We start from the raw sequence: 57,671 nt of genomic DNA on the forward strand, positions 1-57,671 counted from the left end.
ATCGGTCACGTTCAAGCCCGGGGGCGACCCGTGGAGCCGACCGGACGTCTACACGGCCGTCCCGGCGGACGAGCCCGCCTCATGGGGACCGCCGTGTGCCGGGTGCGGCTACCCGGAACCCGAGCACGACCCGGTGCGCCTCTGGGGCCGTTCCCGAACCGACGGCACGGGCTGTTCCTGCTGGACCTACAGCGAGCCCGAGGCGTAGAGCCCGCGGAACGCCCCGCGGCCGCCAGCAAGACCCCACAGACGCCGTTCCCGTCTCCTCCTCCCCCAGGGGAGGCGGGAACGGCCAACCCGGCCAGCGCGCCACTGGCCGAAGACCTGCCGCCCCGACGCCCGCACCCTCCCCTTCGGCGAGCGCGGGGCGGCAGGCCCCAGCCCAACGACCCGACCCCTCGAGGAGCCGCAGCCCATGACCAGGCCGAGCCTGACCGTCGACACGCCCGCCGGCACCGTGCGCGCCACCGCCGGCCCCTACGAGGCCGACGCAGTCGTCTTCGAACTGTCCGGGGCGATGCGTGGCAGCGTCCACGTCACCGGTACCCACCACCCCCACCGCTGGGACCAGTTCACCGCCGTGCGCGCCTGTCTCGGTCCCGTCAACGCGTTCCAGGCCACCGCCCCTGCCGAGGACCTGCCGCGGCTCGCCCGCAGCCGCACGGGCTTTCGGGGGAGCTTGACCCTCTACAACGACGACGCGGCCCACCGCCCCGAGGTCACGGTGTACCCGATGGAGTCCGCCACCGGACACGATCCGTCCCAGAAGACCGCCGCGGCACTCACCGCCGTCCTGCACGCCTGCGCCGCCCACGTCGCGCAGCGCGAAGACCTGCCCGCGATCCTTCAACTGTCCCGGCAGCGGGACACTCCTGCCCTGCTGCGCTTCCTCACCTGGTCGGCAGCCAGCCACCAGGCGCAAGCGGCCCGTTTGGAGCGGGAGGCCCGCGCCGCCCACCCCGCACGGCGCGCTGCTGTGGCCGCCTGGTGGGTTGTCGCCCGGTGGTTCACCGCGCGCCCGGACCCGGTCCTGCTGCTGATGCTGGCCGATCTCCCCGGCTCGCTGGTCCGCACCGTCGACGTCAAGCAGTGGTGGACGCCCTACTGCCTCACCGAAGCCGCCCGAGAGCACGAGCACGCACGACGTGCTCAGGGCGAAGCCGAATCCCTGCGTGCCCAACAGCGGTCACGGCGTCCGGCCCGTCGCCCGCAATCCGCCGCGCATGGCGCCCCGCACGCGGCGCGCCTGGAACTGGAGGTGTCGTGACGATGCGCTGGTTGATGACGCTCGGAGAGCGCAACCGCCCCGATGCGCCGACCTACGCCGAGTGCCCGGGCCCGAACGAGGCCCGGGCGGTCGCCCTGGTCGACGACTGCGGCCAGCTGTTCCCCATCCTGCTCGCGTGGCGGCAGGCACTCGGCCACGACGTGACCGGGTGGGCCGGGCAGGTCGAGGCGGACGACGTCGAGAATCTCCCCCCGGAAGTCACCGACGACTGGGGGCCCGGTCTGCGGCTGGACACGATGCCGGGCGGCTACGTGCGGGTTTCGGACTACCGCGACCACGAACCGCCCGCCGCCGTCACCGCCGGCCCCCGCATGCTCATGCGCTGAGTCCAGCGCTCGCAGTCAACGGCCAGCGCTTCTCACCGAGAAAGCCCAGGTCAGGGGCGGGTTCACACCACACCAAATCTCACTATTATTGATGTTGCGGGAGGGGGCACTCCCCCGGCCCCCTCCCGTACCCAGGACCGATCGAAAGAGCCGCGATGCCTGAGGAGTTCACGTTCGCCCACAACATCGGATCGATCGGCTACCGAGTCCTTGACCGTCAGGACAAAAACACCAGCTACGGCATGGTGTGGCACGACCCCTACTGCTGCAAGTGGGTTGCGGAGTATCCCGGCTGCCGCCACTCCGGTCGCGGCCTTTACCGTGCGGACGACCTCACCGCTTAGCAGGCTACGCCTTCTGATCCGTAGCTCTACAAAGATCGGTCATCAGCTGTCATACAGGCTGCCGGGAGGCTTCTGATGACCGGTGTGGGGCGCTGCCGTTGCTGGGGTTGCTTGCTGTAATTCGCTGCTGTACCGCGACCTCTCCACCTCATCATTTCTGGATGTCGGCGAGGAGGGCGAGGACCTTGGGCCAGCCCTGCTCCTTCGCGACAGCGTTGCCGACGCGATTACCGCCCAGGGATGGGTCAACTGCGCCCTCCGCGAGGAAAGGGAAGGTTCCGACACCGTGCCCGGCCCCGGGGTAGATCAGCGCCTGGTACGGATACCGGTCCTGGGCCGCGTGCAGCTCCCCGGTGATCGCCCTGACGTAGGTCGGTGATGGCCAGTAGGGGTCCGCTGAGGTGGTCGAGCGGGATGCTGCCCTGGGGGATGGGATGCCCGTCCTTGGTCCAGGCGTTGCCCCCGCCGAATCCCTGGTTGACGTTGGACGACGGGGAGTACACGACGACGCCGTGGATCAGGCGGGGATAGTCCTCGGCGAGGAGCAGGGCGGGTTCGCTGCCTCGGGAGTAGCCCATGGCGATGATGTGCGAGGGGTCCGCGCCGGGCTGGGCCGCCAGCAGGCGGGCGGCGGTAGCGAAGTACTCCAGCGGGATGTTGCGCAGGGTGGCGGGCAGGCCGGGCTCGCCGAAGTAGCCCAGGGCCAGCGTCGGGTAACCGTGGGAGGCCAGCAGAGCCGCCTCCCACTTCATGCTGACGCCCCCTTCAGATCCGCCGAAGACCAACACGGCCGGGTGCCGGGGCGTGCCGGGGCGCGGCAGGAACATCTCTCCGACGACCTTGTCGTGGGCCAGGGTGAGTGTTCGGGCGCTGACTCCCTTGGCCTTGCCTTCGCGGGTGAGCGTGCGACTCGCCAACTGCCGGCCATGCGCCGTCACGGTGATCTTCACGGCGTACGAGGGGGAGGACTCAGGGGAATGGAGGGAGAAGTAGTCACTGTTCGGATCGCCGGTAGGGGGCTTCATCGACCAGAACAGGCCCATACCGTCGACCGTGTTGTACGTCCCCGACACCGGCCTCGTCGTGGAGAGATCAACGAGACCTTGATCGTCCGCGGTGAATGTTGCCTGACCGTGCCACACCTTGCCGTCGCGTGCGGTCGCCGACGAGCCGACAGTGATCTCGTCGTGCGGCACCAGACCACTGATCCTCAAGTGAACGGCCTGATCCGCCAGAGCTATCGGCGCATCGACCCCGATGACCGCCCTGCTACTGGCTTGCATCCCCGACGAGCATCCCGCCACCCCCCAGCCGATCACGACAGCCCCCATAAGGACCAACCCCTGCAACCGCCGTAACGACACGTTGCCCCCCACCACCACGAATTGATCCACCACACTGATCTTGAAGCGTCCGCCGAGTCAACCCGAAACAGCCGAAGGACAGCCTGATCGATGTGTTCGGCGAGGCAAGGCGGTGCTGCGGGCGACATTTTGGCAGTACCTGCGGGAGCGGGCGGACGCCGGGCAGCTGAAGGCGATCGAGGACGGCCGGTCGGCTGGCATGCCGTGGCTGCACTTCGCGGAAGCACTGTGCGCGACCCCCAACCAGGGTGCGTATCAGAAGGCGCGACGGCTGAAAGCCGAACAGGTCCGCGTGCCCGGCGAACGCCGTGCGCCCGGGAGCACGACAACCGGGCGGCCGCCGAAAAACAGCGGGCCGCCTGCCGCTGGTGCAGGAACGGCGCTTCCCCATTGCCTAACAGATCGGGGCTGCTGCGCGTATCACCGCACGTCCTCCCGTGCCTGGGTCCCGGCGTTCGCAGCGTCAGAGGGCGGTCTCCGAACTGCGGGCCCAGGGCCGGTACGGGCCCGAGCTGCGCGATGTCCTCCCCGGCTTCGTCGGTATCGGCCTGGCTGTGCTTGCGCTCGTGCTGCTGCTCATGTGGCTCTTTCGAGCGTTTGGCGTCGTCGGGTTAGTGGTCGGTTCCGTCCTCCTGGCGGCCGCCGGGACTGCAGGCAGGCACCTGCGCCGGGCGGTCGTCCGCCGGCGCGGCGGTCGGTACACGGCGGCGGAGCTGGCTCGGCTCGATGACCGGAGTCTGGTGGTGGCGGCTACGCGGATGCTGCGGCGTGATGGCTGGGAGGTGGTCGACCTGACCGCGCGGAAGGGGCGGCCGCGCCTGTACGCCCGGGATCGCCGGGGTCGTGAACTCGACGTCGCGTTCCGTCCCGTGTCCACGGCAGGCGAGGACGAGACCGTGAGCGGGCCCGCTCCTCTGCGGGAGGCGGGCCGCCCGGGTATCGACGGCCTGACGCGGGTCGTGGTCCACCGTTGCGGTTTCAGTCGTGAGGACGTGGTCTGGGCCTTCCGCCAGGGTGGCGTCCGCCTCCTCGACGGTCATCAGCTGCAGCGCTGGGCGGACGGCGCCAGCCTGGACGAACTGGGCGTGCCCGGCTGACGTGGTCAGTGCTTGTTTCTCATCTGTGAGCTCATCAGCGGGTGATCGTTAACGTTAGGGTTGCGTCCTGTGACGAGAGCCTGGGGACGGATGGGTCTGGGACGTTTGCTGCGCATGCCAGCATGTGCGGCACTGGCCGGAGTGGTCGTCGCAGCGACGGGATGCACAAACGGTGCGCAGGATTCGGCTGGTGACGACATGGCCCCCGCGGCGCGGACGTACTTGTCGAAGGCGCTGAGCATCATGGAAGAGCACTCTTTGCTCCGTCACCAGATCGACTGGGACAACCTTCGAAGCAAGGCGTTCTCGCAGGCCCGCGGGGCGCAGAAGCCCGCGGACACCTACGGGGCGGTCGAGTCGGCATTGGGGGCTTCGGATCGGCCCTGCCGCCCCGCTGGGTGATGGCGATCCGGTCGTGGCCCTTCAGGCGGGAGGACGTGGCGAGGCCGCGGCGGGGGCGGTGGCCGGTGAAGCGGTCGCGGAGCATCTGCATCGTCAGGGCGGAGTGAGCGTCGTCCGCAGTCGGGTTCTGGCACGAGGTGCCTGCCCCCACTCAGTGCTGAGCCGTCAACTCCGTTAACGCGCAATGCTGTTAACCAAAGAGCTATGGTGACCGTGCGGAACCACCCTTGGGCTCTGGGACAGTTCCGACACGTGGCCTGTACACGTATATGTTCTAGGGGTCCTATATACGGTTGACCTGCGGGAACGTGCTTGGCATGCGCGCGTCACGCCCACGGGTAGCGCCAGTCCCCAGCCTCGCCGGCCGCCGATTGGCCGACGCTTTCGACGGCCCGCGCCGTGCAGCACTGCAGGGTCAGGGGCCCCACGCTGTACCGCTTGTGAGCTGCAGATTTGCCCAGCGGCGGAGGTGGTGCCCTTCTTGAGGAAGCCGGTGTCGTCAAGGATGAGGATTCCGTCGGGCTCGCCGAGTCGTTCGGCTACGTAGTGCTGGAGGTCGTCGCGGAGTTCATCGGCGTTCCAGCGGGCGCCGTTGAGGAGCCGCTGAAGGCGGTCGGGGGTTCGGTGACCAGCATATTCGGCCAGTTGCCAGCCGTTTTTGCGGCCGACCGGGCCGAGCAGTCCACGGATGTAGTCACGCATCCTGCGACGGGGCTCGACGCGCCTGAAGCGGTGGCCGGTACGCAGGAACAGTTCCTCGAGCTCGTCGTTCCAGATCTCAACTGCACGCTCGTCGATCACGCGGGGAGGCTGCCCACACCGTTGCCATAATCAGCGGCGGCTGCACACAATCAAGGGGCGGCCCGGGAAAGAGAACACGGGCCGGGAATCAGGCCACTACACTCACCCCAACCGCCCCTGAACAGGGAAAACGTCAAAGTGCTGCTGGAGTATTAGTGGGGCGATCAGCCAACGTTGGTATATCCACTGGCGGAAAACCCGACTTTGGTTGTGACCTGGTGTTTTGCAGAGTGGGCAGGTCGGTGATGAAGTACGCGGCCGCGCCGAGGGTGCCGTCTGGGCGCGCTCGCGTTCCCGGATCAGGGAGCCGTGCCTCTCCAGCTCTTTCAGCCCGCTCTTGACGGCTGAGTCACCGTCGCGGCCACGGCGGACGATGTCGGAGACGGTCATCCGCCAGCCGTCCCGGTGTGTGGAGAGCAGTCCGAATAGGCCCTTTGCCTTGAAGGACAACTGGGTGTCGCGGAAGAGCCCGTTGGCGATCTGGGTGAACTGATCGGCCGCCATCACGCCCCGGCGGATCCCGGCAGGGAGGCTGTCGGCGTGCTCGGCCCCGGGGCCTTATCAGCTATCTCGCGCAGAAGATCTTTGTATTCTGAGTGGCCACGCACATAGCGGCAATTCCCGTCGGTCGAGTCGACGACAACTCCGGGGCTTCCACCAAATTTCGGTCTTCCATTCGGAGCCGATGGATTCACAGTTATCTGGAACAGATAGAGACCAGAGTTTGAGATTCCTCGAAAGTGAAACCCCCAGCTCGATCCATCAATCTCAGGAAAAGTGCGAGATCCGAATTCATGGGCAGCAAGTATGGCGGCTTCCAATGTGACCATCGTGCACCACCCCCGTGTCTACGAATTCCAGTGATCGATCATGTTCGGAAATCCTCTTCAGCCCACTCAGGTACGGCTCTCTAGAAGAAGCCGCCGGGAATGATTCACAGGACCCCGATTCCCCTAATCTCGACCAGCTGACGATCGACAGCAGCAACCTCTTCTCGAGAGAGCACGGGGGCAACCACTGCCTGGAATCACCGTAAGAAATGAACTCTTCTCGCAACTCTATCCCGCAGTGCTCCACATAGTCAGCCGCGTCGAGCCTCCAGAAGAACCGACCATCACGCACGCCTCACTGCACGTCGTAATCAAGGAACCCCTCGGCCACTCTTACATCGACGTCACAGCCACCGTCTACGCCCACGTCCGGCTCCGCCTCCAGCGAGACGTCATCGACACCCTCAGTACCGCACGCGGCGGCCATGAAGCCACGCAGACGGTTAGCTTCAACGGCGACGAGCCGATGCCGACAAACACCATGAGGCCCTAACGAAAGCTCTGGAGGGTGTCATGGCAGTGATCGTGGGCACCTCCTGCTGGCCCGCGAGTCGACGGGCCAGCAGAGAGAGCGCCTACTAAAACGCCTTAAAGGAGGCCCGCTCCTCCAACTTTCCGAATCGGGCCTGACCTGAGGAGAGGTCCACCAGAATTGGCCAGCAGTCCAGCAATTGGTTCTCGCCAGTGGCCAAGAATTGCGAGGAGTTGTACGGGGCGCCCCAGGCCCTCGGGTCGGGTCCCTTCTTGAACACAACCTTGACCGAGGCCTGGGCCGTTGCCGCCGAACCAACGGCCGCTCATGCAAAACGCTCGACTGGGGCCCCGGCCGAGCGCCTGCATAAATTGCTTGCCGCCTGATCAACACGACCACGTGTAGCAACAACCCGTAGAAACCCTCGACAGGAAACGGGCCCTAATATGCGTTGAATGCTATTTGGCCGGCTTGTCTCGTGGGAAGCTGTCCAGAACTGGCGCTCCCGCTGCGAGCATTCGTCGAACGACCTCGTCGTGCAGGTCGTCGTCGTCGATCAGAAGCATGGATTTGTCCCTCGGATCAAAGATGGCGAAGTCGTTCGAGTCAACTCCACCAATTCGAACCAGGACATTACCGTCAAACCCCGGCTCCCAGAGGTCTTGAAATTCTTCAATGTTCATCGCAACCACCCATTACTCATGTATTTTCCGCCAAACCGAACCGTCGACCCGTCAGGCAGCACGACTTCTGATGAGCGCTGCGGCGATCCGTTTTCCTTGAGGGTTTCCAGGGCTCTCATGTCCGCTCGACTTGCGTATGCCGTACCACCCGGGTGCGTATGGTAGATGAGGCGCACATCTCCTTCACCGGGAAATCTGACCGCCCGCGCCTTGCCGGAGTAGAGCCAATAAGATCCGCCACCTCCATTCCGGCCGTTTCCGGTCCGGTAGATCAGAGCAAATTCGACTCCGTGCTCCTCACTCAAATCGGCCATCATTTTACTGCTGAGACGGCCGGAAATCTTCACGCCAGCCCTGCCGGGGAGCTTTGTGAGGCTCAGCGCTGCGCCAGCTCCCACGGCCGCGCTCCCACCGGAGGCGCCACCTGTCGCCATTTCCGCGATTTCCGCGGCGCATACGGGAGCCGTGGCCAGGCATCCCCCGCCCAAGGCTACAGCGACCGGGGCGACGGCCACAGCCCCTGCTACGCCTGCAACGAGGCCGAGCAATACCTTCTGCCAGGTGGCGAGCTTTCCTGCGTCCGGAATGTCGTCGGCGTTGGGGTCGTAGTGCGGGTTCGTGCCCATGGCCCAGCAGGCGTTGCACTCACCGTCGTTTTTCTTGGGCTTCGGGTCGGGTCCCTTCTTGAAGGTCACCGTCGCCGACGTGACGCTCCCGTCCGTGCGGACGGTGACGGTCATGGTGCCGCTTCCGGTGCCGCCGCCGGACTTTGTGTAGGTGAAGGACTGGGTGTAGGTCTTCGTGGAGTGGTAGACCCAGCCGTTGCGACTTGGCGTCACCGAGACCTGAACGGCGTTGCCCTTGCTGTCGGTGCACCCGCGCTCGCAGCCCGTGTCCGGCCGCAGGCCAGTGGGGTCGGACTGGGTGACGGGGGTGTTGTTGGCGTAGGCGTAGCCGTTGAGGGATTCGTGGTCGTCGGGGGCGAGGACGGGGTCGACGGAGAGGAAGCGTCCGGTGGCCGGGTCGTACTCGCGGGCACCGACGTGGGTGAGCCCGGTGTTGGCGTCGGCGGGTTTGCCGAGGAAGCCCTTGTCGTCGGGCCAGGCCGATGGCGCTGCGCCGCGCGCCTCACCGAAGGGCTTGGTGTAACGGCGTGTGATGGTCTGGGTGGTGGCGTCCACCGTCATCGAGGCGGTGCCGTGGTGGTCGTCGACCATCCAGGACAGGCTGGTCTCGGTGCGGATGGCGGTGGCGTCGCCGGCCGGGTAGTAGCGCTGGGCGCTGAACTTCTTTGCGGTGGTGTCGTAGTGGAGTTCCTGGCCGGCCAGGTAGAGGACGGTCTGGTCGGGGCCGCGGCGGATGAGGAGGTCGCCGTTGGCGTCGTAGAGGTAGTCGGTGTTCTTGGTGCCTTCGGTGAGGTGGGCGAGTTCTCCTTCGATGTCCCAGGTGAGACTTTGCGCGGTGCCGGTGGGGCCGTAGCGCTGGGTGGTGTTGCCCTGCTCGTCGTACGTGTACGACTTGGCGGTGCCGCCGTTGACGGTGACCGAGGTCATGGTGTGGGGCTGGCCGGCGCCGTTGGCGTTAACAGTGGGGTACCCGTAGGCGGTCGTCGTGTTGCCCGTGGTCCTGTGCTCGGTCTGGGTGTCGCGCAGGCCGCCGGGCTTGTAGGTCCAGCTGGTCCAGTACGGGGCTGGGCCGCCGAGCGCGGACGCCGAGCGCGCGGTGGCGCAGTCGTTGGAGGAGGGGGTCCAGGCTTCGGTGAGACGGCGGTAGCCGTCGTAGGTGAAGCACTGGGTGTCCTTGCTACCTGTGTTGTCGGTGATGGACTTGACGTTGCCGGTGGCGTCGTAGGCGTAGTCGATGTCGCTGGTGTAGCCGGCGTTGGTCTGGTCGACGGTGTGGGTGTTGGCCAGGCGGCGGGTGCCGTCCTCGTAGCGGTTGAGGATCTGGAGCTGCTTGGCACCGGTGGAGGTGCCGAGCCTGGTCTCCTCGATATCGCCGTACGGGGAGTAGCCGATGTTCTGGACATAGTCGGTCATACCGTCGGTGCCGGTGAGCATGCCGAGGCCGTTGTACTTGTAGACAACGGCCTCGCCGGGCAGGCCGCCCACCGCGGGCATCGCCGTGGACTGGAGGGTGCCGTCCATGTTGTAGGCGGTGGAGGAGGTGAAGGTCTGCGGTGCGCCGGCGGTGACCAGGGGGTCGCTGGCGGCGATGACGGTCTTGGTGCCCGTGGAACGGCCGAGGCTGTCGTAGCCGGTGACGACCTGGGAGTAGATCTTGCCAGTGGTGCCGCCGACGTAGCGGATGGCCGCGGTCGGTTGCCCCTTGGCGAGGGTGTCGTAGGTGTACTTGGTCAGCTGGTGGGCGTTGTCCTTCACGCCGTCCCAGGTGCCGATCTTTCGGCCGAGCTCGTCGTAGTCGGTGATCAGAGTGCGGGTGGCTTTGTCGAGGGTTGTCGTGCTGGTCAGCGGCTGGTCGGCGTCGTTGTAGGTGGTGTCGACTCGGCCCTTGTCGGGGTCGGTGGACGTGGTCTTACGGCCGCGCAGGTCGTAGCCGTATGTCCAGACCGCTCCGTCCGGTCCGGTCATCTTCTTGAGCTGGCCGCCGGGGGTGTACTCGTACTGGGTGCGGGTGTAGTCAGTGCCGGTCGGGGCGGGGCCGCCGTACTCGCGGCGTTCGGTGATCCGGCCGCGGGCGTCGGCGATCGTGAGGGTACCGGTGCCGCCCTCGGCGGCGGTGACGGCCGTGCGGTCGCCCTGGTAGGCGGTCGTGGTGCGCCACTTCTCCTGGCCGTAGACCCGGAAGATCGAGTCCGTGGCGCGTCCGGCAGCGTCGTAGACCGTTTCGGTGGACGCGGGGACGGATCCGGAGAAGGTATTGGCCAGGGTGCCCGAGGGCGCGTTGTTGTCGTGGACCTGTGTGTTGCTGATGTAGGCCAGGCCGCGGTCGTCATAAAGGGTCTCGGAGATCACCCGGCCGCCGCCCGGTGCGGGGACCTGCGTCTGGCGGGACCGCAGCAGGCTGTCGAAGATCTCGTAGGAGCTGTTGTAGGTCTTGCCGTCGGCCTTGAGGGCGTCGGTGCGGACCCAGGTTTCCTTGTCGTTGTTGACGCTGTAGGTGTAGACGATGCTGGCGGCGTCCTCGGCCATGCGGGAGCGGTCCGGCTTCCAGACCGACCGCAGGCGGCCGAGCGCGTCCATGGACCACTCGGTGACGTTGAGGTTGGCGTCCGTGGTCTTGGTGGCCACACCCCAGGCCGGGTCCACCTCGGTGGTGGAGCTGTAGAGCTTGGGGTCGGTGGTGGTCTTGGACTTCAGCGGGCCGTAGCCAGTGTCGTCGGGTACGTAGGTGGTCTTGACCGTCTGGTTGACGGCGTTGGTCGCGGTGAGTGGACGGCCCAGCTTGTCGTAGGTGGAAGCGGAGACCCGCTGGTAGACCGGAGTCTTGGCCACGGGGTCGTAGCTGGCGACCCGGTAGGAGTTGGTGATGTCGCCCTTGGTGGCCGCCGCGCCCACCGCCTGGCCGTCGTAGGCCGTCGTGATGTCGGAGACGACGTCGTCGGGGATCACTGGGGTGGTCGCGCAGGATACCGAGTAGGTCTCGGTGCGCGAGACCGTGTTCACCAGCCAAGCCGAGGTGTTGCGTGCGTAGCTGGTACGCACGCACGACTCGTCGCCGGTCTGGGCAGCGTCACCGCTATCCTCGACGGTCATCGGCATGCCGTACGTAGTGTCGTACGTCGTCTTCTGCTTGACCGTGCGGGTGCCGGTGGAGGTCTTGCTGCGAGTGGCGGTCTCACCGGCCTGGACGATCCACGACTCGGTAGTGCCCCAGCTGTAGGCGTGGCTTCCAGTCTTGGCGGACCAGGGGGTGTTGATGGTGCCGCTGACCTCGTCGCTGCCGTTGTAGGCGATGGTCTCGCGGACGAAGCCGGCGTACTGGCGGGAGTCGTCGATGGAGGTGCCGGTGGAATCGGTGACCGTCGCCACCCGGGGGGTGCCGTCGAGTTCCTTCTCGCCGTTCAGGCCACGCATGTAGAGGGTGGACTTCTGGGAGCGCGGGCCCTCGGGGTCGCCGGAGGTCTCCACGACCTTACCGTAGCCGCGCCACTGCGACCAAGTACGGTTGGAGATCTTGGTCAGGCCCTCGTCGTCGGCGTAGGCCCAGCCGGCACCGCCTTGGTAGTCGTAGTACGTCTCGCCGGTGTCGCCGTGGCCGTAGGGGTCGTCTTGGAAAATCGAGGTGACCACATACTTGTGGAACCAGTCGGTGACCGGAGTCGCCCCGGACTGGGACCACTTGACCGGGAAGCACCGGCGGGTGTTCTTGTCCACGGCCGCCGGCATGCTGGTACCCCAGATGCAGTCCGGGTCGGAGTAGTTGACGGTAAGGGTTGAGCCGGTTTCGGACTTGATGGTGCGCACCCGCCACTTGATGTAGCGCAGCGTGTCCGGGCCGCTGCCCTCGACGTGGTTGGACAGTTGGATGCCACCGAAGACGACCGGCGGCATGACCGCGGTGGTGGTGTTGGCCTTGCCGGTGTTCTGGATGGACTTCAGCCACAGGCTCGCCGAGGAGGCATCACCTGTGTCGGGGAAGTCCTGGTCCAGGTGCCAGGTGTCCACGTCCCGGCGTGTGGTGCCGGTGCCGGTCCACACCGAGGTGGTGATGTCGGTGAGGCGCTTGCGGGTGAAGAAGGACGGGCCGATCTGGGTGGTGCACTTGGTGTTGGCCGCGCAGATCATGTCGAAGGGCACGTCGGGCCAGTTGGCCTTGGTGCTCTCGGTCAGGCTGGAGCAGCCGCCAGAGACGACGCAGCGCTCGGCATAGGTGAAGCCGACCTGCTGGGCAGCGGGCTTGGAGTAGATCAGGTCGCTGCGCAGGCCGTAGTCGATGCGGTCGAGGTAGCCGCCGCGGGTGTAGGCGGTGCCGTTGACGGTGGTGTCGGCATTCTTGGAGTAGTAGTTCGTCTCCGGGGTGTACCAGTAGGCGGAGGCATTGTCGTGGGTGTCGACGACGTAGTCGAGGTTCCAGCGCCAGGCCTGGTTGCAGGAGGAGTCGGCGAAGCCGGTGGACTTGTAGCAGGGCTCGCCTGAGTCGTCGCCGAAGACGGGGACGGTCCACACGGAGTTGGTGACCGGGTCGTCGTCAGCAGTGGAGGTGGTGCCCTTGTCGCTCCAGCCGGGCAGCCGTTGCTTGCCGAAGAAGTACTGGATGCCGGAGGTGTCCGTTACCTTCCAGTACTCGGTGTTGTCGTCGCCGTTGCCGGTGGCGCCGGTCAGGTGCTCGACACGGGTGCCGTCGTTATTCTTAAGCTTCCACGTGCCGCCGGACGCCTGGGACAGGGCAGCGGCGTCGCAGGCCGCCTTATCGGCGCAGGTGTTGACCAGCTCGACGGCCTTGCCGTTGAGGACCAGGGTGGCGTTGGCGTACTTCCAGCACAGGTCGCCCTTGCCGGACTGGCCGTCTTCCTTGCAGGAGGCGTACTTGCGCTCGATGTAGGACTCGGTGATCGAGAAGCCTTCACCGATCACCGAGGTCTGGTCGTTCTCCCCGGCCGTGCGGCCGTCCACCGAGGCAGAGTTGTAGGAGATTGACAGGTTCGGAGCCGGTCCGGCCGTCGCCGGAGGAACCCGCAGCGGGTAGTTCCAGTTGAAGTCACCCGTGCTGCCGCCTCCCTCCCAGGTCGCGGTCGGGGACAGTGGGGTGGCACCGTAGTCGCCTCCGCCGCCCGAACTCGCGGCGGCCGCCGCCAGCAGCACCGGGGTACCGGTGGTGAGGGTGCGGGCGGGCAGTGTGCCGGTCAGGGTCTGAGACCGCGCGTCATTGTCCGCGCCCGCCACCGGGGTCTGAGTACGGCAGGAACTCTTCTCCGGGGTGGTCAGCGCACACGCCGGAAGCGTCACCAGCCGCAGGCGGGGACCGAAGTTGCCGCCGTAGACATCATTGAAGGAGGAGTAATCCAGGGAGAGGCGGAGCCCGTCCGTGTCGTCGGCGGACTTCTTGGCGGCACCGGCCGGGTCGACGGTCAGCAGGACACCGTTGACGCCCGCCTTCTCCGCGGCTGTCCGTGAGCGCACGTTGACAGTGACCTGCTCCGCCGGGCCGGAGGCTTTAGCCTTGGACCTGCCCCCCGCTGCCCTGGCCTTCGCTGCCCCGGCCGCCGAGGCAGGCTCCTGGGCCAGCGCCACGCCCAGTCCGCCGACGGTCACAGCGGCCTCGGCGGTCGCTGCGACCTTGACCGTGGTCTTCCCAGCCTTCGGCCAGGCGGCCTTCTTCAGCCGGTCCCGTGTCTCGCGGGACGCGGGGGCAGCCTTGTCCTTCGGAGCCTTGGACGTGCCGGGCTTGAGCACGCCCACCTTGTCGATCTTCGCTTCGGGCCGGTCCTCCAGATGCTTGCGGGCTGCCTGGGGCTGGGCCTGGGCGATGAAGTCGTAGCCCGACGGAACCACGACTTGAGGTAGGAGGGAGACAGCGGCGACCAGAGCGCCTCGGCCAAGCCAGCGGCGTATGACCGCCCCTGGCATGCGTGGGCGGAAAGGTGATGAAGTCACGTTATTACCCCGGTTCTCGGCAACGGGCAGGAAACGCTCGGGTGACGGCGTCGACGGCACCCGGTAACACTGGATCTCGGTGGCGCGTCCGCACACGTGCAGGGCGCTGCAAGCGGCAGGGGTCAGGGCGGGTGAGGGAGCCGCCCTGGCCCGTTCCGCTCTACTGCTGTTCGGCGTTGTACCGATTGGCAATCGCGTCGGTGGAGGTGGCTCCGGCCCAGACACGGACGCTGTCGATCAATCCGGGGAAGTAACGCGCCGCAGCGCCATTGATTTTTGCCCGGCCGATCTCGAACGCTCCGCCGCCCTGCCAGGGCGCGGGGTAAGACGCGCCCTCCTCGTCACCCATCAGCGCGCTGTTCACGTAGAGCTTGAGCCCGCCCAGCGAGGCGGCGTCGTCGGGTTCGGCTGCCGCCTGGGCGTCGTAGACGACCGTCAGCATGACCGGCACGCCCAGTTGGGCCGTGGTGAATGAGGTGGACTCACGCTCGGTCCAGACCGCACCGGTACCGTCCTTGTCGGGGCGGCCGAACGTCCAGTGTCCCTGGGTGCTGCCGGCCGACTGCTCGTACCAGACACCCCAGGATGACTGGCTCGTGCCTGACTGCCCGAGGACTTGAACCGAATACGACTTGCTGGTGTCGGCGAGCTTCGCGGGGTCCAGCGTCACCCAGGCGGTCGTGGTGAACGAACCGGAGTCGTCGACGACCGGACCGGTGGCGGTGGCGTACGCGCTGGTGCCGTTCAAGGTCATCGTCTGTTTGGTCGTCACCTCTTCGCCGATGTCAGGGTCTCCGACGGTGTACTGGGTGAGCGCGGCCCCGCTAAGGGTCAGGGGGCGGGCAGAGCCACTGGTGTCCTTGATCGTGGTGCCGGTCGCGTTGGCCATGTCCGTGGCATCCCACTTGGCGACGAGCGCCGGAACGGGGTCGCCGGCAGTGCCGTCGCTGATGTCCTCGTCTTCAAAGCGGGCGTCCTGGACGACCTCCGAGTCCGCAAGGACACGCGACCATACGTGTACCTCGTCGATGAGCCCGTTGAAGTACTCGACGTAACCGGTGCTGTTGTGGAACCGGCCGATCTGGAGCGGTCCGGTCGCCGCCCATGGTGTGGTGAAGGCGATGGGAGCCCCCTGGGGACGACCGTTCACATACAGCTGCACGGTCTGTCCCACAGCGTCGTACACGCCGGTGAGGTGGGTCCATACTCCTGCCACAGGGGCAGCAACGGAGGTAGAGCGGCTCGCTGTCGGGGTAGCCACGTCACTGGTGTAGCGGGAGAAGGCGAACCGCTTGAGGCTGTTGGAGTAGTGCAGCGCGAAACCGGACAGCGTGGTGGCCTGCTGAGAGATGAAGGTCTGGCTTCGGGAAACGTCCGAGAGCCGGACCCAGGCGGAGAGGCTGAAGGACTTGGTCGTGTCCAATACCGACCCCGACGACTGGGCATAGCCTGCGGTGCCGTCCAGCTTCAGCGACGCAAGTCCTCCACGGCCAGGGCCGTCGTAGGAAGCGCCGCCGCCAGTGGACAGCGCATGGGGCGTGGCAGTGGTCGTGGCATCGTTGCCGTTGCCGTCGAAGTGCCACACGCCTACGGGCTTGGCGCCTGGATTGACGAGGAAGCTGTAGTAGCCGGTGAGCGAGCTGTGGCCGGCCGCGTCGTAGCCCCAGACCTGGATGGTGTTCTCACCCACCTGATCCGGGGTGATCGACTGCGTGGTGGCCGCGCCCTTGGCGACGGTGATCGGGGCGGAGACGGCGCCGCTGTTCAGCTTCCACTTGTAGCTGACGACGTCAGACTGGATGCCGGGCGTGGTTGGGTCGGTGTCCGCGGGGGTGAAGGTGAACTTGCCCAGTGCGCCCACCCCGCCTGCGGCCGGAGCGGTCTCAGCAGGCTTGTAAATACCATCCGCACTGGTCACCACCGGAGGCGGCGGCGAATCGGTGTCGACCCGGAAGTAACACCAGGACGACCATGCAGAATCCAGGACGCCGGTAACGCCCCGGTCCGTCTTGTAATACGCCTGCGTTTTGACGCGCATGCGGTAATCCGTCTGCGCCGGCAGCGCACTGGAGGTCGCGTCGCGGGTGGCGTTGTCGGCCACCCAGGCGCTGTCTGGCGAGGCCGCGTACCAGACACGGCTGGAGCCGTCAGCCTTCCACACCTCGAACAGAGCGCGCAGCTGCGCTTGGGCGCCGTCGGCCGACTGCACCGTGGCCAGCATCTTCGGGGTAGTGGAACTGGTGGCGAAGGGCAGCGTGGATGCGTTGCAGGCCCGCCCGGTGGTGCCCTGCTGGACTCCGTAAGAGGTCGGCAGATCCGGATTGGAGACGTACGTCACGGACAACTTCGCGTCGTTGCGGAATCGTGCCCAGGATGCCGCGTTGGATTCGTCGTGAGCGGTCAGTGAGAAGGTGATCTGCGATGTCTTGTTGGCGGCGTAGGAGGCGAGGGTCGTCGTCAGGTTCTCGTTCGTCTCGTCCGTGTTGTCGCTGAAGCGCACCCAGTTCGCCGGCTGGGACGGGTCGCACAGGGACCCTCGCCCGTTGGCGACATTGCGGTCGCCCATCAAATCCACCCCGGTGGGGCGGGACGACCAGGTGGTGCTGGAGGAGATGCTCTTGTCTACGCGGCTCAGGTCATACCAGTGGGGATCGCAGGTGAACGTCCATACCTGGTACACCTCCATCGTCGCATCCAAGACCTTCTTGCCGTGGATCGACGAGAGCGGGTACTCGAAGTACATGCGCTGGGTGTACGGGCTGCTGGCGCAGAGGTAGCCGGCGTAGTTGGAGCAGCGGCCCACGCCCTTGTCCCCATCGAACTCCCAGTACTTGGTGCCGTTAGAGGCCAACGCCGTCCAGTCGCCCAGCACGATGCCCTTGGTCGGCGGGTCGATGTAGAGCGGGAAAACAGTGTTCTCACCGTGCAGCAGAGCCGGATCCGGCGTGACCTCCAGGGCAGTACCGGTAATTTTGAGCGGGAGTTCGGCTGCCGCGTCACCACTGCCAGGGCCCTCGGTGGGAGCGGGCTCGCCCTTGGCATCGGGCAGCAACGTCGCGTCCTCGGCCCCGGAGTCCGCGGAAGCGGCGCGCATCAGCTGGCTGCTGACACCGGACGGGGCGGCCGGGGTGTCACCGGCCGAGTCCCACATCCGCCCCGCCGGGCTCTCGAAGACCGGCGTGCCCTCCTTGTCGCGGGCGACAAAACCGCCGTCGGCGGTCGGGGCGATGTCCAGCCCGCTACCGGTGACGGTCATCCTGATCGTCGCGAGCGCCGGGTTCTTGGCCGCCTCCGCTGTCTTGACCACGAGCACCGAGGTGTAACCGGTGCTCAGTGCGGTCAGCCGCAGATCGACGTCGGGAAGGACTTCCGGGTAGGTGGCGATGGCGCCATCGAGCCGCGGCTCGGGGAGCGTGGTGGGCCAGCCGAGCTTCAGCTTGCGCCCCTCGTCCTCCAGCGTGACCAACCCGGCACCGCTGCCGCCGCCCGAGAAGGTGAGGTCGGCGGTCGTGTTCTTCGCTCGTACGGAGCCGTCGGCCTCGCGCGCGAGGGTGGTATCGATGGGAGCCCAAGTGCCATCGTCCTTGCGGGCACGGACCGGGGCGGCGTTCATCTCCTGGGTGAAGGTGCCATCTGGATTGGCGAACACCTGGGAGGAGTCGGTGGTCACAGCGTCCACAGCCACGCGTTGACCTGTCTTCGCGGCGAGAGCGCTCGCCTTCGATTCCGGAGTGCTGCCGGTCGCTGTCGTGGTCGGAGCATCATCGGCGAGCGCCAGCGTCGCTGTTAGGCCGCCAGCAGCTGGAACCATGCCCCCCAGGAGTGCGAAGAGTGTCGCTCCGCTTCGCACCATCTGGCGCCAGCCGTACCGCCGTTGTCGCGTGAACACGCCCCCACCCCGTTCTTAACTTCTTCTTAAAAAAGAGCTGTGAAGATCATGTGTATGACAAGTAAGTAGGTCAATGGTGTCGTGCGTCACACATAGCCGCTCCCTCGCGAGCCACCGCGCAATGCGGATCGGGCCGAAGATGCCCAACCCAGGACTTCTCGGCTAACTTTCCGTCAACTAAGCCCGGGGCCCTACGCGGTGAAGCGGACTGAAGTGGACAATCCGCTTCTAACGGCAAAGAGCAGCGGCGAGTCCGCGAAATGTCGGTAGTTGCGGGGATCGTGCCCGAGCGAGAGCCGAGACGGCGGCAGTCCGACGGGTCAGGATCTGATCCGCTCGATGGCCCAGAGTCGGCACGCGTCGGCCGTCACGCGATCCCGGCCTATGGAAGCGCCTAGTGTCAAGACGGGCGCCTCCCATGGGCCCACACGCCTTCGGCCGCCGCCCTGACTTTCGGAGTCATACCCAAGGCCCAAGGCCTGCTCGAAGAAGCTGAGCATTGGATCCGGAAGGCCGAGGCGGGCGGGCAGAAATCCGCCGTTCGCGAGCTGGGCATACTTTTGCATGATTCCGGCCGGACTCAGGAGGCCGAGCAATGGCTACTCAAAGCGGCTAACGCGGGCGACGCGGACGCTGCCGGGTTCCTCGGTCTCCAGCTCAAGGAGCAAGGACGGTTACAGGAAGCCGCCTCGCTGCTCTACAAGGCAATGCGAGGTGGATACTCCATCGCCGCGACAGCACTGGGCCTCGTGTGCTTTGAGATGGACCAGGTGGACGAGGCCGTGCAGTGGTGGTCGCACGCAGCGAACTGGGCGAACATATAGGCGCGTATGCCTTGGGGAGTCTCCTGGCGGCACAAGGTCGGAATGAGGAGGCCATCGCGATGTACAGCAGAGCCGCCCAACTGGGAAACACCGACGCGGTTGAGCACATAAGGGCCTTGCGTAAGCATTACTGAGCCTGCCAAGACTGCCTCGAGGTACGTTAGCTTTGATCATCCATGAGGGCCCGTCAGCTTACTGACGGGCCCGCGCTTTGTGGTGAGTGCGGCTGGCGGTTTTCGGAGTCTGGGCAGGTTCAGCGCGCGACTGTCGCGTCGGGCGGGCGCCTGCTTCCACGGCTCCGGCTGTTCGCAGGGATGGGAACGTGATGGCCAGCCGGGGTTTGGGAGGGCCTGGAGCCGTTCCAGGGCATCGGTGATCATGTCGGTTCAGGCCAGTGCCTGGCGAGGCGGAGGTAGCGGCGGCTGCCGGTGGCGATGAGCTGGGCGGTGGTGGAGAACAGCCGAAGCCGCAGGCGGCGGAGCTCCCAGAGCCGGGCCGTGCCGGTCAGGGCGAGCAGGGGCGTCCGGGCCAGGAGGTCACGGGCGATCTGGAGGATCTCCAGCCAGATCTGGTTCTGTGCGACATCGCGGAGGGGGAGGTTGCGCAGGCCGGTGGCACAAGCAGCTCGGATGCGGTCCTCGGCCCGGGCCCGCTGCCGACGACGTAGTTCGAGGGTGGCGATCGCCTCGCCGACGGTGTTGATGGCGAAGCAGGCCAACCGCATGCCATCGGCATCGGTGAAAGGCGACTGGGCGCCGCCGGGATACGGCCGTTCCCTGCGCACGATCAGCCGCATCCCCTGGGCCATCCGGTCATGCAGTCCCCGGCGAGTTCGGCGACCCAGGCGCCGTCGCGACATCGCCGTCGGGTTCCACCTCCGACGGAGGGCCAGCAGCAGCAAACCGCAACGAAATCAGGTCCCGATGCGCCACCCGCATGTTCCTGCCGCCTGGCCCGAAAGGACGACGGCCGAACCCCAGCGCTGAGTGGCGCTCCCAGCCAGCTGGTCGAGGCGAAGCGAGACACCTAATGGCCTAGTAGGCATCACACCCCCCCGGGGGGTGGGGTCGTGGGCGTCAATTGGTGTCATCCGAAATCCGAACGATCGCCCGCAGGGCCAACTGGTGACTGGCAGAGTGATCGCCCATGACGGACTTTTCCAGTGCGGATGACGTGGTGGTGCACGGCAGCGATGCCGTCGATGTCCCGGTCCTGGTCCGGGGCGCGCCTGACCGGCGTCCCACGCCGCACTGGAAAACGGCAAGCACGCCGTGGCCGAACACCGGCACGGTGCCGCCGCACGGCTGGTACCTCGTGACAACCACCTGGCGGGAGATCCTCAAACACGCCGCCAGTGTCGGCCGCGATGCCACGCCTTGGATCGTCACCGTGCCGCAACTGGCCTTCCAGGAACTACTGGCTCGAATCACGCCGCTTCAGGCCTATCTCACCATCGAGGGCATACCGAATACTGACCGGCAGCCGGGAAGTACGGGGCGCCGGCTCGTGCCGAGCGTGGTGCACACCCACGGTGCGGAGCGCTCTGCCCGGGGAGCCTTCGGCTACCGGCTAGGGATGACCATGGCGCAGTGGCTGTGCTGCGGACGGTTGGGGCTTCCAGCGACCCGGCATGTGGAATCCTGGCCGCCTGCAGGCCTGCCTGGCTTCGACGATCCCAAGAAACGGCTACCTGACCTGACCGGGCGGCATCCGCATGACACCCGTCCGTGGTGGCTGATCGAGGCCAAGGCCGGGCTGAAAATCGGCCTAGGGGAACTCAGTGAAGGAGCGCAGCAGCTCATCAGCGGCAGTGCGCTCATGGGCGGCCTCCCCCACCGCCTGCTACTCACCGGAACCAGTATCAGCGACCAAATCTTCATGACGCTGGATGACATTCCCGTGCCCTGGGGCCAGGGCGGCGACGAAGGAGGCAACGGCGCGATCCCGCCCTCCGGCCCATCAGGCGAAGGCACCGGCGAATTCGCGGATGATGATTCGCTGTTGGAGGCCGCCCTCGACCATCTGCTGGTGTACCTGCACCTGCGCTACGGGTCCACGACCGGCCTGCGTGTGATCCCGTTTGCCACCGGCCCACGCTCGAGACGCCGGCCCATGGGCGGTAGCAGCATGCTCCCCCTCGAAGACGACCATCAGACCCGGGACCTACGCCGCGAGCTTCGGGCACGAAGCCAAGCGAATGCACGTGACCTGCGCCAACCTGGTATCACGGACTTCATCACCGCCCCGGTGCCCGGGACCGGGGTGCGTTTGGGGATGTCCCGGAGGCTGTTCGCCGCCTGCCAGCAGTTCCATGACGAGCAGGTCCGCATCCTCACAGAGACACCGGGCGGCCTGACCGCCGCCCGCGCCGTGCAGGACCACCTCTTCAGGACCGAGGATGACCTGGAGGCAGTTTTGCGGCAGGCACGGGGCCGCTTCCGGGAGCGCGAGATCGAAGAGCGGGAACGGGTCCGCCGCCGGGTCCGCAGCGGCTACTTCGCCGGCGCCGATCAGGACTGGGCCCAACTCCTCGGTGGCGTCGAGCCGCGAGTCTCCTTGGATGAGGAGGGCCTTTGGGAAGCGGCAGGCAGTTCGTCCTACGTCGCCGTAGAACAGAGCGAACCGCTCCGGTCCGCCGCTCGCCGCCCACCACGTTGATACGGCAGCCGATACACGTCGCTGTACCCAGTCTTCCTGCAACGACAGCGGTGCACCAGCTGCCGCATCACGCAAGGGCAGCGCGGTCTTGCGCCCATGCGCCTGCCTTGCAACGCGCCCGCGCTGATGGGCAACTCTCGGGCGTTCCAGCTGTGGAGGACTGCGGAGTACTGACGCTCTCTCCGCCGCAGGCTGCTGCACCCTCTCCAAGGCAGGCAGAGTGTCAGTGCAGACTGGTAGATCTTGGCTTTCCCGGCCGGCTCGAACGCCGCGACTCCGGCCGCCGTGTGGACCTGCCCGTCTTTGACCGTCTCAGCGCCGGGCGCGAACTGCGAGATGGCGATGTCCAGCGACCGGTCGACGACGCCGCTGGGCGGCCAGGGGTAGGAGTCGTAGGGTCGCTTGGTGTACAGGTAGCGGGCTGATGTGGGGAACCCGAACATCGGCAGCAGGCCGGACTCCGCCAGCCGCTGGCTGAGCTCGTGGTGGCCGCTGGGCTGGTCCGCGATCTGGGTGACACGATTGGCGAGCTCTCCAGCGACCCACGCCGCTGCCTGGACCGGGGGCCAGGTGCTGCGGGTGCGGTCGGCGAGGGCTTCAGCGAGGCTGCGGATCTCGGCCTCGTGCGATTTGATCCACGAGCTCACCGCCTCGCTGACGGCGGGCCAGTCCGCAGTGTGTCCGAACTGGCCGTGCACATTGCGGGTCGGGTCGATCCCTGCGTCGTTGTCGGCTTGGCCCTGCGCTGCGTCGAATGCCCTGCGCAGCACTTCCGCGGCGAGGACCCGCTGGTAGATGTCCCTCATGTCGGTGGACAAGTAGGGTGGCGGGGTCGGGTCGTTGGTGATGCGCTTGGGGTCCTGGAAGTAGTGCTCGTCGTGGCTGCGGCCGCGGCACACGGTGAGCGCGAGCGCGACCGGCGAGGTGCGCCGTCCTGCCCGTCCGACGCGCTGCTGGTAGTTGAACCGGGTCGGCGGCATGTTGGCCATAAGGACAGCGGAGAGCGGGCCGATGTCGACCCCGGCTTCCATAGTGGTGGTGACGGACAGGACGTCGAGGGTGTCGGGGAGTTCGTGCTCCTTGCCGTCGAGGAAGATCCCCTGGAAGCGGGCTTGGCGGGCCTGGGCGTCGAGGCGGTCTGTCTGGCCGGTGAGTTCGGCCGCGTTGAGGCGGAAGTTGCCGAACTGCCTGCGCGCCATCCATGCGTAGTAGTCGGCGTCCGTGCCATCGAACGGCTCGGGCGCCGCGGGAAGGGGCCGCCGGCACTTCGTGCAGATGCCGACGCCCGGGTGGAGGTGCCGGCGGCGGCAGACGGAGCAGGTCCAGGACACGGCGCGGCCGTGGCGCAGCGCGACGTGCTCAGGTTGGATGACGTACCCGAGGACCGCTGGTTTCCAGATCCGCTCCACAGTCCTCTGGAGCTCGTCGGGGTCTTGCTGCAGGTAGTCCGCGGCGCTGACCCAGAAATCCCGCAGTCTCTTGGGCGGAGTGTCCGCGGGCGTGCGCAGTCCTGCGAACCGGCGCATGTGGCCGAGGACGCGCAGGCTGGCTCGGGCGAGCGCGGCGTCGGAGGCCCGCTCGGCTTCGAGCGGGGCCTGGTCGGTTGTGAGGGTGAGCCAGCCCAAGCCGAGGGATTCGAAGTCGCGTCCCGCGCTGCCGAACAGGCCCTCGAGCAGCTCGCGGGTGAGGGCTTCGCGGATGTCTTGGCGCAGCTGCTCCTGCCGCTCGCTCAGGACAAGGCCCGATTCATCGCGCACCTTGCCGCCGGGTGGCTCAGGCCATTGGTATAGCGAGGTCCAGGGCCGCGGCTGGGTGCCCTTGGAGTAGCTGGTCTGCTGCAGGGACGCCTTGGGGCCGCCGGGGTTGATGCCGCGCTGCACCAGGCGGTCAGCGATAGCCGCGCCGTGGCTATCGAGGCTGGGCACGCGGCTGAGGCGGCCGTAGAGCACGGCCTCCTCAGCCGCGTCGGGCAGGTCGTCGTCGAGGTCGTCGAGACCCTCGGACGGCTGGGGCTTTTGCAGCTTCTCCCAGGCATCGTAAGTGTCCCGGTCCCGGGAGCGGAGCCGGTCGCGGGCCGCCTTGGCCGTCTTCTTATCCACCGGGTTGCCGGGGGACTTGCGGAAGAAGCCGGAGACGGTCGCGAGGTCGGCGACCGGATCGCCCTGGCCCTCGACCTCTTCGGCGAGCAGCAGGCGCAAGAGGTCTTGGTAGTGGCGCAGCCCCAGGCCCGCGGACAGCTTCGCCGCGTCCTGCCGGCTATCGGAGAAGACCACTGCCTGCCGGTTGGGCAGGAGGGAGAGGATTCCGGTGGTCAGGACTTGGTTGACCTTCTCGAAACCGGTGCGCATGGAGCGGACCGGCGTGCGCATGCGGCGCGGGTCGCTCAGGCTGAGGTGCTCGCTCCCGACCTGCCGCAGCTCCCAGTCGTCTCCGCACGCAGGGCACTGGGTCGGAGCGGAGGGGAGGTTATCGGCCTTGAGCCGGGCCCGTCCCTTCTTGGGCTGCGGCACGCTGGTGTGGAACGACCAGCCCGTGTGGTCGCGCTGGTTGCGGAGCATGCCGGTGCGTGGGTCGTACTTGCTGCGCTTGAACTCGAAGCCGGCGCTCAGCGTGCCCTTGTCCGACGAGGAGTCCCACTCCAGTCTCTCCACGGCCGGATCGTCCGTGCGCGGCCAGTAGACGACGTAGTTGGCGGCACTCGGCCCGAGCGAGGCAGCGTCGGGGAGCGAGTCGAGGTCGGGCAGGTCCGCGAGCAGGCCCGCTTCGAACGGGCGCCCCGCAGCGTTGCGGAAAGCCGACTCGGGTGCGTACCCGCCCAGGAACGCGTCCCCGCAGTTCTGGCAGTAGAGGAGTTCCAGGACGCGGGCGTCACAGCTGCAGCGCGGCGTGGGCCGGGAGTACAGCTTGCCGACGGTCCTCTGCATGCCTTCCGGGCGCGGGGCGTGGGGGCATTGGGGGTCCGAGCAGGCCCAGACTCCGGGGATGTTGCGGAAGAAGAGGTGCCCGCGGAGCTTGGGGGTGCGAGGGTCGGTTGAGCGGCGCAGCGCGGTGAGGACTCCGCGCAGCGCCTTCTCCTGGGTGGCGGCGCCGACGGCAGGGAACAGGCGGGCGGCGACCTCGGTGTCGAAGCCGGCGATGAGCCGGTCGCCGTCGCGCAGCGCGTTCACGAGCGCATCGCAGGCTCCGGTGTCTGCCAGGAGCCGTTCGGCCTGGCCGGCTTCGGTATCCGTCTCCAAGGACGCGTAGGCACCGGCGTGCTCGGAGATGTCGGTGCGGGTGTGCAGCGGCAACACGAGCTGGCCGCCCAGGACCTCGAACCGGTCGCGGTCGACGCCAAAGAACTCCTGCAGGAAGTCCAGGTCGCGGGGCGCTTCGAGGGAGGCGGAAGCGGCAAGGATGCGGAACTTGTCCGGCCGATCGTCCAGACCGAGGCGGTGGCGCAGGTTGCGCAGGAGGTAGGCGATCTCCGTGCCCGCGGTGCCGCGGTACATGTGAAGCTCGTCGACGACCAGGGTGAAGCGGGCCTCCGGCACCTCCTTGAGCCAGCGGCGCGTCTTGTCGAAGATCCCCGACTCGCGCGAGCGCATCAGCATGACGTTGAGCATGCTGTAGTTCGTGATCATGATGTCCGGCGGGGCCTGGATCATGTCCCAGCGGCTGCGCATCTCCGCGCCGTCCAGCCGGGGGATGAAGTAGCGCCCGTCTCCGTCGGCCTTCTGCGCCTGGCGGGCGCGCTCCTCTGTGGCGGCGAACTCCTTGCGCATCGTATTCACCCCGGCGGCCGAGCCGATGTCGCCCGGGACCGGTGTCGCTCCGGTGTAGCGGCCGAAGTAGAAGCGGTGCCCGGGCCGCGACCTGGCGAGCCACGCCCGGACGTCGTCGCTGTCCAGGGCCCTGCGCAGGCGCATCATCTGGTCGTCGACGAGCGCGTTCATGGGGTAGAGGACGAGGGCGCGTACGGCTGCGTGCCGACCGGCCTCGCCTGCCCGCTGCGGCTGGTAGCGGCCGTCGGGTGAGGCCCACCACCGGTTCGACGGCAGTGAGGCGGTCGGCCATGCCGCGGACTCGCTCACGAGGTCGGCCAGGATGGGCAGCATGAACGACTCCGTCTTGCCGGAGCCGGTGCCTGCCGTTACGACGACGTCGCGCCCGCCCTGGACGGCGGCGGCTAGAGCCCGGTGCTGGTGCTCGTACAGCGAGGGGACGCCTTGGAGCAGGCCGAGCTGGACCAGTTCGGCGAGGTCGGGGTGGGCACCCGCCGCGCGGACGGACTCGGCGATGCCCGCATCCATCTGGACGTAGCGCGGGCGGACTTCCAGCAGGGGGCGCCGCCAGGCCCCGCCGTCGGTGTCGAAGAGGTTCTGGCGCTCTCGTTCGAGGTGCTCGTCGGCGAGCCCGAAGGGCGTGTTGTAGTAGCGGAAGAGCGCGTCCTTGAGGTGCTCGAACGAACCGAGGATGTCCACATCTCGGCTGGTGGGGCCGGGCTGCTGGGCGGCGGTGTCACTCATCGTTGTTCCCCCCGAGGTGCTGTCCGAGCGACTCTGCGATCTTCATAGCTACGGTCTTAGGCACGTTGTCGTATGCGAGGTTCTCGGCTTGCGCGTTGATGCGGGGCGCGAGGCCGCAGCACATGACGGCCACACGCCGGTGCAGGTCGGGCAGGGGGTACCCCCAGTCGACGAAGAGGGTCCCGAACCTCTGGCGCCCGCAGTCCTTCTCAGGCAGCCAGCGCAGCACGTCCGCTCGGCGGGTGCGGGCCCCCAGCACGGTGTAGACGCCCTGCTCGTGGCTGGTCTCGTACCACTGCCCGCCGCGCAGGACCTGGCATACGCGCTTGCTGTCGCGCCGCTTGAGCCGGTACAGGCCATCCCCCTTGGGGCCACGGACGGGCTGGTATTCGCCGCGGTGCAGGTCGTACTGCTCCAACGGCTTGCCGAACTCCGGTGCCGAAGTGCGCACTTCAAGCCGCAGCGGCGGAAGCAGAGCAGCGCCTTGGAGTGCAAAGCACGGCGTGTAGGAGGCACCGAGCCCGGCCGCCCACGCCGTGAGCTCTGCCTCGTCGTCGAACTGGACGATCAGCGAGTGGGGCAGGGGGATGTCCCGCGGCGGGCGCGCGCTGGAGACCCGGAGCACCTCGAGCGGTCCTTCCTGCGCCGCCTGTTCCAGGCGCGCGTCGAAAGCGGCCGTCCGGCTCCCGGTCAGTACCGCCAGCCCCCGGGCCTTCGGCAGCCGCGTTAGGACGGGCGGGGCAGCACACCAGCGCCTGTTGCGCCAGTCGATGTCCATGTAGGCCAGGGAGACGGCGTCGCGCAGCCAGCGGCCTGCGGCGCCCGGCTCGATGTCCGGGCAGTGCTTGGCCGCCAGCCACCACATCCCCTGCTTGATATCGGACAGCGCGCCGGCGCCCTGCTCGCTGGCCCAGCGCAGCAGCAGGCCTCCCGTGTCGGTCATCAGGCTCCCCGCCTCCGGCTGATCGTTTCTGCCGCCGCCACGTAGTCGAGCCAGGCCGGGATGTGCGAGCGCGGGGCGGCGCTGAGGACGGCGTAGGCCCAGCCGTAGTCGCCGCCCGACGGCGCGGGAGGGGGTATGTCCGCCGCTGCAACCAGCGCCTTGACCGACCACCGGGCCGACGTGCGGTAGACCAGCCAGACGAAGCCCTCCGGCACCTCGGTCTCGAGACAGGGGCCGAGGGCGTCTTGGGGCAGGCGGGAGGCCATCCATGCGGGGGCCGGCCGCTGCCTGGCCTCGTGCACGCCCCCGTAGGGGTCGAGCAGCACGGCTTCCAGGACGGTGGAGCGCACCAGCGCGGTCCGCGGGAGGCGGATGCTGTCCGGTGCGTCAGCACCGCGGACGAACGCACCTGAGTCTTCTGCTTCACTCAGCTCAGGCCGGGCAGTGCCGCCGCAGGGGTATCCGAGTGCGCCGGTGCCGGGCGGCAGGCCTTCGTGCAGTCCGTCGTGCAGCGTGAACACCTGGCTGCTGTGGGCCGTCCCTACCCGGTGCTGCCCCTCCTCGAGGGGGATGAGGCAGAGCGGGAACGGTACCCGGGGGTCGGCGCGCAGCTTCTCCGTCCGGCCGTCCAGGACGACTTCTACGCAGCCGTCCGGGGAGTCGCTGGCAGGCAGCAGGAGGTCGGGGGCACCGCCGCGCAGGAAATGGCCCGCCACGCCGGCCCCTGCCCGGTACTCGGAGGCGATGCGCAGTCCGCCGGACAGCGCGGCGCGGTGCCGCATCTGGGGCTGGAGCACGTGGGCGTGCTCTCCGCCCCGGTCCAGGGTTCGTGCGAAGGCTCCCCCGTTGACGGCGCGCACGCCCTTGAACAGCTTCCACCCCACTACTGGGGAGGCCGTTTCCCGGACGGTGCGGCCGCCGAGGGCATTGACCATGGACCGCACTTCGCCGACGGCGGAGTCGGCGGCCAGGATCCAGTGCTGCTCGCCGGGCTCGAAGTACTCGGTGCTCACCCACTCGCCCAGGTGGCGGTGCATCCGCAGCAGCACGACGTCCTGCGGCACCCACTCCAGGACCAGGTCGTCGCCCTCCAGGCGCATACCATGTGCCAGCTGCTGCGCGGAGGGGTGCAGCGACTCCAGCCCCCCGTAGACGTCGCCGTACTCCTTGCGCAGCGTGAACGTGCGGCCGCCGGGCACAGCGACGCGGCTCTCATCAATCCCGTCGCTGGCCTCGGCGAGCCATTCCAGGCGCCTGCCGCGGTCCGCGACCATGAGCCTCAGCCCGACGACCCGGCGCCGGTGCTCGCGCTCCGGCTCGTGCAGGGTGCCGTCCCAGTCGTCGGCGAGCCGCTTGACCAGACCGGCGATCAGGGTCTCGCCCGTGTCCGCAGCGCTGGCGAGCTCCTCCATGAGCCGGGGGGACAGGCCCCGGTCCCGGCCCGTCGTCCACACGCGGAGCCGCCGCAGCAGCTCGCGGCCGGAGACCTCGTTGGGGTTGTGCGGCCGCAAGCGGGTGGCAGCAAAGAAGCGGGTCAGCACCTGCCGGTCCGAACCCCTCACCAGCGCCTGCGAGATGGGGTAGCCGATCTTCCAGTAGAAGTCGTCGGTGCTGACCGTGCTGGCGCCGTAGAGCCCGCACGTCTGCTCCAGCCAGGTGTCGAGCTCCTCCCACATCGCGGCGACATCCTGGAAGGCGTGCTCCAGCTTGTTCGCTCGCCAGCTGGGGGGCCGCTCGCCGAACAGCTGGATCCACCGTCCGTAGAAGTTGGTCTTCAACATGCCGTCGGAGGACGCCATGCGGGTAGCCGCCAGCACCGACAGAGCGAGCACCGGCAGGCTCGGCGGCGCGCCCTTGCTCCCGCGCTGCGCCCACATCTCGCACTCGCGCTGCACGCGCCAAAACAGCGGGCGCTCCGCATCGCCCCAGTTCAACTCGTCAGCGACGGCCTGGGCAAGAGGGGTTCCAATCCCGTGGTCCCTCGCGAGATCCCGCTCGACCTCATCGTCCACGTACAGGACCGTGCTCCGCCCTGCATGGCCCTCACCGAAGAACTCTGCAGAGAGCACCTCGTACCAGTGCTTGTACCCGGCTCTCATCCGACCTTCCAGCTTCCGCCGCGCACAGCTGCCTGCCTGCCCTCGGCTGCCGACCCGCGCCCGGCCGACCCTCGCCTGCCGCCCGCACCGCTAGGGCGGACGGCGCAGCCGCATGTAGGGGGATGCGGCCGCTGAAAACGCACGCATCTTTTCGTGTACAGCTCAACCACACTACTTCCGGGCCTGCTTGCACGATAGGCGAGCGGCACCGCCGCCTTCCGCGGTACCACGGCGGCGATCGGCACCACGCGGGACGACGAGGCAGCCGCAGTCCCCCGCCATCCGCCCTTGCGTGCCGTCCTCCCGCGTATACACATGCGCACGGAAGCACAAGCCACCGCATCCCCCACTACCGCTCCCCCTCTGCTGGAACCGCCAAGCGCATCACGCCGCTTGGGCACTCGTCCGCCAGGCCGCAACGGGCCCCCGCGCACGCCCCCTCCCGGCCCCGACCAGCCCCGCAGCACAAAAGCATCAAGCGAGGCCACAGGTTATCCATGCAACCTGCACATAATCGACACACGTACCGCAACTGTGATCTTGCCTGGCAGGCAACCAGCCCGGCCGCACGCGTCGCAGAAGCTCCTCCGGGTCCTGCTGCGCTAGCACGGGGCAGCCCCTCACCCTCATACCCCCGACTCGCCAAACGCCGGAGGCTTCTTAATGCAGGCATCCGCAGGATGCTTCGCTCTTCACTTCCAGGGGTCCGCTCACTCCACGTACTTCCGTGGTCCGTTCACCCCCCTGAGACGCTGTACGCCGCCCGGCCGAGGTGCTCGAGCACGGTTTGGTGGGCCCGCCAGCCATCGGGGAACTTCGGCGGGACGTCCAGGTAGAGCGGCGAGGTGGACGGGTGGCGGTCCAGGAGCTCGCGGATGCCTGCGCGGCCGACGACCACGCAGGCGTGGCGGTGCCGGGACAGGAGGACGCAGAGCCGGCCGGTTTCCAGGTGGAAGGCGCTTGCGTCGGCACGGCCGGAGAGGGGGTGCCAGACGAGGGTGACGTCGAACTCGCGGCCCTGGAGGCGGTTGGCGGTGTCGACGGTGATGTCGGCGAGGTGGTCACCGTGGCGGTCGAGGCGATCGCGGACGGCGGCGACCTGGTCGTTGTGAGCGGCGCCGATGGCGATGCGGGAGGCGGTGAGGTGGGCGGCTTCGCCTGACGAGTGGGTGGTGGCGCCGCGCTGGAGCAGGCGGTTGGCAGTGTCGGCCAGCGCGGCGGCGAGTTCGCCGTCGGTGCGGAGGGTGTGGCGGTGGGGCAGTTCGAGGTAGCCCCAGCCGGTGGCGGCGGCTTTGTCGAGGACCTGGTCGACCGCGGTGGTGCCGAGGGCGGCGGTAGACAGGGTCAGGATCCGCTCGCCCGCGCGGGTGCCGGGGGTGAAGGGGTAGAAGGGGTAGAAGGCCTGCTCGACGAGAGGCGCTGCGGAGGCCGGCAGGCGCCAGGAGATGGGCAGCTGGTGCAGGGGCATGCCGGGGTTGTGGGCGAGGGCCACGTCGACGGCGTTGCGCAGCGGGTCCCAGGTGAGGCCGGCCCAGCGGTCGGTGTCGATGGTGGCGAACGGGTCGAGCTGGCCGGGGTCACCGACGAAGAGGGCGTGCGCGAAGAGCTTGCCTGTGCGCAGTAGCGCGTCGGAGCGCATCTGGTAGGCCTCGTCGACGATGGCCCACTCCCAGGAGACGTCCTTCACGAAGGCCCACTTCGCTGCGGTGGCGATGACGACTGGGAGGTGGCGCAGGTGGGTGACGTCGGTGAAGAGGGTGACGTTGGCAAGGTCGAGGATGCGGCGAGGGGCGGCGTATCCGCTGGCGTGGAGGCGGCCGATGCCGAGGTCGGGTCGGTCGGTGGCGAGGCGGGTGACGAGGTCGTCGACCTGTTCGTTGGTTTGAGCGACGATCATGACAGGGCGGTTCTGGTCGGCGAGGTGTCCGGCGGCGCGCACGACGAGGGTGGACTTGCCCGCGCCGGGCGGCGAGTCGACGACGATGCCGCGCTCGGCAGTCGTGTCGAGATCGTGGAGTACACCGGCCACCGCGGCGTCAGCGCGGGCGCCCGGGCTGTCCGGGCTGTCGGGCGCTGGGCCCTGGGAGGCGGGCTGCGTCGGCGTGGTCATTCCCAGACCTCCTGGGCGTCGTCGTTGGTCGGCTGGTAGTCCTCGCGCGGGCCGCCATGCGTCCAGGGCACATCGCTGTCGTCGGGCACGGCGGCCGAGGTGAAGTGGCCGCCGAGGACGGTGTAGAGGAGTTCTTCGCCGAGTTCAGGGACGGCACCGGGAGATGCCGGCGGTTTCTGCTTCCCGAGTCCTCCGGAGAGTTCGAGATCGACGTGGAAGCCGTCTGCTGCCTCGCAGATGTCGATGACCTGGGCCTTCTGGCCGGGGCGGGCGGGGCTGCGCAATTCCTTGCCGTCCCCGGTGCGCGGTCTGGTCTCGGTCTGGAGTGTGACTGTGGGCCGGAACACCGCGCGCTTGGGCCCTTGGACCATGCGTTCGGCGTCCCTGGCCACTACCCGTCCGGCGAAGGCGGCGCCGTCGAGTTCGTACTCGGCCATGACCAGCGGATCGTCGAAGGCGCGGGCGGTCTGGTAGCGGGCGACGGCGTCCTCGAGGCGGGCGAGGCGGCGGGCGGCGCCGGCCGCGTGGTCGCGGCGCGGCTGGGGTGCTCCGCCTTCGGCAAGGTACTCGGAGCGCAGGGTGAAGGCGGTGCGGTCGTACGCCCAGCGGTCGGAGACGCTTCGGCCGGGTGGCAGGTCGCGCAGCAGGTCGATGCCGTGCCACATGTCGTGCCAGGTGGGCAGCAGTTGGGATCGCAGCTCGGTTTCGAGGGCGCGTAGGGCGGAGGCCTGGCGGTGCTCGTCGCCGGTTGCACAGGCAGCGTCGTAGGTCGCGATCAGCTCGACCAGAGTGCGGTCGAAGACCGGGTCCGTGGCGGGGCCCGCGGGCGGGTGGCGGTCGGGGTCCTCGGCGAGGAGCGCCGCCTCGGGGCTGGTAAGGCCGGTGGGCGGATCGATCCAGCCGAGGACGGCGGCCAGGTTGCCGTCCTCCGTGCTGCTCTGGCCGGTGGCCCAGTGTGCGGTGAGCAGCCCGGTCATACTCAGCAGCAGGCTGGAGCCGGGGAACTCGCTTTGGTCGCAGGCCCAGGTGAGCCAATTGCCGAGCAGCGGCACGGCCGGGTCGACGGCGTGCTCGCCGGTCGTGCGGCGCAGTCGGGTGGAGCGGCCGAGGAGCCGGGTGAAGGCCACACCGCCGGGGTTGGGCAGGAGGATCTGCGGGGCCTGGGTGTAGCGTTCGCGGGTTTCCTTGCCACGGGCTGCCGGATAGCTCTCGGTCCGCTCGCGGCAGGAGTCGAAGTAGGGCATGAGCAGCGCGGCGAGTTGTTCGGTGAAGCGGAAGCGCTGGGTGCGGTTGCGTGGCTGCGCTACGACGAGCAGATGGGGCTGGTTGCGGTCGGTGCCGGCCATGGCGGCGAGCGGAGCGCAGGCCTCGCCGGCGAGCTTGAGCGGGATGAGGACGAAGGGGCGCTCGGCGATGTGGGTGTGCCGGACGGTGGTGAGCGGCTGGGCTCGGCCCAACTGCTCGGCACGCAAGGCGGCCAGGGCGGTGAGGGTGCTCACGCGGCGCCTCCGATCCGGCGGGCGCGCAGACGGTCGGCGGCGCGGAGCCGTTCGACGATCTCGGCCTGGGTGGGGTCGGGATCGAGCGCGGCGTCGATGAGTCTGAGAGCCGTGCGGGTGGAGTCGATACCGGCCAGCTCGTTGCGTACCGAGGTGCCCAGGCGGGCCGGTTCGCAGGCTGTGGTGGCCTGGTTGCGGCAGTACTGGGCGAGTTCGCAGAAGTCGAGGCAGGCGGGGTTGTAGGCGGGGTCCAGGTGGTCGAGGGCACGGGCGAGTTCCTCGCCGGTGCGGGCCGGCGTGCCGTCGAGGCCCGCAGTGAGGTCGAAGGTGGCGTCGGCCGGGAGGAGGGCGGCGAGGTCCTCAGCGCGGCTGAGCCGACCGAGTTGGAATTCGATCGCGTCCAGTTTCTGGCGCAGGTCGACGAGTCTGCCGTACGGCTGGTTGGCGAAGTCTTTGGGGCAGATGAGCAGGAACTGGTCCGCGACGGCGTTCGCGGCCGCCGAGGCATTGAGGCCGAGGGCGGCGAGGGTCTGGCGCAGCGCGATGACATACACCGCGGCCTGCTTGGCCGCCTCGGCGACCTTGCCCGGGTCGGCCTGGCCGTCGATCGCGGCAAATGACTTGATCTCGGCGATGTAGAACCTGCCGCCGATGCGGTGGGTGACGGCGTCGGGTTCGAGGTAGGCGCTCTGGCCTGCGACCTGGAGGGTGAGGACGGGGTGGTCCAGGATCAGGCGCTCGTCGCTGCCCTCGGCGACGCGGCGGAGCAACCGGCGGGTCTCGGCGGCGCGGAGCTTGAGGTCGGTGTTGGCCCCGACCGTGTTGAGGTCGGCGACGCCGGCCTCGTGGACGGGGACGTCGAGCTCTGCGCGCAGCAGGGTGAACATGGCGGCGTAGCCGTCCGCCTTGACCAGGTCCTCGAAGGCGTTGCCCCGGGATATCGCGAACGGGGACTGCCCGAAGCGGGCGGCGAAGCCGACGCGGGCGGCGAGCGCGTTCTTGTCGACGCCGGCGGCGTCGAGCACGGCGCGGCGGGCGCAGCCGGGGTTGGCGGTCAGTGCAGTGATCTTCCGCGCGGTGTACGCCTGCGGGGCGATCGGTCCGCGCAGGCGCGAGAGCCTGTCTTCGGAGCTGGGCGGCGCCATGGCTTCTTCCTGGGCAGGTGGATGGGCGAGCAGAGGGATGAACCGGGGTGGCGCGGAGCGCCGCTCAGGTGCCGTCTGTTCCGGTGGGGTCAGCGGCACCGGCGAGACCGAGCGAGGGCGCACCGAAGAGCTTCTGCGTGTCCGTCAGGTTGCGGGCGCGCTCAGCGGCGGCGCGCCGCTGGGAGGCGTCCTGCGCGGCGTGGACCTCGAACTCCGCTGTGGCGGCGCGGATGACCCGCTCTGGGTCGGGGGCGCCGAAACCCTCGTGCGCTCCGGGCACGTTCTGCGCGAAGCGGTGCAGCAGTCGCCAGGCGGCATCCGAGGGTTGTTCACCGGTCGCCTGGATGCGCTGGATCTGCTCGGCGACCCTGATGGTTTGGGTGAGGAAGTCCGTGCGCGGGCCGAGCGGCCCGACGATGCGCTGTTCCAACGGCCAGGTGGAGACGGCCAGGAGCCCTCTGGCCGGGGCCAGCCGGTCGTGGGTGAGGGCGGCGCAGATGTAGTAGGGGCGCGCATGGGCCTGGGCGGCGAAGGAGCGCTCCTCATCGCGGCGCAGCGACGCCAGCCGGGTGGTGACGATCGCGTCGGCGAAGAAGGCTTCGTGTGTGGCGGAGATCAGCTTGGGTGCGGCGTTGGCACCGAGGACGGTGAGCGCCTGGTGGACCTGCTCGCGCACAGGGATCACGGCGCCGCCGCTGCGGGAGGCTCTCGCGACGAAGGGGGGAGCATCGGACCGCTGAGCGGCAGCGCTGTCGGCCGGCTCCGCAAGGGCGGTATCGGCTTCCGCGTCCAGGGCGTCGTTCCATGCCTGCTCGACAGCGCGCAGTTCACGTCGGGCCTTCGACGCAGCGCCCTTGTCTCCCGCGCGCGTTGCTTCGCGGAGACAGGCACGGAGGTCTGCCATCCGCTGTTCGAGTGCTTCGAGTGACTCGGGCATGGCGGCAGCATAGCCCAGACTCCAACCCATTCCAATGTTTTCCAAAGGGTTCCAAAGTTCGGCTTCGTGGCGCTACGCTCCTGGCAACAGCACGGCTCCCGCCCCTCTCGGGCGAAGCCTGTGCATGCCTTCACCGTGCCTCGTGTCAGGCCCCACCCTGCCGCCGGCTGCAGCGCGCTCCTACGCCCGCCGCCTCGCCCTCGCGCATTCTGTGCCACTTCACCAAGGAACTGCCATGAGCCCTGCCACGCCTCCGTATCCGCCGAACCCGTCCGCCCCTCACTGGGCGACGCAGCACCCGACCGCCTACTCCCCGGCGCCGCAACCGCTGGTGAAGCCCTCGCGGCGCAAGGCCTGGCTCACCCACGGTGCGGTCGGGGTCGTCGCCCTGTTCCTCGGCGCCGCGGCAGGCGGCGGAGGCGCCGAGGCCAATGGCAACGCGGCTGCGAATCCGGCCGCGACGGTGACCGCCACCGCCAAGGCGGCCGCCGCCCCGGCCCCCACGGTGACCGCCACCAAGACAGTCACCGCCAAGCCGCCCAAGCCCAAGGGCCCCGCCACCACCATCGCTGGGGATGGCGAGTACCTGGTCGGCACCGACATGCAGGCCGGCACCTACCGCACGGCCGGCCCGGACAACTCGGTCCTGTGCTACTGGGAGCGGGCCAAGGACTCCACCGGCGACTTCAACTCGATCATCGCCAACAACAACCTCCAGGGAAGCGGCCGGGCGACCGTCCGCAAGGGCGAAGTCTTCAAGACCACTGGCTGCCAGAAGTGGGCCAAGGTCGGCTGACCGCAGCACACCGCCCGCACCCCGACGCCCACGACGCCCACGACGCCCAAGTGAGAGGGAAAACCGCAGCTTGACCGAGTCCGGTGAGCTCGAGCTCACCATCTACCACCGGCACCTGGCCGCGCTGCTGCGGCGCAGCGACGACGAGAACTTCCGCGCCCTGCTGGAACAGGCGCGCCGCGTCACACGCGGCTCGTACGAGACCAGCCTGTACGACCACCAGCAGGCCTTCCGGCTCCTGTGGCACCACCTGGACCGCAACGGGTACCTGCGCCAGGCCCACCGCGACGCCTGCACACGGCTCGCCTCCGGACACACCGCCCCGGACGAGGCCGCCGACCTGGAGCTCTTCCTCACCGTCTACGCGCAAGTCCGCACCACCTGAACTCGCGCCAAGCACCCTCCACGCGGCAATCGCGCCAGTGGCGGGCGACCCCGCACCGCCCGCCACCCACCGACCCACCAGGACAGGAGGACCCCGCCATGGGACAGCGCTCACCGCTCGCACGCGCACCCCGGTCCCAGACCCGCCAGCGCCGCGGCATCTGCATCGACCAGCAGGTCAAGGCCCTCGTCGGGCCGATCGTCCTGACCACCGATGCCTCCGTCGCCGCGGACTGCGTCACTTCCGGCACCCTCGCCGACCACCGGCGCCGCGCCGCCGCCTGACCTCCCCGCATGGCCCTCCGCCGCACCGCCGTGTCACGGCCACCGTCACGGCCCGGCTCAACAGCCATCCCACTGCGCTTCACCATCCGCCCTCGACCTGGGAGTTCCCCATGACGTTCCCTGCGCACCCCAAACTGGTCCGCCGCCTCGCCGAGGACTTCATCGCGCTTCAGGACGCCGCCCTGGCCCGGATGAACGGCACCGCGGCCCCGGAAACCGAAGCCGCGCTGGACCACCCCGCACTCGCCGGACCCGTCGCAATCGCGCTTGCCCACGCAGAGGTCCTCGCCCGGGGAGCTGTCCGGCGCGCTGAACTCTCCGTTATGCCGGCGCAGCGGTTGCGGCCGCTGCGCGAGTACGCCCGCCGCGTTCGGCGCGCCCGGTCCCAGGCCGAAGCCGTATGCAAGGAGCAGCGCGCCCGTCGGGTCCCGCAGGAGCACACGCCGGTGACCGGTCCGCTCGACCTGCGGGCGGCACGGGCTGCACACCCGCAGGCCTACCTCCGCGCCCTGGAAGAGGAGCTCGTCCATCGGGGGCTGTCCCCTGACGCTTTGAGCGTGCCGAACTACGACCGGGCTCGATGGGCACGAGAGCGCCAGCTGATGCAGACTGAAATCCCACTTCCGGTCCGCGAACTGCTGGACTGCGACGACGACACCTTCGTCCAGGCCCTGCTGCACGATGCCCGGGAAGCGGAGAACCCCCACCTTGGACATGACGCGGTCGTCGAACGATGGAGCCGGCAAGCGCGTACCGCGCTGGCCTGGGGCCGTTACGCGATCGCCCAGGCCGAGCGCGCCGCACTCGGCCGCCCTCTCACCGCCCGCAGCGTCCAGCTCGACGTGCTCGAGGACGCCTACCAGGACACCGCGATCCTCACCGCCCGTGCGGTCGAAGCCAGGCATCGAACCGCCGATCTCCACGACCGTATCCGGGAGTTTACGGCCAGAGGGACTTTCGCCGACCTGCTCGCCCAATGCCACGCAAGAGCCATCGCACGCTTTGCCGCCGTCCATCCGCACCTGTGGGACCGCGCTCGGCTGCTGGCCGCCGAGCACAAGGCCGCCTGCCTGGAACGGGCCGCGGGCTGCCCGCGATGCCACCTCGCTCTTGCCGAAACCCTCGCCACGGAAGTCCCTGCCAGCGCTCTCTTGAACATGGACGACTCCCCAGGGGAGATCGTCGAGCCGGACGCCGCCTCAGACCGATACGCGATCCTCGACGACCTCCTCCCCCACGCAGTCGTGGCCGTTGCCGACGCCGCGGTCGGCGACGAGTCCGCCCAGTGCGGCTATGGCTGGGTCGCAGAGAACGGCATGACGGGACACGGAGCCTCTATGGCCCACAGCAGCGGTGAGGCCGAGGTCATCGGCATCTGCAACGCCGCCCTCGGCCTTCTCCACCACAGCCCGGACTCCCCCATCGTCATCCTGTGCGACAGCTCCGAAGCCGTCACCACCGTCAACCGGGCCCTAGAAACCGCCGACCCGGCAGTAGCCCACCGCACCGTTGTGTTCCCCGAAGGCAAGCAGCTCCTGGCCAACCTGATGCCGCACCGCGACCGGGTAGAAGTGCGCTGGCTCAAAGGCCACATCGGCCACGACCTCAACGAGACCGCCGACGCTCTCGCAGCAGTAGCCCTGCGCCACGCCACCGGCCGCATCCCCGCTGCCGTCGCCCGCAAGGAGCAGACGCAAATCCTGCGCACTCTTCGATTCGCCCAGAGTGAGCCGCGCACAGCTGCGTGAACCCTCACCCCTGCTGGGTCCAAAGCCGTCCCATCCTGCCGCCCGGTCATCAACCGCCGGCCGAAGCCACCCGTCCGAAGGAGCCACCTGATGCCCATCCAGGACCAGTGCGAGCCCACCACCCACAAGTCGGCACTCCACCGGCTCAGGTTCCCAACAGGCGCCAGGCCGAACCGGGCGAACTCGTCCACAGCCACTGCCTGGAGTACCCCGACTCCCCGGCTCATCCCTTCTCCCGAGACGGGTTCGCAGGGCTATTGACCACCGGAGGCATCCCTCGCGAAAAGCCGACTGGTGCGCAGCCGTGCAAGAGATCAGCGGTCAGGCGTCCCCTGACTACGTGCAACCGACAAATTTGATAGTTGTTTCGCTGGGGGACGGGCGTATGCCCGTCGCGGCACTCTGAGTGCCGCAAGGGGAGGGAAAGCAACGTGACCATCACCACGAGGCGCGACCAGGTTATCGCCGACGAGCAAAGGGCAGTGGATCACGCCTACGACTGCTACATCGCACGACTGGCCGAATTGAGCGGGACATCGGCGGCTACGGCGTCGGCCAGCGGCAAGGACGGCATCGCCAATCGGAAGGACGCAGAGGAGCGGGCAGCGGCATACGGCGGCCTGGGGAGCGAATCTCTCGTCTTCGCCCGCGTCGACGCGCCAGAGGAGCCCGACGGCGACGCCAAGAAGTGGTACGTCGGCCGGCGTGCCGTCTCCGATGTCCACACCCGTGACACGGTGGTCGTCCTGTGGACCAGCCCGCTCGCGAAGAAGTGGTTCCAGGCGCGGCCTGAGGCGCCGGGAGAGGTGCTCCTGCGCCGGCAACTGCGGTGCGTGCGGCGCATCGTGGAGGGCTACGTCGACGAGATCACCTCGACGGCCCTCCTTGGTGCTCCCACCGGCCTCCTCCAGGTGCCCACGGCGGTTCCGAAGCCTCGGGTGTCCCCAGAGGACGCCACCGCCGACAAGTCCCCTGCCGAGGACGCCGCGACCACCGAGACCCCCGCAGAGCAGGAGGCCGGCAAGCTCCAGAAGCCGGAGCATGCGCCCGCTCACACGCCCTCCGACCTGGCCCGCATCCAGCGCCGCAAGCCCCTGCAGCCGGACGAGTTCCTCCTGCGCGAACTCCAGCGCTCGCGCACCGGTCGCATGCGGGACATCGTCGAGACCATCCGCCGTGACCAGATGGACCTGGTCACCGGATCCCCCTCCGACATCCTCGTCGTGCAGGGCGGCCCGGGCACCGGCAAGTCCGCCGTCGGCCTGCACCGCGTCACCTGGCTTGTGAACAACGAGCATTTCCTGGCCCAGGACATCCTCGTGGTCGGCCCCCACCAGCAGTTCCTCACCTATGTCGGCCAAGTCCTGCCCACGTTGGGCACCCGCAACGTCAACGCCGTCCAGCTCACCCGCCTGTGGGACGGCGACGTCCTGGGCACCGACACGCCCGCGGCCCGGCTGGTGAAATCCGACGAGCGCATGGCGGATGTCCTGCGGCGGCGCGTCGAGCAGGACTGTCGGCCCGAAGCGCTCGACGAGCTCACCACCGCTGCCTCCTTCGAGGGCGACGAGCCCGCCATCGTGGTAACCGCCGGCAGCACAACCCTGCGCATCCCACGCTCCGAGGTTCTCGCCCTCCTCCAAGAGGCACGCGCCGGCGACGGCGCCTATCGCCAGCGCCGCGACCACTTCCGCAGTCTGCTCGTCGACCGCCTACTGGGCGAGCTCGCCGCCCTCGCCCCACGTCGTGGTCGGGACGGCACGATCCGCCGCGACCTGGAACGCAACCGGCGCCTCGAGCGCCTCATCGACCGTGTCTGGCCCTCCCCAAGCGCCCGGGAGGCTTTGCGGAGCCTGTATGACTCGGCCGACCTTCTGCAGGCGTGCGCCGAGGGCATCCTCGACGACGAGGAACAGGCCGCCCTTCACCGTGACCGCGCCGACCAGGCCGACGCCGAACCCTGGACCCTGGACGACCGGGTCAGCCTTGAAGAACTCCAGTACCTCATCACGGGCGAGACGCCGCGGCGCTATGGGCACATCGTTATCGACGAGGCCCAGGATCTGACTCCCATGCAGGCCCGTTCACTGCGCCGCCGCCGCGCGGTCAACGGCTCGATGACGGTCCTGGGTGACCTGGCCCAGGCCACCGGCCCGCACCTCTACACAGACTGGGAGCGTTTGGGTACCGTCCTGTCCGACCATGGGGACTGGCGGGTCGCCGAGCTGAACACGAGTTACCGCGTGCCCGCCGAGATCATGGCGTTCGTGGCCCCGCTGGCCCGCAGGATCGCTCCCACGCTGCCCTATCCGCAGGCCGTACGCGCGGTGGGCGACCAGGCCGTGCGGACAGTGGCGACCGAGCCGTGGAAGCTCCTCGACGACACCGTCGCCCAGGCAATCCGCCTTGTCGGCACCAGCGACGGAAGCACCTTGCGATCCGTTGCGGTCATCGTCCCCGACGACTCCGGCTGGCTGGAGGAGATCCGCAACCACCTGGACCGAGCAGACCAGATCACGGCCCAGGGGCGTGAGGCGGTGTCGGTTCTGGCCGCCGCCCAGGCCAAGGGCATGGAGTACGACCACGTCCTCGTCGTCGAACCGGCCACCATCGCCGACCGCGGCCCGGCCGGTCTGCGCCAACTCTACGTCGCCCTGACCCGCAGCACCCAAAGCCTGACCGTCCTACACACCTCCCCGCTCCCCGAGGCCCTCATACCAAGCAACGACATCATCGAACCGGCGAGGACCGGCACCGAACCGAGCGCGGCCGGCGACGACCTGCCTGCCATCGGCACCGACATCCGCATCCGTGTCATCGGCCCCGGCTCCGGCGGCCGATACAAGGTCACGGCCCTGTCCCCCACCGTCAACCACCCCCTGGTCCTGACGGTCCGCCACGGCACGGCCTCCCCGCGTCCCGGCGACGAGCTGGACTGCTGGGTGTTCGCCCACGAATCAACCCACTGCGTGCTCACCGCCGACCAGCGCGGCAGACAGCCCATCTCGGCCAGGATGGCGCCGCGCTACACGGCCGCGCTCGGCGTTCTGGACGAGCTGATCAAGGGTGAGAGCATCGTCGCGCAGGACGCCCGCGATCGTCTGTCCGAGCTCAAGGGCATGGCCAACCGCGTGCTGCGCCGAGACCAGGCGGACTGGGTCGAGGTGCGGCGTGTACTCGGATCCCCGGACCGGCACAGTCTGACCCTCCTGCGCGACCTTGCGGCACGAGCCCACCATGCGCTCAAGGACAACAGCCTGGACGCGGATCAGCTGAAGGTCGACCTGGAACGTGCCGGCTGGGCCGACGCCCTGCTCACCGCGCGCCACACGCTCCAGCAGAGCCTGGCCGCCCTCGCCCCGGCGGCGGCGAACAATCACACCCCCGCCGCCTTGCACACGAGCGAAGCGAAGGAATCTGACGCCATGCCCGCCACCGCAACCGACCCCACCGCCTTGACGACAGAACCGAGCCCCAGCCTGCTGCACATCCTGGAGACCGCGGCGGCGGCCGACCGGACCTGCAAAACCCACGAGGCTGTGCGCCTGGAACTGATGGCCGCGCTCCTGCGAGCCGACCTGCAACCCGCCAACGCCCCTTTCATCGACGTCAGTTGCACCACCAAAGACGGCCGCTTCCTCTACGAGGTCCTCGATGCTAGCCGCTGCACCTACGCCGACCTCCGCTCCGGTGCCGTCCGCCTCCTGGAGATCAACCACACCCTCCCCACCCCCGCCGACCGCCTCCACCTGGTCCTGTGCCAACCGCCCGCCGAAAACTGGGCAGCCGACACCCTCCACGACATCTTCGGGATCCACGTCCTGTGGCGCACCAAAGAAGGCTGGAGCGGCCAGAACACGGAAACCGCCCTCGGCACCGAACCAGCGTGAGAATTTGTGCTTCTCCGAACCTGATGTGCGGACTTTGGCAGGACAGGCATGATGTGCCCGTTGGCCAGGAAGGCTGTGGCTCGGCTCCGTCTGATTCGTCCTGGGTGACATGCAAGTCGCGGTGTCGACAATGCAGGGACGAAAGGCTGTGGGGAGGCCGCTCTCGCGCGGGAGGAGGAGCTTCGTGCTCTCGCTGCCGTCGCCGACCCAGACCCGGCCATCTGGATACCGTCCGCCTTCGCCCGGGCCACCGCTTCCCTACAAGGGATCGGTCCAGCACCGGCTCCGCCTCGCCAGCGGACCTGCTCGAACGCATACTCTGCTTCACGGTGTTCCTCCCGGGTTCGTCAGTCCCAACTGACGCTTTCCGGCCGAGAGTTACACCGCTCACCACACAGACCCTTGGGGGGGACCCAAATGACGGACGAGCCCGAAGAGAAGCTGAACACACTTGAGCAGGTTGGAGCGACCCTGGTCGAACAGCTGAGGAAGGTGGTCGACGACGGCGTCGGCCCCCTCTCCGGCTCGCGCTCGTACGCCGAGGCGCGCGCCACCTCATACGATGATCCGGAAAAGGCGATTCGCCGGATCACCAATGAGACGACCGTGATGGTGGGCACTGCTGGCTTCGTAACAGGCCTCGGAGGCTTGATCGCGCTTCCGGTAACGCTCCCGGCGAACATCGCCGGCCAGGCCATTCTCAACGCCAGGCTAGTCGGCGCCATCGCCCACCTGCGCGGCTGGGATCTTCAAGACGAGCTCGTGCGGCACGCCATCCTGATCACGATCGCTGGCGGATCGCCGAATGCTGTCCTTGCGGGATTCGGAGTGAAGGTCACACAAAAATTGGCTGAGACTGCGATCCAGCGACTCCCCATCGAAGTACTGAGAGCGATTAACAAGAAAGTCGGGTTCATGCTCGTCGCGAAGTACGGGACGAAGCGTTCTATGGTCACCCTGACCAAACTGGTTCCCGGCATCGGCGGTGTCGTTGGTGGAACCGTGGATGCGGCCTTCACACGGGTCGTTGCCCGTCTCGCGAAAAAGGCATTCCCGCCACTCGGTATCGACGACAGCTTCGAGCACGCCAGCACTCAATAAGCGGCCGACACGGTTGAGCGCGCCATGAGATCGCCGAGCCATCCCCTCTCCAGCGCATCGGCGGCGGCCAGGCCGCGACCTGCGGCCCTCACTCTGAACGTGTCGGCCTGCACCTGTTTCCATGACTCTCATGCCTCCCCGGCAGCTGCGTGACAGCAGACACAGGGACTCGGCCGGGGCGGCGGAGGGTCATGAATGTGACGCATCCAGAATCAGCAAAGTCGTCGCGTGGGCGAATGCGAGCAGGAGACCGTGCTGTTTGTTATGGCAGTGGCCCCTCGGTTTCCGATGCGGGCCTGGGGCTTAGTAACTCCGCAGCACGCTGGCGGACTACGGCGTATTGATCAGCGGCCAGACGCGCGAGCGCGTCGCGGGCTACACGATCGTCCGGCCACACCCGCGCCAGAGCGGAGGCTACAGACCAGCGGACGTCCGCGTTCGGATCGGCGGCCAGACGCAATACGGCGCCACGTATTTCAAGATCGCTGGCCCATCCTCGCTTCAGCGTATTGGCGACGGCCCGGCGGACGTCTGCGTTGTGATCGGCCGCCAGACGCAATACGGCGCCACGTGCCTCACGATCGCCCGGCCAATGATCCGCCAGCCCAGCAGCGGCTTTCCAGCGCACGTCTGCGTCCGGAGCTTCGGCCAGGCGCAGGGCAGCGTCCCGGGCCACCGAATCAGCCGGCCACCCCTGCGCCAATGCCAAGGCGGTGGCTCCACGGACGTCTGTCGCCGGAGTTTCGGCCAGGCGCAGGAGGGCTTCCCGGGCCATGGAATCGCGCGGCCATCCTCGCGCCAGCGCGGAGGCGGCGGAGCAGCGGACGTCCGCACTTTGATCGGCAGCCAGACGCACCACCGCATCCCGGGCCGCAGGATCACCCGGCCACCCCTGCGCCAATGCGGGAGCAGCGGAGCGGCGAACATCCCCACTGTGATCCGCAACCAGGCGCGCAACCGCATCCCGGGCCGCAGGATCACCCGGCCACCCCTGCGCCAACACGGGAACGGTAGATCGGCGAACATCAGCGCTCTGATCCGCAGCCAGGCGCGCAACCGCATCCCGGGCTACAGGATCACCCGGCCACCCCTTGGCAAGCCCGTCGACAGCAGCGTCGCGGACGTCCGCACTCTGATCATCGGCCAGGCGCACCACCGCATCCCGGCCTGCCGGATCGCCTGGCCACCCCTGCGCCAGACCATCGGCTGCATCCCTCCTGACTGCGGCACTGGCATCGTCGGCCAGTTCACGAACAACGTCCCGCGTTGCGAGGTCTCCCGGCCAGCCCTGCCCCACAGCGGAAGCAGCAGAACGGCGAACATCCGCACTCCGATCCGCAGCAAGACGAACGACCGCATCCCGGGCCACCGAATCACCCGGCCACCCCTGCGCCAAGCTCTCGGCAACGGACTGGCGAACCGCTGACTCCTGATCATCGGCCAGGCGCAGGAGTGCGTCCCGGGCCGCGAAATCGCCCGGCCACCCCTGCGCCAGACCATCGGCTGCATCCCTCCTGACTGCGGCACTGGCATCGTCGGCCAGTTCACGAACAACGTCCCGCGTTGCGAGGTCTCCCGGCCAGCCCTGCCCCACAGCGGAAGCAGCAGAACGGCGAACATCCGCACTCCGATCCGCAGCAAGACGAACGACCGCATCCCGGGCCACCGAATCACCCGGCCACCCCTGCGCCAAGCTCTCGGCAACGGACTGGCGAACCGCTGACTCCTGATCATCGGCCAGGCGCAGGAGTGCGTCCCGGGCCGCGAAATCGCCCGGCCACCCCTTTGCTAGCGCGGGAGCGATAGATCGCCGCAAGTCCGTGCTGTGGTCCGCAGCCAGACGAATGAGCGCATCCCGGGCTGCAGGATCACCCGGCCATCCGTTGGCCAGCCCATCGGCAGTGGCCTCCCGGACGGCCGCGCTGTGATCCGCAGCCAGATGCACAGCGGTGTCCCGGGCTGCAGGATCTTCTGGCCAGCCCTGCGGCAAGCTCTCGGCAACGGACTGGCGAACCGCGGACTCGCGATCGTCGGCCAAAGACAGGAGTGCATCTCGGACCACGAATTCGCCCGGCCACCCCCTCGCCAACGCGGAGGCGGCGTAGCGGCGAACATCCGCGCCTTGATCCGTAGCCAGACGAACGACCACACTCTGGGCTGCAGGATCGCCTGGCCATCCCTGAGCCAGTGCGTCGGCGGCATCGCGGCGAACGTCCGCACTCTGATCCGCTGCCAGGCGCGTGACCGCGTCCCGAGCGATGGGGTCGCCCGGCCAGCCCTTCGCTAGTGCATCGACGGCCGCCTCACGGACGTCCGTGTTCTGATCCGCCGCCAGGCGCAGGACGGCGGCACGGACCTCAGCGTCGCCTGGCCAGCCCTGCGCCAGTTCACCGGCAAGGAGCCTGCGAACCATTGACTCCTGATCGTCAACCAATCGCAGGAGTGCGTCCCGGATCACGGACTCGCCTGGCCATCCTTGTACCAGTTCATGAATGACGGACCCGCGGACATCCGCGTTCTGATCAGCGGCCAGACGCAGAAGCGCATCTCGGGCTGCCGGATCGCCCGGCCATTCATGCGCTAACGCGGAGGCAGCGGACTTGCGGACTTCTGCGTCGTGATCAGTGGCCAGGCGCAGGAGCGCGTCGCGGGCGGCGGGATCACCGGGCCACCCCTGCCTAAGGGGGGCAGCGACGTAACGGCGCACGTCCTCGTTCACGTCGTCGGCCAGACGCAGGACGGTCTCGCGTACCTCGAGATCCCCCGGCCAGCCCTGCGCCAGCGCGTCAGCAGCGTAGTGGCGTACGTCAGCCTCGTGATCGGCGGTCAGGCGCAGCACAGCATCACGTACTTGCAGGTCGCCTGGCCAACCGTAGCCGAGCGCGAAGGCGGCGTAGCGGCGGACGTCGGCACTCTGATCAGCAGTCAGGCGCAGGACCGTGTCCCGAACTGCCAGGTCACCTCGCCAGCCCTTCTCCAAAGCATCGATAGCGTGGTAACGGACGTTCGGTTCCGAGTCGTCGGCCAGGTGTAGCACTGCATCACGCACTTGGAGGTCGTCCGGCCAGCCCCGTGCCAGAGCATCGGCAGCATCGCGGCGGACCTCCACGTCGTGGTCAGCAGCCAGGCGCAGGATAGCCTCACGAGCTGTGTGATCACCGGGCCATCCCTGGCTGAGAGAGGAAGGAACGGCCCTGCGAACCATGGCATTGGGGTCGTCGGCCAAGCGCAACACGGTTGCTTGAGCTTCGGCGTCGCCCGACCAGCCTTTCGTGAGTGTCTCGACGGCATAGCGGCGGACATCTGCGTCTGGGTCGTCGGCCAAGCGCAGGACAGCCTCCTGCGCTTCGGGAATGTGGGACCAGTTGGTGCTCAGCCGGGTGACTGCCGCGTGTCGGGCGGATGAGTCGGTGAGGCGGGTTGATGCCAAGAGGACGGCAAGTTCGTCTTCGGGTGGGAGGAATCCCTGTCCCTGGGCGATGGCGTGGTGCAGGTCTTGGACCGTGTCTTCTGCTCGGCTGTTGACGTCCTGTGCTTTGGCCAGGGCGACTGCGATGTCGTCGAGCACCGGCTGCGTGAGCAGGTCGCGAGCAAGGAGAGGCTGGGCGGGCTGTTCAGGGCCGAGATCGGTGAGGGGGAACCCGGCGGCGTCGGGGTGCAGGGCGAGGCGCTGAACGTCGGCGCGGGCGCGGCGCCAGAGGTCTTCCAGGACACCGATGCGTACCGCTACGCGGTCGGCTTCCTGCTGTGCCGTGGATTTGTGTGTCAGCGCCTGACGGGTCTCTTCGCGTACATGGGCAAGACTCGTACGGTCTGCCGTGCGCAGGGCTTTGAGCTCACGGAAGTCGTTCCCTGCGATGATCTCGCGCAGAGTGCTGATGATCTGCAGCAGGGTCGACATCAGGATTTCGGCGTCCCGCATGGCGTAGCGCAGTCGTGTTTCGGTGTGGAGGGCGCGTTGCAGGGTCTCTGCATGGCGGGCGAGATCGCGCTCAAGCCGCAGGACGGCGACGGTTTCCTCGGGCTGCTGGGACTGCGGGGCAGCGGAGCGAGGGCCTGGCAGAGGCTGGTGCGTGGTGGTCGACGCATCCAATGCGGCCTGCAGCAATGATCGTGCCTGGTTGCACAGGCTTTGGTGCTCTTGCAGCGTAAGACCGGCTGCTTGGCTGGTGATGCGCAGGAACTGCATGGTGAACGACAACGGTGGCTTGGGCCGGGCCTGCGCGTTGAAGATGCGGTCAATGTGCGACTTGGAAAACGCCATATCGCTCACGCGATGGGTGGGAGGCCCTCCGATCGGATCGACCTCACGCTGCACCGCCTGCTCACGCTGGGCCGCCGCCCTGAACGCCTGCTCGACGTCGCGGGAGCCCATCCCGGCGCGTTCGGCCTGTTGACGCAGGAAGTCACCAAACTCCTGCCACAGATCTGCTGCTGTCCGACCTCGACTGCCTGCGGGCCCCACTCCTGCCTCCCCGTTGACGGTGCTGGGACGACTCATGCTGCCCCACGATGCTTCCAGCTCTCGGCTGGTTCAGCGAGGCCACCACAAGGGAGTTGTCCCCGTCGTGTCCCGCGCCGTCCCTGGTCGTCCCAGCCGGTCCCCAGCCACGTGGGGACCGCGCTCCAAAGGGCGACTGTCTCCGCATGCCCATTCGGCAGCAACGGACCACTCGGTAAGGAGACTTGAAATGATCAGCGACCTCGCCCATCTCGCCGTGGCACTCAGCGACACGCGTCATCGGACAGGACAGGAACCGGCCCTGTGGCAGCTTCTGCTTGCCGCAGTGCCGGAGTTCCTCGGCGCCCTTGCCGCCGCCTTTGTCATGACGACTGCCGCGTGGATATGGCGTCGGTTTTCTCACCGCCCGCCGGCTCACCTTGAATCCGGCGGAACTCGTCCGAGCCCCACCCGGAAGTCATCAGGTGGCTGAACTGCCTGCCTCCTCCAGGGACTGCCGAGGCTCGGCAGTCCCTGGACCAGGTTCAGGGCATACGCCGCGGTGACGGACCGGTTACTGGACTGGCGAGGACCGCGAAGGACCACGGGTCCCTAGCCGACGATGCCGAAGACGTTGCCCTTGCACATCACGATCCTCCAGGCAGGGAAGCTGTGGAGCACGCGTCGAGGCGATCGCGTCGACGGAGGCACCGACGCCGCAGCTCGGCAACGGTCGCTTACGATGCGCCAGAGTCCCTCCTCCGCTGTAGAAGGTTCTTCCACGGAAGCGAACCAAGCCATCGAGGATGCACGAGCGGGATCGAGGGCAAGGACAACGCCGCGCGGGCCGATCTGCCCGCAGGCCGTAGGCCACGTCGCCTGCGGGCACCAAAACAACGACCTCTTGGTGCCGGAGCGGCGCCGCGAACACCCGTTTCTGGAGACGATCAGTTCTGGCAAACCGGCCGCTGAATGGGCCGAGTTGAGGCAGACTGACAGAGTGGCAGACTTCGTCGAATTCACATTCGATGACGGGACGGCGCTGGCTCTTCAGGTCTTCGACGCCCTCCCGTCCGCGCAGGCAGGCTCGCGGGAGGAGGCCGACGACCAGGAGAGCGTGCCCGGGTTCGGCAAGTCCCGTCCGGTGGCCAGGGGTTCCCGGGTCGTGGCGGCCACCGAGGGAGCTCTGACTGCCCTGCTGGCTCCCCTCGTCCCTCTGCTGCAACGCGTTCATGACACTGTCGCCGCCGTGCCGGACGCGCCCGACGAGTTGTCCGTGGGCTTCGGAGTGCGCGTCGGCGCCGATCTCAAGCTCAGTGTCGTCGGCGCCAGCGGCGAGGCCACCATGACGATCACCGCGAACTGGCGGCTGCCGCGGCCTGCCGTGGCCGTACCATCCGACGCTTCGGCACCGGTCGCGGGCGCCGCTTCCCCGTCCGCCTCTGTTTCCTCCGGGTCCGTCTCCGGCGCTCATGCGGGTTAGGGGCCGTCGCTGGCTGCGTACGGAAGGCGCGGCCGCTAGTGGGGCGCGGCAGTCCCTCGTCTGTGTGCTCGACGCCGCTGGGAACACGACCGTCGGCAGCGGCGTCTATCTGGGCGAAGGCCGGGTTCTTACCTGTTCCCACGTGGTGAACGACGCGCTGGGCCGGGACATGTTCACCCAGGACGAGCCGGTAGGAGCCGCCGTCGGCGTGGCCTTCCCTTACGCCGGGTCCCGCGCGGCGATCCCTGCGCAGACCCTCGCCTGGATCCCGGCTCGCCGCACCGCACCGGGCGGTCCTCCCCAGCCCGCACGGACCGGGGACTTCGTCTGGTATGGCGATATTGCGCTCCTCGAGCTTGCCGACGAGGTGCCGGCGCCGGTGCGTCCCATGAACTGGGCACGGATGGCTGAAGGGCAGGAGGTGCGTGCCTGGCACGGCAGCGGCCAGCCGTTCAGCTATGCCGACGGCTCGGTCCAGTCCTGCGAAGAGCTGGTCGGCTTCGTCGACTCGACGCTGCGGGGCGCGGCCATCAACCCCGGCTACAGCGGAAGCCCCCTGTGGTGCGAGGACCAGGGCGCGGCGGTGGGCATCGTGCTGGGCGTCATGGAGCCGCCCCCGGGGCCCTTCCACTCCCATCAGGTGACCCGCCGAACCATCGTCCTTCCCTGGCAGACTGTCCAAGCCGAGCTCGATGCCGTCGACGGGCAGCACACCACGGCCGCGTGCGGCGCTTTGCCTGCCGGCCCGGACGCCGGGCGGCCGCCCGATGCGGTGGATCCCGCCACCTGGCACAGTTGCACCGCGCTGGTGGCCGGCCTGCTCGCCGAACCCGCCAAACGCGCCGAGCACGGAGTGCGGCTGGCCCAGGAACTGGGCCTCGACGTCACACCGGGCGTGCCAACCGTCGACGACATCGCGGAGATCCTGCTCACCCGGCATCGGGCGATCGCCACCTTCATGGAGGGGCTGGGGGCACCCGACCGCGCGACGGCGCGCAAGCTTCTCGCCCTTGGCCGGGCCGCCACTATCCCGGGGCTGCTGTCCGTCCGCGAGCACAGCTGGCTGCTGGACCTGATGTCCAAGGACGTCCAAGACCGCTTCCCGAAGGCAGCCCGTGCGGCACTGCCCCACACCACTCTCTTCGACGCCTCTCCCGCACTCGGGCACGCGCCTACGCGGTCGTGGGACGCCGAGGCTGTGCGGGCCGACGACGACAGCGCAACCGTCCAGCTGATCGCGGCGCTCGAGGAGTTCTGGGGCGACAGCGCGCCCGTGCCCGACGGATCGCCGCGCGTGCCGGCCCTGCTGCGTGCGGTGGAGTATCTGGCGGCCACCTGCGTGCCGGACCGGATGCAGCGTTTTTGGGAGTTCTCCGAGCAGGTCGCCCGCCGACTGGGAGTGGCCAGTGAGGCATTGGGCGAGCGCCGGGACGACGCGGCCGGCTGGGCACGCCGACGGCGTAAGCGCACGGGGCCGCCCAGCCCGCGGCTGACCGTTCGGCTCACGCCCTGCTCACCGAACACCTATCGCTGCGAGGCCTGGTACGACGCCGGCACCGGCGGCGACGATGAACGGCAGGTGCTGGTCGAGGACGAGCCGCGCGCCCCGGCGGACCTGGTCCGTCTGCTGCACCGCATCCTCGTCCGTGAGACCAGCTCGATGGGGCCTGCCCCCGTGGTCCCGTTCCTCGAAGTCTTACTCGACCAGGAGTACTTGGATGTGCCGGTCGATCAGTGGGACAACGAGGCCTCGCCCGAGGAGCTCCCGGTCGTCCTGGGCGCGGAGTACGCCGTGGTGGTGCGCTGCCCCGACGCCCGCCGCCGGGCGCCGGATTCCGTGCGGCACTGGCAGGCCCGCTGGGCGGAACTCGACAACAGCGGAGTGCTGCGCCTGGACCAGCGACACACCAAGCAGTTGCAGGTGTACGGGCTGCTGAAGGAAGACCTGACGGTGGCTCGCGTCATCATCGACTCTGCCCCGCAGCACCGGGCTGCCCTGCGGGCGGTCTGTCTGGCCCTCGGCGTCCCGGTGATCGTCTGGGACCGGCAGGAACTCGCCGGTACCCGCGGGGACCAGCTGGCCGCGCTCCTGCTGAACGGACCGGCACGAGGCCTGCCCCACCGGATGCGCCGGCACAGGGCGCGAGCGCTCGCCGAGAGTGACGGGACCGCGACCGCCGCGCTGACGCCCGCCCTGATGTGGGACGACGCCTCACGCCCTCCCCCGCGTCCGCTGTGGATCGATCCGACCGGCCAGGAGCCTACGTGACAAACACGCGACACGACGCCGAGAGCGACGACTGGCGCCTGTTCAGGGGGGATGGGCAGGTGCGCCACGTCCGCATGCCCGAGGCCCCTCCCTGGCGGCGGTTCGGCCGGCAGGACACGCAGCAGGGTGCGGTGCCGAGCGATCCACACCGGCCCTACCTCATCGACCAGCCGCAGATCGACGTGGTCAACGCCGCCCTTCACCTGCGCCGTCCGCTCCTGGTGACGGGGCACCCCGGGACCGGCAAGTCGTCCCTCGCGTACGCCATCGCCCACGAGATGGACCTGGGCAAGGTGCTGCGCTGGCCGGTGAACAGCCGCTCCACGCTGGCGGAGGCGCTGTACCAGTACGACGCCGTGGGCCGCCTGCGGGAGACGACCCTGAGCCACGACCAGGGCGACCAGCCGCCGGACATCGGCCGGTTCATTCGGCTCGGTCCGCTCGGCACCGCGCTCCTGCCCGGTGACCGGCCCCGGGTCCTCCTCGTCGACGAGCTCGACAAGGGGGACGTCGACCTGCCCAACGACCTGCTGACCGTCTTCGAGGAAGGCGAATTCGAGATCCCTGAGCTGTCCCGGCTGCCGGCCGGTCAGGACGAAGCCCTGGTGCACACCACCAGCGGGACGAACCCGCAGCCGGTGGTCGCCGGCTTCGTGCGCTGCCGTGAGTTTCCCGTCGTTGTCATCACCAGCAACGGCGAACGGGAGTTCCCTCCCGCTTTCTTGCGACGCTGCCTGCGCCTGCACCTGCCCGATCCCGACGAGCACCGGCTGCGCGCCATCATTGTCGCGCACCTCGGTCAGGACTCGGTGCCCCAGCTGGACGATCTGATCCAAACATTCCTCGCCCGCCGGGCACCGGGCGAACTGGCCACCGACCAGTTGCTCAACGCGGCGCACCTGCGCCTGGGTGGCGTCGATCTCGACGCTGAAGGACTGCTCGAAGCGGTACTCCACCAACTGGGTGGTGCTGTCTAGGCATGTCCGAGCGGCTCCTCAGCGTCCTGCGGCTCTTCGGCGAGCAGCCGTCCGCCGAGGAGCTCGCCGACGTACTGTGGCTGGCCCAACGCCTGCCCCAGGGGGAGCACGCACCGCTCGCGGTACGCCTGGCCCACACCACGGTGCATCCCACTCCCCCCGTCAACGGCACGGCCGACGCGCCGACCGCACCCGCGCCGCACCACGCCCCGCCCGCCGCGCTGGAGGAAGCAACGCCGGTGGAGCTGCATGCGGCGCCCGAGCCGCCCGGCACCGCTGACGAACATCACGACGGCAGCCCCACAGCAGACGCCGACGACGCGACGCAGACCGACAGTCCCGCTCCCCAGCCCCCGCCCGCACCACAGCCGCCCAGGGCCCTGTCCATCCGTATCGCGCAGCCGCGCTCGCTGTCCGGCTCACTGGCGACGGCACGGGCACTGCGTCCACTGAAACGCCACCGGCCCGACCACCACCGGCGCGAGATCGACGAAGCCGCCACCGCGGCCAGGTTCGCGCACACCGGCGTACTCGATGTCGTCACACATCCCGCCCGCGAGCGCTGGCTGGATCTCTCTCTCATCGTCGACGACAGCGGATCGATGCTGCTGTGGCAGCAGCTCTGCGCCGAACTGCACCTGCTCTTCGCGCGGTTGGGAGCCTTCCGGCAGATCCGCATCTGGGGACTGAGACTGCGCGAGAGCCACCCGCCCATGTTGTGCCCACAGCCCTTCGGCGCGTCACGCACGCTGCTGCCCCCCGCGGTGGCGGACGACCCGTCGGGGCGCACCATGACCCTCGTCATCTCGGACGGCGCCAACCGCGCCTGGCGCACGGCGGCGATGACGGCCCTACTCACCCGCTGGGCCTCACGCGGGCCCACCGCCGTCATCCACGCCCTGCCGCCGCGGATGTGGCCGGGATCGGCACTGCCGGCACGCAGATGGACGGTGCGGGTTCCGCATCCCGGCGCGGCCAACAGGGAGTGGCGGGTCAGGGACACGCTCCTGCCGGCCGAGCTCAGCCCCTTCACCGGTATCGCCGTGCCGGTGCTGGAGCCACAACCGCGTGAGCTGGCCACCTGGGCACGAGCGGTCGTGGCCGGCGGTACGAGCACCGTGCTTTCCCTGTGGGAGCCGCAGGCCGCCCGCCCCGACACCCGGCATCCCGAGGTGTCGAGCGCCGAGGCAGTACGGCACTTCCGCCGGACCGCCTCTCCCGAGGCGTACCGGCTCGCGGCGCACCTGGCGGCCATCGCGCCCCTCACCGTGCCGGTGATGCGCCTGGTCGCAAAGGCCGTGCCGTGGAGCGCCACAACCACGCACCTGGCCGAGGTCTTCCTCAGCGGGCTGATGCGCCTGGCCGAGAACGCGCCCCCGCGGTCGGCCACGACGCAGGGCACTTTGAGCTTTCGGCACAGCCAGCGGGTCTTCTCGTTCGCCGACGAGGCGGGCGACATCCTGCAGGAGGCGGTACCGACGGCGGAGGTCGTCGAGACAGCCCGCCAGGTGTCCGCGCTGATCGGTGAACTTATCGACGGCGCTCCGGAGTTCGCGGCCTGGCTGCAGCGGACCGACGGCACCGATCTGCTGCCGGAGCACGCCCAGAACTTCGCTTGGCTGGGATCCGCCCTGCTGCAGCGCCTCGGCTTGACGGGCGCGGCAGTGCCGGACTGGGACCGGCCACCACCGGTTCCGCAGGAGGAACCGCAAAGTCCTCGGGACCCCTTCCATCTGCATGTGCCGTACGTGGGCTTTTCGACCGGCGCCCATACGCCTTTCCCCTGGCAGCAGCTCTCCACCCAGGACCCCAAGCAGATCGGCGACTACGACCTGCTCGGCTGGGCGCCGAGCGCAGGCTCCACCAACGTCTACCTCGGCCGCAACCCCGAGGGAGTGCAGGCAGCGGTGCGCCGCCCGGCCCGCAACACCCCCAGCGCGCACCAGGTCCTGCTCCGGGAGGTGGCCGCACTCAGCAGGTTCGATCATCCATGTCTGCCCATGTTGTTCGACCACGAGGCGGACGCGCCCCGCCCTTGGACCGCCGTCTCGCCCGCCACCGCAAGTCGCGGGGGCCGGGCGCCGCATCTGGCGGAAGTAGTCTCCGCCACGAGCCCCTTCAATACCGACGCCACGCTGGCCCTCGCCCGCCGCCTCGCCTCTGCGCTGGCGCACAGCCACGGCATAGGCGTCGTCCACGGCCGTCTGGCACTGCGGCACATCCTGCTGACTCAGGACGAGCCCGTCATCGTCGGCTGGCATCGGGCAACCGTGGATGGTCGGCCGCCGCAGCCGGGCCGGGCGCCGGCACGCCCCGAGGACGACCTACGAGCCCTGGCCGCGATCCTGGCCCACGCGGCGCTGGGCACTGAATGGCCCGCACCCCGCTACCGCCGCTCCTCCGGCACACTCGACCCCCTCGACGAAGCAGACTGGTTGGCCCCCTCGCCGCCCTCGTCCGTCGATCCAGTGCTCCACGCTCTGATCGGCCGTTGCCTACACGCCCCAAACGCCACGCCCCCCACGGCCCAAGGAGTCCTCGCCCTGCTGCGCGACCGGATGCCGCCCCCGGACACGAGCACCACCTTGCGGACCTGGCTGCCCGCGTCCACGTTGGAGCTGATCGGTGACGCGAAACTGCTGCGCACCCCGCCGCAGCACACGGGCAGGCGCAGCGGCCCGCAAGTGCCCATCACACCGCAGGAGTCCGCAGCCCAGAACACGCGGCCTCCGGTCGGCGCGACCTCGCTCACGTGGGACACTCTCCCGGGATCCGTCCCGGCGCCAGGCCGATTGAAGCGCCTCGCGCGCCGCTCCCCACTACCAATGCTGGAACCTCGAAGCGGCCCGCCGGGCCCCTGTGTCGCGGTGATCGGCGCTCAGCCCGGCTCGGGCCGCAGCACCGTCGCGGTGCAGCTGGCCTCTGCGCTCACCGCCCGAGCAGGCTCGTTGCGCGGCGGGCGCACACCTGTCCTGATGCTGCCACTGAACCGGCAGCTGGGCGTCTTCGGATACCGCCTGCTTGCCGCGGCGGACACCTCGACCGTCGCCGCCAGGCTTCCCGACGGCCGCGGACACATGCCGTCCCACGCACGCGACTGGGGCACGCGCACCGACTCCCGAGGGACGCACTTTCTGTATGGGCAGGTGCCCGTCGGCACTCCCGTCCGCTTGGACACATCGGCCGTCCGACGCGGCGTCGACTGGCTGAGGTCCTTCGGCACACTGGTTGTCGACGCGGGTGGCACCTTCCTGCCCCCGCAGGACACTCTGCGCACCCTGCTCGGGCGCGTCGACCACTTGGTCATCACATCGACCACGCAACAGCAACACCTGGACGAGGTCCTGAGGCAGACTGCCTGGCTGTCCGAGCACGGCTACGAGGAACTGGTCCGCACGGCAACCCTGGTGGTCTCGGACGTGCAGGGCGCAGACGGTCAGCAGAACACCCCAACGCGGGTTGCCGAACTGGATGCCGTCGTCGGAAGCGTGTGCACGGTTCCCCACGACACCGCCGTGCACCGGCTCGGTCTCATCGACCGTTCCGCTCTCGCCCCGGCGAGCAAGCAGGCGTTTGACGCACTCGCCCTCACGGTCGGCTCCGCGCTGGCCTCCGCCGGACCAGCCGGCCCGTGACCGCTCCGACGCTCATCCCTGCGCTACTGAACTTGATTGAGTGATGTCGGTGCCGTTTGCCTGACAGGCGACTGTCGCCATCGGTAGCCCTGGGCGTGAGGTATGCACAGGGCGGTGGGCTGACGGACGCGGGGACAGCGGGGCGCCAATAAACACCTGGCTGGCGCAGTTCCGGCGCAAACCTGTGCACGTGCGTTTCGAGCGGCGCGAGGCACTCACCGCGGTTGGGATCTACCTGGCGATTGCCGTGACCGGATTCGGTCTCCTCATGGCCATCAGCCACTTTCGCGGCTACCACGCCACCGACTGCCACTATGAGCCAGATACCGACGGGGACACCATCATGAAGCCGGTTCCGGAAAGGCAACCGGACTCTTGAGCCCCGCCTTGTTTACCGCTCTCACCCCGAAGAACACGTTGTCCTTGGACAGGTCCACTCCTTGTCGCGTCACGTCTCCGACCGGGATGACGTGGGTCCATTCGGGAGCCGTGGTCTCGCGCCAGACGATCTCGTAGCCGGCCAGGTCCGGCTCGGTGCCCCGGGTCCACACCAGGTCCGTGGAGTTCGTCAGCGCTGAGGTGATGATCTTCGCGCCCCGTGGCGTGCCGGGTGCCTGGGCCAGGGACCACAAGGTCGCAGCGTTGACCCGGGCCACACGAGCGATATATCGGAAGTCGCAGAACTCGGGCAGGTCGCCGAACTGCTTGCCCGTCTCGTCGACGCGTACGTCCTGGTGCTGGTGGGCGAAGTCCTCGGCCGGTTCCGTGAAGCGCGCTGCCGGGTAACTCCGTTCGAGGAACGGGATGTGGTCGCCGCCCCGAAGGTAACGGTCCCGGCGGTAGATAACGCGGACGTGCATGCCGGTCACATCGTTGTCGGCCACGTCGCGTACGAACCGAGACAGTTGACGGGTCGCGGAGTCGTTCTCGCCACCCACTGATCGGCGTAGCGCGGCCTGCTCGGGCGTTTCGGAGGACGGGACGCCCTCCGCGAAGAGGCGGACGGTGTACGGATCCCTCGTGCCGTCGTCCGCGGTGGAGCTGCCGACGATGTCATTGGTGAACATGCCCTGCACGTCGGCGCCGGCCGCCTTGAACTGCTGGGCCATGTGCGTCGCCCCGTACAGCCCCTGCTCCTCCCCTGCCACCGCCGCGAAGACGATCGTCGACGCCGGCCGCCGCTTCGCCATCACGCGGGCCAGCTCCAAAACCACGGCCACACCGGATGCGTCGTCGTCCGCTCCCGGCGCATCCGAGGTGGCGTCCATGACATCCGTGACGCGTGAGTCGTAATGGCCGGAGACGACGTACACGCGCTCCGGGGTCACCGAGCCCCGCAGGGTGGCGATCACGTTCGTGATGCGGGTTGCGGTGGGGATGCGGGACGCCGGTTCCTGGACGTACGACTGGAGTTCCGCCGTCATGCGGCCGCCGGAAGCCGCGGCGTACGAGCGGAGCTCGGCGAGCAGCCAGTCGCGGGCAGCGCCGATGCCGCGTGCGGGGTCGTCCTGGATGGAAAGGGTGTGCCGAGTACCAAAGGAGACGAGCTTTCGGACGGTCGCCTCGATGCGGGCCGGATCGATCTCCTGAAGCAGTGCGCGCAGTTCACGGGTTGGAGGCTGGGCCGTCACGGGTGGGCGGTCGCCCTTTCCGGGTGCTTGCACCGCCTCGGCCGTTCCCGTCGCTACCAGCGCCGCCGCACCGCTCGCGGCCGACGCGGTCAGGACTGTTCTCCTGCTGAAAATGGGACGCATGTGTCCTCCCGGGGCAGGCTATGCCGACTGGCCCATGGTTGTGGACACGCCAAGTATGAGCAAGATAGATGCGGGGTGGCGATTCAACTGTAAGTACGGCCCGAGGAACACCAGCTGCGACCTCGGCTTGCA

At 68.6% G+C, this 57,671-nt stretch carries 33 protein-coding genes and 1 pseudogene; 18 read left to right on the top strand and 16 right to left on the bottom strand.

Annotated elements, in window-relative coordinates; translation table 11 throughout:
- From ACSHXN_RS46865 to ACSHXN_RS46880, 4 genes are all read left to right on the top strand, one after another.
- Window positions 1-208: hypothetical protein (locus tag ACSHXN_RS46865; protein ID WP_438306994.1), on the top strand; the 208-nt coding region annotated here is incomplete at its 5' end.
- 207 nt (window positions 209-415) lie between these two features.
- Window positions 416-1,267: a hypothetical protein gene (locus ACSHXN_RS46870; RefSeq protein ID WP_438306995.1), complete on the top strand. Its 852-nt coding sequence runs from the start codon at window positions 416-418 to the stop codon at window positions 1,265-1,267.
- A 2-nt stretch (window positions 1,268-1,269) separates the two neighbouring features.
- Window positions 1,270-1,614 (top strand): hypothetical protein, encoded by a 345-nt coding sequence (locus ACSHXN_RS46875; protein WP_438306996.1) that lies wholly within the window; start codon window positions 1,270-1,272, stop codon window positions 1,612-1,614.
- Between the two features lie 155 nt (window positions 1,615-1,769).
- Complete coding sequence (locus tag ACSHXN_RS46880) at window positions 1,770-1,958, top strand: hypothetical protein (protein WP_438306997.1); 189 nt, start codon at window positions 1,770-1,772, stop codon at window positions 1,956-1,958.
- 245 nt (window positions 1,959-2,203) lie between these two features.
- Here the strand turns inward: ACSHXN_RS46880 and ACSHXN_RS46885 are convergent, their stop codons facing one another.
- Window positions 2,204-3,154, bottom strand: coding sequence for an acyl-CoA thioesterase/BAAT N-terminal domain-containing protein (locus ACSHXN_RS46885; protein WP_438306998.1), 951 nt, complete (start codon window positions 3,152-3,154; stop codon window positions 2,204-2,206).
- Between the two features lie 605 nt (window positions 3,155-3,759).
- On the opposite strand from ACSHXN_RS46885, the gene ACSHXN_RS46890 reads away from it, so the two are divergent.
- Window positions 3,760-4,419 (top strand): hypothetical protein, encoded by a 660-nt coding sequence (locus ACSHXN_RS46890; protein WP_438306999.1) that lies wholly within the window; start codon window positions 3,760-3,762, stop codon window positions 4,417-4,419.
- A gap of 576 nt (window positions 4,420-4,995) precedes the next feature.
- Here the strand turns inward: ACSHXN_RS46890 and ACSHXN_RS46895 are convergent.
- Entirely contained in the window at window positions 4,996-5,598 is a 603-nt protein-coding gene (locus ACSHXN_RS46895) for a transposase (RefSeq protein ID WP_438307104.1), read from the bottom strand.
- A gap of 126 nt (window positions 5,599-5,724) precedes the next feature.
- Entirely contained in the window at window positions 5,725-6,129 is a 405-nt protein-coding gene (locus ACSHXN_RS46900; RefSeq protein WP_438307000.1) for a hypothetical protein, read from the bottom strand.
- 561 nt (window positions 6,130-6,690) lie between these two features.
- Here ACSHXN_RS46900 and ACSHXN_RS46905 point away from each other — a divergent pair.
- Window positions 6,691-6,945 carry a hypothetical protein gene (locus ACSHXN_RS46905; RefSeq protein ID WP_438307001.1) on the top strand — a complete coding sequence of 85 codons (255 nt, stop codon included), beginning with the start codon at window positions 6,691-6,693 and terminating at the stop codon, window positions 6,943-6,945.
- 437 nt (window positions 6,946-7,382) lie between these two features.
- Here ACSHXN_RS46905 and ACSHXN_RS46910 read toward each other — a convergent pair whose 3' ends face one another.
- From ACSHXN_RS46910 to ACSHXN_RS46925, 4 genes and pseudogenes are all read right to left on the bottom strand, one after another.
- On the bottom strand, window positions 7,383-7,607 hold the full coding sequence (locus ACSHXN_RS46910; RefSeq protein WP_438307002.1) for a hypothetical protein: 225 nt from the start codon (window positions 7,605-7,607) through the stop codon (window positions 7,383-7,385).
- On the bottom strand, window positions 7,604-14,137 hold the full coding sequence (locus ACSHXN_RS46915) for an RHS repeat domain-containing protein (protein ID WP_438307003.1): 6,534 nt from the start codon (window positions 14,135-14,137) through the stop codon (window positions 7,604-7,606). The genes ACSHXN_RS46910 and ACSHXN_RS46915 overlap by 4 nt, the downstream gene beginning before the upstream one ends.
- A gap of 187 nt (window positions 14,138-14,324) precedes the next feature.
- Window positions 14,325-17,849, bottom strand: coding sequence for a LamG-like jellyroll fold domain-containing protein (locus tag ACSHXN_RS46920; protein WP_438307004.1), 3,525 nt, complete (start codon window positions 17,847-17,849; stop codon window positions 14,325-14,327).
- Window positions 17,850-19,209: 1,360 nt separating this feature from the next.
- Window positions 19,210-19,747 (bottom strand): annotated as a pseudogene (locus ACSHXN_RS46925) (transposase); the annotation flags it as partial.
- 276 nt (window positions 19,748-20,023) lie between these two features.
- On the opposite strand from ACSHXN_RS46925, the gene ACSHXN_RS46930 reads away from it, so the two are divergent.
- Entirely contained in the window at window positions 20,024-21,535 is a 1,512-nt protein-coding gene (locus tag ACSHXN_RS46930; protein WP_438307005.1) for a gamma-glutamyltransferase, read from the top strand.
- Here ACSHXN_RS46930 and ACSHXN_RS46935 read toward each other — a convergent pair.
- The 7 genes from ACSHXN_RS46935 to ACSHXN_RS46965 form a co-directional block, all read right to left on the bottom strand.
- Window positions 21,475-26,043, bottom strand: coding sequence for a DEAD/DEAH box helicase (locus tag ACSHXN_RS46935; RefSeq protein ID WP_438307006.1), 4,569 nt, complete (start codon window positions 26,041-26,043; stop codon window positions 21,475-21,477). The two genes, ACSHXN_RS46930 and ACSHXN_RS46935, sit on opposite strands and share 61 nt — an antisense overlap.
- Window positions 26,036-26,986 carry a hypothetical protein gene (locus ACSHXN_RS46940; protein ID WP_438307007.1) on the bottom strand — a complete coding sequence of 317 codons (951 nt, stop codon included), beginning with the start codon at window positions 26,984-26,986 and terminating at the stop codon, window positions 26,036-26,038. The genes ACSHXN_RS46935 and ACSHXN_RS46940 overlap by 8 nt, the downstream gene beginning before the upstream one ends.
- Window positions 26,986-29,085: a hypothetical protein gene (locus ACSHXN_RS46945; protein WP_438307008.1), complete on the bottom strand. Its 2,100-nt coding sequence runs from the start codon at window positions 29,083-29,085 to the stop codon at window positions 26,986-26,988. Before ACSHXN_RS46945 ends, ACSHXN_RS46940 begins: the two co-directional genes overlap by 1 nt.
- Window positions 29,086-29,821: 736 nt before the next feature.
- Entirely contained in the window at window positions 29,822-31,195 is a 1,374-nt protein-coding gene (locus tag ACSHXN_RS46950; protein ID WP_438307009.1) for an AAA domain-containing protein, read from the bottom strand.
- On the bottom strand, window positions 31,192-32,694 hold the full coding sequence (locus ACSHXN_RS46955) for a hypothetical protein (protein ID WP_438307010.1): 1,503 nt from the start codon (window positions 32,692-32,694) through the stop codon (window positions 31,192-31,194). Before ACSHXN_RS46955 ends, ACSHXN_RS46950 begins: the two co-directional genes overlap by 4 nt.
- Window positions 32,691-33,839 (bottom strand): hypothetical protein, encoded by a 1,149-nt coding sequence (locus ACSHXN_RS46960; protein WP_438307011.1) that lies wholly within the window; start codon window positions 33,837-33,839, stop codon window positions 32,691-32,693. The genes ACSHXN_RS46955 and ACSHXN_RS46960 overlap by 4 nt, the downstream gene beginning before the upstream one ends.
- A gap of 64 nt (window positions 33,840-33,903) precedes the next feature.
- Entirely contained in the window at window positions 33,904-34,776 is an 873-nt protein-coding gene (locus ACSHXN_RS46965; RefSeq protein ID WP_438307013.1) for a hypothetical protein, read from the bottom strand.
- A gap of 235 nt (window positions 34,777-35,011) precedes the next feature.
- Here ACSHXN_RS46965 and ACSHXN_RS46970 point away from each other — a divergent pair, with 235 nt between their 5' ends.
- The 6 genes from ACSHXN_RS46970 to ACSHXN_RS46995 all read left to right on the top strand — a co-directional run bounded on the left by ACSHXN_RS46970 (window position 35,012) and on the right by ACSHXN_RS46995 (window position 42,980).
- A complete protein-coding gene (locus tag ACSHXN_RS46970; protein WP_438307014.1) occupies window positions 35,012-35,572 on the top strand; it encodes a hypothetical protein in 561 nt (186 codons plus the stop codon).
- Window positions 35,573-35,642: 70 nt separating this feature from the next.
- Window positions 35,643-35,957 carry a hypothetical protein gene (locus ACSHXN_RS46975; RefSeq protein WP_438307015.1) on the top strand — a complete coding sequence of 105 codons (315 nt, stop codon included), beginning with the start codon at window positions 35,643-35,645 and terminating at the stop codon, window positions 35,955-35,957.
- Window positions 35,958-36,055: 98 nt separating this feature from the next.
- Window positions 36,056-36,241 (top strand): hypothetical protein, encoded by a 186-nt coding sequence (locus ACSHXN_RS46980; protein WP_438307016.1) that lies wholly within the window; start codon window positions 36,056-36,058, stop codon window positions 36,239-36,241.
- Between the two features lie 110 nt (window positions 36,242-36,351).
- Window positions 36,352-37,989, top strand: a complete 1,638-nt coding sequence (locus ACSHXN_RS46985; protein WP_438307017.1) for an RNase H family protein — start codon at window positions 36,352-36,354, stop codon at window positions 37,987-37,989.
- 431 nt (window positions 37,990-38,420) lie between these two features.
- On the top strand, window positions 38,421-41,879 hold the full coding sequence (locus ACSHXN_RS46990; RefSeq protein ID WP_438307018.1) for a HelD family protein: 3,459 nt from the start codon (window positions 38,421-38,423) through the stop codon (window positions 41,877-41,879).
- A gap of 417 nt (window positions 41,880-42,296) precedes the next feature.
- Window positions 42,297-42,980, top strand: coding sequence for an EcsC family protein (locus ACSHXN_RS46995; RefSeq protein ID WP_438307019.1), 684 nt, complete (start codon window positions 42,297-42,299; stop codon window positions 42,978-42,980).
- Window positions 42,981-43,242: 262 nt separating this feature from the next.
- On the opposite strand, the gene ACSHXN_RS47000 is transcribed toward ACSHXN_RS46995, so the two are convergent.
- On the bottom strand, window positions 43,243-47,481 hold the full coding sequence (locus ACSHXN_RS47000; RefSeq protein ID WP_438307020.1) for a HEAT repeat domain-containing protein: 4,239 nt from the start codon (window positions 47,479-47,481) through the stop codon (window positions 43,243-43,245).
- Between the two features lie 190 nt (window positions 47,482-47,671).
- On the opposite strand from ACSHXN_RS47000, the gene ACSHXN_RS47005 reads away from it, so the two are divergent.
- The 5 genes from ACSHXN_RS47005 to ACSHXN_RS47025 all read left to right on the top strand — a co-directional run bounded on the left by ACSHXN_RS47005 (window position 47,672) and on the right by ACSHXN_RS47025 (window position 55,785).
- Window positions 47,672-47,914: a hypothetical protein gene (locus ACSHXN_RS47005; protein WP_438307021.1), complete on the top strand. Its 243-nt coding sequence runs from the start codon at window positions 47,672-47,674 to the stop codon at window positions 47,912-47,914.
- 507 nt (window positions 47,915-48,421) lie between these two features.
- Window positions 48,422-48,904 (top strand): CU044_2847 family protein, encoded by a 483-nt coding sequence (locus tag ACSHXN_RS47010; protein WP_438307022.1) that lies wholly within the window; start codon window positions 48,422-48,424, stop codon window positions 48,902-48,904.
- A gap of 64 nt (window positions 48,905-48,968) precedes the next feature.
- Window positions 48,969-51,173, top strand: a complete 2,205-nt coding sequence (locus tag ACSHXN_RS47015) for a trypsin-like peptidase domain-containing protein (protein WP_438307023.1) — start codon at window positions 48,969-48,971, stop codon at window positions 51,171-51,173.
- A gap of 74 nt (window positions 51,174-51,247) precedes the next feature.
- Complete coding sequence (locus ACSHXN_RS47020) at window positions 51,248-52,150, top strand: AAA family ATPase (protein WP_438307105.1); 903 nt, start codon at window positions 51,248-51,250, stop codon at window positions 52,148-52,150.
- Between the two features lie 2 nt (window positions 52,151-52,152).
- Entirely contained in the window at window positions 52,153-55,785 is a 3,633-nt protein-coding gene (locus tag ACSHXN_RS47025) for an SAV_2336 N-terminal domain-related protein (protein ID WP_438307024.1), read from the top strand.
- A 341-nt stretch (window positions 55,786-56,126) separates the two neighbouring features.
- Here the strand turns inward: ACSHXN_RS47025 and ACSHXN_RS47030 are convergent, their stop codons facing one another.
- The gene (locus tag ACSHXN_RS47030; protein ID WP_438307025.1) at window positions 56,127-57,539 is read right to left on the bottom strand and encodes a M20/M25/M40 family metallo-hydrolase; all 1,413 of its coding nucleotides are present in this window, start codon (window positions 57,537-57,539) and stop codon (window positions 56,127-56,129) included.
- Between the last annotated feature and the right edge of the window lie 132 nt (window positions 57,540-57,671).

It is taken from the genome of Streptomyces sp. HUAS TT11, assembly GCF_051553595.1.
In the GTDB taxonomy this organism is placed as follows: domain Bacteria; phylum Actinomycetota; class Actinomycetes; order Streptomycetales; family Streptomycetaceae; genus Streptomyces.

Excerpts from the sequence above, each read along its gene's own strand:
- ACSHXN_RS46910 (WP_438307002.1), bottom strand. The coding sequence starts at position 7,607 with ATGAACATTGAAGAATTTCAAGACCTCTGGGAGCCGGGGTTTGACGGT.
- ACSHXN_RS46970 (WP_438307014.1), top strand. The coding sequence starts at position 35,012 with ATGAGCCCTGCCACGCCTCCGTATCCGCCGAACCCGTCCGCCCCTCAC.
- ACSHXN_RS47025 (WP_438307024.1), top strand. The coding sequence starts at position 52,153 with ATGTCCGAGCGGCTCCTCAGCGTCCTGCGGCTCTTCGGCGAGCAGCCG.
- ACSHXN_RS46875 (WP_438306996.1), top strand. The coding sequence starts at position 1,270 with ATGCGCTGGTTGATGACGCTCGGAGAGCGCAACCGCCCCGATGCGCCG.
- ACSHXN_RS46880 (WP_438306997.1), top strand. The coding sequence starts at position 1,770 with ATGCCTGAGGAGTTCACGTTCGCCCACAACATCGGATCGATCGGCTAC.
- ACSHXN_RS46995 (WP_438307019.1), top strand. The coding sequence starts at position 42,297 with ATGACGGACGAGCCCGAAGAGAAGCTGAACACACTTGAGCAGGTTGGA.
- ACSHXN_RS46870 (WP_438306995.1), top strand. The coding sequence starts at position 416 with ATGACCAGGCCGAGCCTGACCGTCGACACGCCCGCCGGCACCGTGCGC.
- ACSHXN_RS47000 (WP_438307020.1), bottom strand. The coding sequence starts at position 47,481 with ATGAGTCGTCCCAGCACCGTCAACGGGGAGGCAGGAGTGGGGCCCGCA.
- ACSHXN_RS46940 (WP_438307007.1), bottom strand. The coding sequence starts at position 26,986 with ATGACCGACACGGGAGGCCTGCTGCTGCGCTGGGCCAGCGAGCAGGGC.
- ACSHXN_RS46945 (WP_438307008.1), bottom strand. The coding sequence starts at position 29,085 with ATGAGAGCCGGGTACAAGCACTGGTACGAGGTGCTCTCTGCAGAGTTC.
- ACSHXN_RS46965 (WP_438307013.1), bottom strand. The coding sequence starts at position 34,776 with ATGCCCGAGTCACTCGAAGCACTCGAACAGCGGATGGCAGACCTCCGT.
- ACSHXN_RS46930 (WP_438307005.1), top strand. The coding sequence starts at position 20,024 with ATGACGGACTTTTCCAGTGCGGATGACGTGGTGGTGCACGGCAGCGAT.
- ACSHXN_RS47030 (WP_438307025.1), bottom strand. The coding sequence starts at position 57,539 with ATGCGTCCCATTTTCAGCAGGAGAACAGTCCTGACCGCGTCGGCCGCG.
- ACSHXN_RS46960 (WP_438307011.1), bottom strand. The coding sequence starts at position 33,839 with ATGGCGCCGCCCAGCTCCGAAGACAGGCTCTCGCGCCTGCGCGGACCG.
- ACSHXN_RS46980 (WP_438307016.1), top strand. The coding sequence starts at position 36,056 with ATGGGACAGCGCTCACCGCTCGCACGCGCACCCCGGTCCCAGACCCGC.
- ACSHXN_RS46915 (WP_438307003.1), bottom strand. The coding sequence starts at position 14,137 with ATGCCAGGGGCGGTCATACGCCGCTGGCTTGGCCGAGGCGCTCTGGTC.
- ACSHXN_RS46935 (WP_438307006.1), bottom strand. The coding sequence starts at position 26,043 with ATGAGTGACACCGCCGCCCAGCAGCCCGGCCCCACCAGCCGAGATGTG.
- ACSHXN_RS47005 (WP_438307021.1), top strand. The coding sequence starts at position 47,672 with ATGATCAGCGACCTCGCCCATCTCGCCGTGGCACTCAGCGACACGCGT.
- ACSHXN_RS46950 (WP_438307009.1), bottom strand. The coding sequence starts at position 31,195 with ATGACCACGCCGACGCAGCCCGCCTCCCAGGGCCCAGCGCCCGACAGC.
- ACSHXN_RS46985 (WP_438307017.1), top strand. The coding sequence starts at position 36,352 with ATGACGTTCCCTGCGCACCCCAAACTGGTCCGCCGCCTCGCCGAGGAC.
- ACSHXN_RS47020 (WP_438307105.1), top strand. The coding sequence starts at position 51,248 with ATGCCCGAGGCCCCTCCCTGGCGGCGGTTCGGCCGGCAGGACACGCAG.